Below are 56,614 nucleotides of genomic sequence, written 5' to 3' on the forward strand. Positions count from 1 at the left end.
TCGCCGAACTCGCCGTACTGGGACGGGACTCGGGTCAGAAGCACGGGTCCGGGCAGGGCCATCCCGTGCGCGTGGCCGACGCCACCGATGCGGCTCGGAGTGCGGCGGCACGGTACGCCGACGTGGCGCTGATGCGCGCGGCCCGGTTCACGCAGGCGGGCACCTTGCGGGGCCAACTGCACGTGGGCGTGGCCGAGTCGGGCCGTGACTCCGGTGTCCCGCGGGTGCTGGTCAGCCTGCTCGTAGGCCTGGGCGACGGCGAGCTCGCGGCCGGGCGGGGCCACGGCGGGGCGGGCCCGGACACCCACCGCACGGAGGGCGTTGTACCGGGCGGCCCGGTCGACCGCGCCGAACTGGTCGCCACCTGGCGCCAGGACGGGCCGCCGACGGCTCTACCTAGTGCCCACCGAGTCGCGCCGCGACCTGGAGCGCCTGGTCGACGCCACCGTGGCCCTGCCCCGGCGCCGCGTTCCGTTCCGCACCTCCTGCAGTCGGCGGCACCCTGCGCGAGCACGCGGGGCTCGCCCGCCCCGCGGGACGGTACGCCGTCACCGGGGGGAGCGGCCTCGTGACCGGCCCGCAGGGCCATCCGGCCGCCGTCCGGACGGGGGATTGGGGCCCGGAGCGCCATCCCCGGGCGGACGCCGCCCGACTCCGCCGCGCGGACGGCGCCGACAGGGGCGCACCGCGCACGCAGTACCGGGGCACCCCAGTGCGCTCGCGCCCCGGTTTGGCCGCCCGGCCGCGCATGGAAGGGTTGATCACATGACGGACGCATCCGATCAGTGGAAGCAGTGGCACGAGCGCCGCACCGAAACGGTGCCGGCGCCCTGCGGCCCGCTCGCGCTGACCGGCACGCACTGGCTCGCGGACTATCCGGACGGTCGAATTCCGGACATCCCCGGGTCCTGGGCGGCCGACGGCGGCGCGGTCGTGCTCACCGCCGCCGCCACGGACGGGCCGACCGTCGACGGCCGGCCCGTCGCCGGCCGGGTGCGGCTGGAGCCGGACACCGGTCCGGTGGCCTCCCCCCGGGTGGCGCTGGGCGAACGCCGGCTGGTCGTGCTGGTCCGCGAAGGGGCGTGGGGCGTGCGCGACTACGACCCCGGCGCCCCCGCGCGCCGTACGTTCCGCGGCGTCGCCGCCACCGCGTACGACCCGGACCGGGCGGTGCCGGGGCGCTTCGCGCCGTACCGGGAGAGCCGTACCGTGCGTGTGCCGAACGCGGCCGGGCGCGGCCGGGGCCCGGCCCTCGACGGGGAGCCGGCCTGCGAACTCGGCGGGGAGCGGCGGACGCTGAGGGAGGCCCGGCGGCCGGACGGCTCGCTGTGGGCGGTGTCCGCCGACGCCACCAGCGAGGACGGCGGTTTCCGGTTCCGTTTCCGGTACGCCGGGGCTCCCGACGTCGAGGGGCTGACCGCGGTGGACCTCAACCGCGCGCAACTGCCGCCGTGCGCGTTCGCCGGCCACTTCGCCCGCCCCTTCCCGCCGCCCGGGAACACCCTAGGCCTGGCGATACCGGCCGGGGAGCGCACCCTGCTCTGAGGCGACTTCCCGGCTACTGACGGAGCGTCAAAGCACCTTTATCGCACACAGACCACTCGGATCGCACAGACCCGCACGGCCGAAAGGCACCCTTGCGCCGACCGGCCGTTCGGCCGAATACTCCCCCTCAGCGCTTGTCAGGGGCACGGCTTGTCCGGAATCCGGACGCGCGCCCCCCTGGCTGCGCCTCACGGGCCCCGACCCCACGCGGGCCCCCGACTTCCTTTGTGGAGGACCGAAAAGTGAGGATCAAGCGCACCACCCCCCGCAGCGGCATCACCAGACGGACCCGGCTGATCGCCGTGGCCACCGGCCTGGTTGCCGCCGCCTCGTTCGCGATCCCCAGCGCGAACGCGTCCGACACCGGAACCTTCAGCGCCGCCCAGCTCACCAAGGCGAGCGACTCGGTGCTCAAGGCCGACATCCCGGGCACCGCCTGGGCGGTGGACAGCAAGACCAACCGGGTCGTCGTCACCGTCGACAGCCGGGTCTCCCAGGCGGAGATCGCCCGGATCAAGCGGCAGGCGGGGACCAACTCCGGTGCCCTGACCATCAAGCACACACCGGGCAGGTTCAACAAGCTGATCTCCGGCGGCGACGCCATCTATGCGAGTAGCTGGCGCTGCTCGCTGGGCTTCAACGTCCAGGACTCCAGCGGCAACTACTACTTCCTGACCGCCGGTCACTGCACCGACGGCGCCGGCACCTGGTGGTCGAACTCCTCGCACTCGACCACGCTCGGCACCACCGCCGGCTCCTCCTTCCCCGGCAACGACTACGGCATCGTGCGCTACACCAACAGCTCGGTGACCAAGTCGGGCGCCGTGGGCAGCGTGGACATCAAGAGCGCGGCCACCCCGTCGGTCGGCACCACCGTCTACCGCCGGGGCTCCACCACCGGCATCCACAGCGGCCGCGTCACCGCGCTCAACGCCACGGTCAACTACGGCGGCGGCGACGTCGTCTACGGCCTCATCCAGACCACGGTCTGCGCCGAGCCCGGCGACTCCGGCGGCCCGCTGTACTCCAACAGCGGCATCGCCTACGGCCTGACCTCCGGCGGCAGCGGCGACTGCACCTCCGGCGGCACGACCTTCTTCCAGCCGGTCACCGAGGCACTGAGCGCCTACGGGGTCCACGTCTACTGACGTCCCGGAGGGAACCCGGCCGCCGCGCGCACGGCCGGGAAGCCGGAGCCGGCATCGGTGCCCCCGCACGCGACCCAGCGTGCGGGGGCTTTCCCTCGCCCGGCCGGGGGCCGGTTTCAGGACAGGACCAGACCTCACGGACTGTTGACCGGTCGCTCGCACGGGGTGTTTGCAGTGCGAACGCGGCCTTGGTGACCTCGTACGCTCAAGGCATAGGGGGCGTACGCCGGTTGACGTACGGGCGTCCAGAACTCGACCTTGTGTGCTCCTGGCGGGCATCGGAATAGTAGGCGCCGTTCAACCGCCTTCCGGCCCGTGAGGTCCCCACAACCTCCCGGACCGGTCCCCCACAGGAGGAAGCAAGTTGAAGCACCGACGCATACCCCGGCGCCGTGTGGCCGTGGCGGGCGCGGGAATCGCCGCCCTCGTCGCCGCCGGTCTCACCTTCCAGAGTGCGAACGCCAGTGAGCCCGCCAAGGCCCCCACGGCCCGCGTCCTGTCCGCCCCCGCGGCCGGAAAGCTCGCCTCGGCCCTGCTGAAGGACCTCGGCGCCGACGCGGCGGGCACGTACTATGACGCGCGGGCCAGGAGCCTGGTGGTCGACGTGCTCGACCAGAGCGCGGCCAAGGCGGTGGAGCGGGCCGGGGCCAGGGCGAGAGTCGTGGCGAACTCCCTCGCCGAACTCGAGGGCGCCCGTACCACGTTGAAGAAGGACGCGGCCATCCCCGGCACCTCGTGGGCGACCGACCCCGTCACCAACAAGGTCGTCGTCACAGCGGACAGGACGGTCTCCAAGGGGCAGTGGGCCAAGCTGTCCGAGGTCGTCGGCCGGCTCGGCGCCAAGGCCGAACTCAAGCGTTCCAAGGGGCAGTTCAAGCCCTTCGTCGCAGGCGGCGACGCCATCACCGGCTCCGGCGGGCGCTGCTCGCTCGGGTTCAACGTGGTCAAGGACGGGCAGCCGTACTTCCTCACGGCCGGGCACTGCACCCAGGCCATCTCCACCTGGTCCGACCCCAGCGGCCAGGTGATCGGCGCCAACGAGCGGTCCAGCTTCCCGGGCACCGACTTCGGCCTGGTCAAGTACACCGCGGACGTCGACCACCCGAGCGCGGTCGACCTCTACGACGGCTCCTCCCAGCAGATCACCAAGGCGGGCGAGGCGACCGTCGGCGAGCACGTCACCCGCAGCGGCTCGACCACCCATGTGCACAGCGGCACGGTCACCGGCCTCGACGCCACCGTGAACTACTCCGAGGGCACGGTCAGCGGGCTCATCCAGACCGACGTGTGCGCCGAGCCGGGCGACAGCGGCGGCTCGCTGTTCGACGGCGACACCGCGATCGGCCTGACCTCCGGCGGAAGCGGCGACTGCACCTCCGGCGGCGAGACCTTCTTCCAGCCAGTCACCGCGGCGCTCTCGGCGACCGGGAGCCGGATCGGCTGAACCCGCCCGCCACTGAACGTTCCCGAGAACACAGGCACCCCCCACGGGATCCTCCGGGATCCGTGAAGGCCCCGCCCTCGCGCGTGAGCGCACGAGAGGGCGGGGCCTTCGCGCGCCGGGCCTTCGCGCGCCGGGCCTTCGCGCGCCGGGCCTTCGCGCGCCGGGCCTTCGCGCGCCGGTCAGCCGGCGCGGTCCGGGTCGGTGAAGGTGTCGTTCCTGGGCCGGCCGCCGGCGGCGCGAGGGGCGGGCTCGTCGGGCCGGCCGCCGGCGCCGTCCCCGGTGGGCTCCGGCTCGTACGGCCGCTCCTGTCCGAGTTCCCCCTGCCCCCCTTCGCGTTCCCGCCGCTGCCGTTTCTGCCGCAGGGCCGCCGCCAGCAGGGTCAGGACCACCCCGGCGGCCGCCCAGGCCGCCAGCACCAGCAGGGAGGACGTCAGGGCGTTGCTCCGGAAGTACGCGATCGAGCGGGCCGCCCAGGTGCCCGCGCCCGGTGGCAGCGCCGGGCCGATCGCCCGCCAGAACGGCGGCAGCATCGGCAGCGGGAAGGCGCCGCCCGCGCTCGGGTTGCCCGCGATCACCACCAGCAGGATCGCCAGGCCGATGCCGACGATGCCGAAGATCCCCTGGAGGGCCAGGGTGGCGGCGCCCACCGCGAAGGTGACCAGCGCCCCGAGCCCCCACAGCTGGAGCACCCCGCCCGGCAGCGCGCCGAGGACCGGCCCCACGATGACCGCGCCGCCCAGCCCGCCGACGGCCGCGACCAGCGCCATCGCACCCAGCCGGATCGCCGCGCGGCGCGGGTTGGCGGGCCGTGCCCCGGCGCTGACGGCGAGGATCGAGGCGCACAGGTACCCGCCGACGCTCCAGCCCACGACCAGGTAGAAGGACGACAGCCCGTCGAAGTCGCCGGGGGAGGCCGGGGCCACGTCGACCGTGCGCACCGTCCGCCGCTCGGTGCGCTCCACGGCGGTGAGCAGGTTCTCCAGGGCGGTGGCGAGGACGGTGCCGCCGCCGGAGGCGACCAGCAGGGTGTCGGTGGTGCCGGCCGGGTCCACCAGCAGGGCGCCGTCGACGTCCCGGTGCAGGATCTGTCGGCGGGCCGCCGCCTCCCCGGCCACCTCGCGCGGGTCCAGGGGCGAGCCGGGCAGCCGCTCCAGCCGGGCCACGGTCCGCGCGGCCGCCTGCGGCGCGACCACGCCGAAGGGCACGTCCCTGGGGCGCGGCTTGTGCAGCGCGCCCACGTAGGAGGCGATGAACAGCAGCTGGAGCACGACCACGCCGATCACGAGCAGCGTGGCCCGCGGGGTGACGGTCACTCACCTCCTCGCGGAAGGGGCTGAGGCGTCGGTGGGCGTGGGGGTGTGTCATGCCCTTCACGCTGCGTGGCGGGCGGTGTTTGCGCAGGTGGGACACGCCCGAACGGATGTCGTACATACGTTCGGGGATGGGGGTATGGTGGGGAGGAGAGAGTAGGGAACTGATGTTCGAGAGCCCGTCGCGGGCTCACGGCTGCGGGAGGTTGCGGGTGCCGGGCTTCACGCATCTGCACACCGTCTCCGGGTTCTCCCTGCGCTACGGCGCCTCGCACCCGGAGCGGCTGGCCGAGCGCGCCGCCGAGCGGGGCATGGACGCCCTCGCGCTCACCGACCGCGACACCCTCGCCGGCACGGTCCGCTTCGCCAAGGCCTGCGCGGCGGCCGGGGTGCGCCCGCTGTTCGGCGCGGAACTGGCGGTGGCCGGCCCCGAGCCCGTACGGGACGGGGAGCCCGGGCGGCGGGGAGCGTCCGCGGGGCGGGCGGAGCGGCGCCGGGCGCCGGTGCGCGGCGGCGCCTTCATCGACGAGTCGACCCCGCGCGTCACCTTCCTCGCCCGGGACGGCGCCCGCGGCTGGGCCGACCTGTGCCGCCTGGTCAGCGCCGCCCACGCGGCCTCCGGGCCCTCGTCCGCGCCCGGACAGGGGGCGTCCCCGTCCGGCACCCCACTGCTCGGCCGGTCCGACAACCACGCCGACGGCCTGACCGTGCTGCTCGGCCCCGCCTCCGACGTCGGCCGCGCACTGGCCGCCGGCCGCCCCGACCGGGCCGCGCGGCTCCTCGCCCCCTGGCGCGAGGTCTACGGCGACGCGCTGCGCCTGGAGGCCGTCTGGCACGGCCGCGAGGGCACCGGGCCCGGCTCGCTGCGCCTGGCCGCCCGCACCGTGGGCTTCGCCGCCGAGCAGCGGGTGCGGCCGGTGCTCACCAACGCCGTCCGCTACGCCGACCCCGGCCAGGGCCCGGTCGCCGACATCCTGGACGCCGCCCGCCGGCTGGTCCCCGTCGACACCACCAAGGAACTGGACTCCGGCGAGGCGTGGCTGAAGGACCCGGCCGCCATGCTGCGCGCGGCCGAGCGGATCGTCGAGGCCGCGGGCTTCCGGCGCGAGGCCGCCCACCGGCTGCTGGAGCAGACCCGCGCCACGGCCGCCGAGTGCCTGGTCGACCCCGAGGACGACCTCGGCATGGGCACCGTCCACTTCCCCGAGCCGCACCTGGTCGGCGCCGCCCGCCGCACCGCCCAGCGCACGCTCGCCTCCCGGGCGGCGGCGGGCATGGTGCTGCGCGGCTACGCGGGCCGGCGCGACTACTGGGAGCGGATGCACCACGAGCTGGACATCATCGCCCACCACGGCTTCGCCTCCTACTTCCTCACCGTCGCCCAGGTCGTGGACGACGTGCGGAGGATGGGCATCCGGGTCGCGGCCCGCGGCTCCGGCGCGGGCTCCCTCGTCAACCACCTCCTCGGCATCGCCCACGCCGACCCGGTCGAGCACGGGCTGCTGATGGAGCGGTTCCTGTCCAAGCGGCGGACGGTCCTGCCCGACATCGACGTCGACGTGGAGTCCGCGCGCCGCCTGGAGGTCTACCGCGCGATCATCGGCCGGTTCGGCACCGAGCGGGTCGCCACGGTCGCCATGCCGGAGACGTACCGGGTGCGGCACGCCATCCGGGACGTGGGCGCCGCGCTGTCCATGGACCCCGCCGAGATCGACCGGATCGCCAAGTCCTTCCCGCACATCCGCGCCCGCGACGCCCGCGCGGCCCTCGACGAGCTGCCCGAACTCAGGGCGCTGGCGGGGGAGAAGGAGCGGTACGGCAGGCTCTGGGAGCTGGTCGAGGCGCTGGACGCCCTCCCGCGCGGGGTCGCCATGCACCCGTGCGGGGTGCTGCTCTCCGACGCCTCCCTGCTCTCCCGTACGCCGGTCATGCCCACCAGCGGCGAGGGCTTTCCCATGTCCCAGTTCGACAAGGACGACGTGGAGGACCTCGGGCTGCTCAAGCTGGACGTGCTGGGCGTGCGGATGCAGTCGGCGATGGCCCACGCGGTCGCGGAGGTGGAGCGGACCACGGGGGAGCGGATCGACCTGGACGCGGTGCCCGAGGGCGACCCGGCGACGTACGGGCTGATCCGCTCGGCCGAGACCCTCGGCTGCTTCCAGATCGAGTCGCCGGGCCAGCGGGACCTGGTGGGGCGGCTCCAGCCGGCCACCTTCCACGACCTGGTGGTCGACATCTCGCTGTTCCGGCCCGGGCCGGTCGCCGCCGACATGGTGCGGCCGTTCATCGAGGCCCGGCACGGGCGGGCGCCGGTGCGCTATCCGCACCCGGACCTGGAGGAGCCGCTGCGGGAGACGTACGGCGTCGTCGTCTTCCACGAGCAGATCATCCACATCGTGCACCTCATGACCGGCTGCGGGCGCGACGAGGCCGACCGGGTGCGGCGCGGGCTGTCCGACCCGGAGTCGCAGGGGCGGATCAAGGTGTGGTTCGCGCAGCACGCGGCGGCCAGGGGGTACGACGCGGAAACGATTCGCCGCACCTGGGAGATCGTCGAGGCCTTCGGTTCGTACGGCTTCTGCAAGGCGCACGCGGTGGCCTTCGCCGTGCCGACGTACCAGTCGGCCTGGCTGAAGGCCCATCACCCGGCCGCCTTCTACGCGGGGCTGCTCACGCACGACCCCGGGATGTACCCCAAGCGGCTGCTGCTGGCGGACGCGCGGCGGCGCGGGGTGCCGATCCTGCCGCTGGACGTGAACAAGTCGGGAGTCGCCCACCGTATCGAACTGGTGTCTGAATCGAAGGAATGGGGGCTGCGGTTGGCGCTCTGCGACGTGCACGGGATCAGCGAGGCCGAGGCGGCGCGGATCGCGGACGGACAGCCCTACGCTTCGCTGCTGGACTTCTGGGAGCGGGCCCGGCCGAGCCGGCCCGTCGCCGGACGGCTCGCCCAGGTGGGCGCGCTGGACGCGTTCGGCGCCAACCGCCGCGACCTGCAACTGCACCTGACCGAGCTGCACCGCGGCGGCCGGGGCGCGGGCGGCGGCCAACTGCCCCTGGCCGGCGGCCGGAAGACCGCCGCGGCCGGGCTGCCCGACCTCACCGACGCCGAGCGGCTCAGCGCCGAACTGGGCGTGCTGTCCATGGACGCCTCACGCAACCTGATGGACGACCACCGGGAGTTCCTGGCCGAGCTGGGCGTGGTCTCCGCGCGCCGGCTGCGCGAGGCGCGGCACGGGGAGACCGTGCTGGTCGCGGGCGCCAAGGCGGCCACGCAGACCCCGCCGGTCCGGTCCGGCCGGCGGGTCATCTTCTCCACGCTCGACGACGGCACCGGCCTGGTCGACCTCGCCTTCTTCGACGACTCCCACGACGCCTGCGCGCACACCGTCTTCCACTCCTGGCTGCTGCTGGTGCGCGGAGTGGTGCAGCGGCGCGGCCCGCGCAGCCTCAGCGTGGTCGGCTCCGCCGTCTGGAACCTCGCCGAACTGGCCGAACTGCGCGCCGAGGGCGGCCTGGAGGAGGTCGCGGCCCGGCTGGCCCGGCCGGGCGGACCGCCACGGGAGCCGGACGGAGAAGCGGGCAGCGAACCGGGTGCGCGCGCGGGCGGTGACGGCGAGGGCGCGCGGCGGGCCAGGCTCGCCGGTTCCGACGGCCTGCCCGCCCCGGCCGGCTCGGCGGCGCGGGACCCGATGGAGGACGCCCGCGCCCGCAGCATCCGCATGCCCACCGGCTACGAGATGCACCCATGGGCGGATCTGCGGCCCGCGGGCGAAGGGCCCGCGAGCGGAAGGAAGTTGTGGCACCAGAGTCCGGGGAGTGCGGGATGACCATCCTCTGCGTACGTTTCCAGCTGCCGCCGGAGAGCGAGGCGGCCCTGCCGGGGCTGCTCGGGCTCCTGGAGGAGTTCACCCCGGTGGTCGAGGCGCTGCCGCCGGACGGGGCGCTGGCCGATCTGCGCGGCGCCGAACGGTACTTCGGACGGGACGCGGTCGAACTGGCGTCGGTGATCCGGGTCCGCGCCCTCGCGCTGCACGGCGTCGACTGCGCGATCGGCGCCGGGCCGGGCCCGATGCTGGCCCGCATGGCCCTGCGCGGCGCCCGCCCCGGGCTGACCCGCGCGGTGCCGGACGACCCGGACGCCATCGCGGGGTTCCTCGCCGGGCTGCCGGTCACCGCGCTGCCCGGCGTCGGCACGGCGACGGGCCGCACCCTGGACGAGTACGGCCTGGACACGCTCGGCCGGGTCGCCGCCGCACCCCTGTCCACGCTCCAGCGCCTGGTCGGCGCGCGGGCCGGCCGCGAACTGCGCGAGAAGGCGGGCGGCGTCGACCGCGGCCGGGTCGTCCCCAACGGCGTCTCCAGGTCCCTGGCCGCCGAACGCCCCTTCGACCGCGACGAACTGGACCCAGGCCGTCACCGCGGGGCGCTGCTGTCGGCCGCGGAGGAGCTGGGCGCCCGGCTGCGCGCCGTCGGCAAGGTGTGCCGCACCCTGACCCTCACCGTGCGCTACGCCGACCGGTCCGCCACCACCCGCAGCCGCACCCTCGCGGAGCCGACCGCCCACTCGGCCGCGCTCACCGGGACCGCGTACGCGATGTACGAGGCCCTGGGCCTCCAGCGCGCCCGGGTCCGCGCCATCGCCCTGCGCGCCGAGGGCCTGTCCCCCGCCGAACAGGCCTCCCACCAGCTCACCTTCGACCCCGTGGACGAGAAGCTCCGCCGCCTGGAGGAGGTCGCCGACCGCGCGCGGGCCAGGTTCGGCCCCCGTGCGGTGATCCCGGGCACGCTGGCCGCCTGACCCTCAGCCGGCCCACGGAGGGGTGATCCGGGTGCCGTCCTCCAGGCGGGCCTGAAGCCCCAGGGACGTGGTCACCCAGGAGACGGCGGTGCGGTCCGTGGGGTTCTCCACGGCGAACAGCGTGCCGGGGCCGACGATCACCGCGTCGCCCGGGGTGATCCGCTCGGTGCGGCCGTCGAGGGTGACCAGCAGCTCGCCCTCGAGCAGATGGAAGATCTCCTCGTGGCTGACGGTGTGGGCGGGCGCCCTGGTGCCCCCGGGGATCTCGCCGCGCCAGGCGGCCAGTTCACGCGCGCCGGTACGCGCGGCGGCGTACGAGACGAAGCGGGCGCCGTGCATCTCGTGGGTCACGGCTTCGGACGGGCGGACGATAGGCATGGGTCTCCTCCGGTGGATGATGGTCAAGCTGCTTGACTATCCTGCTCGCCACTATGGTCAAGCCGCTTGACCGATACGTCAAGGGTGTTTCAATGCCCTCGTGCAGAACTCCGAGGCCATGGCCCTGTCCGCAGCCCTGCTCGCCGTTGCCGGTGAGCTCACCCATCGCATTCACGACGGGGTCGTGGCGCGAGGGTTCGAGGGGGTCAGGCCGGCGCACGGGTTCGCGTTCGCGCGGCTGGCCCCCGGTGGCGCGACGGTCACCGAGCTCGCCGCCCACCTCGGCGTCACCAAGCAGGCCGCCAGCCAGCTCGTGGACGAGATCGTGCGCAAGGGCTACGCCGAGCGGCGGCCGCATCCCGACGACGCGCGGGCGCGGCTGATCGTGCTGACCGAGCGGGGGTGGGCCTGCACGCGCGCTGCGGAGGAGGCGGCCGCGGAGGCCGTGCGGGCGTGGGGCGCCGTCGCCGGTGAGGCGGAAGTACGGGAACTGGGGAGGCTGTTGGGGCGGATCGCGCCCTATGGGCCCGTGCGACCCGCCTGGTGACGTTTCGTCAGAGTCACTATCACAGCCCCCGGTTACCACTGGAAGTTTTTTACTGACCCGTAACTTCACACTTCCACTACTCGCCCGTAACTTGGCGAGTGAACAGCATCCTCGTGATCCGGATCACAGGGCCCCGTGCCGTCGCACCTCCCTTGAGCCGCAAGGAGATCACACGATGCTGCCCATCAAGCGCGTCCTCAGACCGCTGGCCGCCCTGCTCCTGGCCGCCGCCGTCGCCACCGTCCCGGCCGCCACCGCCACCGCCTCGGACGCCCCCACCTCGGGCTGGAACGACTACAGCTGCAAGCCCTCCGCCGCCCACCCCCGCCCCGTCGTCCTCGTCCACGGCACCCTCGGCAACTCCGTGGACAACTGGCTCTCCCTCGCCCCCTACCTGGAGCACCGCGGGTACTGCGTCTTCTCCCTGGACTACGGCCAGTTGCAGGGCGTCCCGCTCTTCCACGGCCTCGGCCCCATCGACAAGTCGGCCGCGCAGCTGTCCGACTTCGTCGACAAGGTGCTCGCCGCCACCGGAGCCGGCAAGGCCGACCTCGTCGGCCACTCGCAGGGCGGCATGATGCCCCGCTACTACCTGAAGTTCCTCGGCGGGGACGCCAAGGTGAACTCCCTCGTCGGCATCGCGCCCGACAACCACGGCGCCACCCTCAGCGGCCTGACCAACCTGCTGCCGTACTTCCCCGGCGCCGGGGACCTCATCTCCGCCGCCACCCCCGGCCTCGCCGACCAGATCCCCGGGTCCGCCTTCCTCACCAAGCTCAACGACGGCGGCGACACCGTGCCCGGGGTGCACTACACGGTCATCGCCACCAAGTACGACGAGGTCGCCACGCCCTGGCGCAGCCAGTACCTCAGCGGATCCGACGTCCACAACGTGCTGTTGCAGGACCTGTGCCCGCTCGACCTGTCCGAGCACGTGGCGATCGCACTGCTCGACCGGATCGCCTTCCACGAGGTGGCCAACGCGCTCGACCCGGCCCACGCCACCGCCACCACCTGCGCGTCCGTCTTCAGCTGACGTGCGTTTCGGGGCCTGTCCGGCCTGAGCCGCCGGACAGGCCCCGCGTTCGGGTGCGGCCGCCTCAGCGGCCGTGCCTGCCGCCGGCGCCGTTCGCGCGCCGGCGCACCGAGGCGAACAGGGCCGCGGAGCCCAGCGCCAGGGCGGCCGCGCCGCCGACCGCGACGTACGGGGCGCTGCCGTCGCCGCCGGTCTCGGCGAGGCTCCCGGAGGCGCCGTCGGCCTTCGGCCGGCCTGCGGCGGGGGCCGCGGCCGACGTGGAGGCGCCGCCCCGCGCCGCGTGTTCCGCCGCGTGTTCCGCCGTGTGCTCCGTCGCCGGGGACGCGGCCGCCCCCCTCGCCGGGTCCCCGGTCGTACGGGCGTCGGCGTCACCGTGGCCGTGGTGCTCGACCGTCGACCGTCCCGCGCCGTCCTCGATCTGCCGCTCGGTCGGCGCGGACGCGGCCGGCGCGGGCGACGAGCCGCCGGCAGCGCCGCCGTTGCCCCCGCCACCGCTGCCGCCGCCGAACGTCACGTCCGAGCAGGAGTAGAAGGCCTCCGGGCTGTCCGAGCGCTGCCACACCGCGTACAGCAACTGCTTGCCGGTGCGCTCCGGGAGCGTGCCGGAGAACGTGTAGAAGCCGCCCTGGGCGACCGGGTCGACGGCCGTCGCGACCGGGTGCGCCAGGTCCAGGTCCGCCCAGGCCAGAGGCTTCGACGGGTCGTACCCCGGCTTGGTGAGGTAGACCTCGAAGGTGCCCTTGTGCGGGGCGGTCACGCGGTACTTGAAGGTGTACGGGCCGCTGCTCACCGCGGTCGCGGGCCAGTCCGCGCGGGGCAGGTCGAGGCCCTTGAACTCCTCGTTGCCCGCGCTGCACAGCCTGCCGTCCGGTACGAGCTGCTGGTGCCGTCCGTTCGCGTCGCCGATCCGGATGCCGTTCCAGTCGTAGAGCGCCTGGGTGCCGCCGGCCGCGACCGCCGCCCGGCACGCCGCCGACCTCGGATTCTCGGGGCCCTCCGCGTAGCACTGGGCGACCCGGCTGACCGGGTCGCCCATGGTGCCGTGCGCGGACGCGGGCGCGGCGGCCAGCGCGGTCAGGGCGAGCGGCGCCAGGCCGAGGGCGGCGAGCGTGACGGCCGTACGGCGTGCGGGCATGGGGGAACTCCTCGGAACGGTCCGCGAACGGGGAGAACGGGGAACCGGCGGCGCGGGCCAGGGCCGCGGACCGGATCCCGTGGGGGTGATCAGAAACTAGCCCCACCGGACCGTGAAATCGCCTGCTGGAGGCGGTTGGGAGGGATCCTTATGCTCGCGTTAAGGACGGGCTGAGGCTGCGCTCAGGCTGCGCCCGTTCACGCGGCGAAGTCGAAGGGTCTCATCGCGCGACCCGCGCCTGTCATGCGTCCGGCCACCAGGTGCGCGCGATGTCCTTGCGCACCTCGGGGCGTCCGGCGGGACGTTCGTCGGCTTCCTCACGGACCCGGCGCGTGTCCGTCTTCCTCAGGGGCTTCCGCACTGTCATACGGCGCATGGCTGCCTCCTTCGTGCCTACCGGGTTCCGTGTTCTCACGGAGGTAGACCTTGCGGGCGAGAGTTCCTCATCGGTGCGGGTCTGTCTGTGGCCGCGGTCACCAATCGGTTGTCAGTGGCGGGTGTCACTCTGGGACGCATGAGTGAAGGCATGGCAACCGATGGTGACGGGACCGTGGCGGGTGCCCCGGTGGACTGGGACGCGCAGGCCGCCGTCTTCGACGACGAGCCGGATCACGGGCTGCGCGATCCCGGAGTGCGGGCCGCCTGGGCCGAGCGGCTGCGCGGCTGGCTGCCCGGCCGCCCCGCCGAGATACTCGACCTCGGCTGCGGCACGGGCAGCCTCTCGCTCCTCGCGGCCGAGCAGGGCCACTGGGTGACCGGCGTCGACCTGTCCCCGGCCATGGTGGAGCGGGCCCGCGCGAAGCTCGCGGGCCGCGACGCGGTGTTCCTGACGGGCGACGCGGCGCACCCGCCGGTGGGCGAGCAGCGCTTCGACGCCGTGCTGGTCCGCCATGTGCTGTGGGCACTGCCCGACCCCGCCCGCGCGCTCAGGCACTGGCGGGGGCTGCTGAGGCCCGAGGGGCGGCTCGTCCTCGTCGAGGGCGTCTGGGGGAGCGTCACGCCGGTCGGCATACCCGCGGACCGGCTTCTCACTCTTCTCACGCCCCTCGCGCGGGACACACGCCTCGACCGCCTGTCGGCCGACGCCCGGCTGTGGGGCCGCGAGGTGGACGACGAGCGGTACGCGGTGGTGGCGCGGGTGTGAACTCCCGGCGGTCCGACGGCGGTCCGACGGCGGTCGGCGGCTCCGAGGCGGGCGTTCAGCCCAGCAGCGCCTCGAAGCCGCCCTCCCGGGCCAGCGCCTCCAGTTCGTCGAGGGCGGCCAGGGCGGCCGCGGCGGCCGGCGGATCGGTGCGGCTCAGACCGCTCTCGGCGAACTCGTCCTCGTCCAGGCGGCGTACGTCACGGCCGTCGGCGGAGCGCCACAGGTCCAGGTCGAGGTCCTCCACGACGAGTCGCCCTCCGGCGCGCGTGGCGGGCCGGGTGACGTCGCAGTACCAGCCCTTGAGCGCCCCTCGCCCGTCGCGGACCTCCTTCACAGAGTACCACCGGTCGCGCCAGTAGTACTCGGTGAAGACGTCGCCCGGTTCGAAGCGCACGAAGCCGAAGTCGCGTACGCCCCCGCCCGCCCAGGACGCCCGGACGGCGATCCGCGTGCCGTCGTCGGCCAGCAGCTCGGCCGGGTAACTGATCTTCGTACGCCCGCCTTTGACCAGGACGACGTCCACCAGGCCGCTCGCGGGGGCCGGTTCAGCCGAGTTCGCGGACATACCGCACCTCCGTCGCGCAGACCTCGTACCCGAACCACTCGTTGATCGCCAGCATCGGCCCGTTGCCCGCGTCGTTGCCCGTGAACGCCTCGGTGAACCCGGCGGCGCGGGCGCGGTGCAGCGAGTCGTTCTTGGCGAGCTTGGCCAGGCCCCGGCCTCGGAAGGCGCGGGCGGTGCCCGTCATGACCGTGCCGTACCGGGTGCCGCCGTCGGTGCGGGCGGCCGAGAAGGCGGCGGGGCGGCCGTCGACCAGCGCCACGGAGGTCAGCTCGGGGCTGAACAGCGGGTGCCGCCAGGTCTCCTCCAGCCAGGCCTCGTAGTCGCTGAACTCGGTGTCCACGTCGCTCGGTTCGTCCGCCGTCGTCTCCGCGTCCAGCTCGAACAGCGGGCGCGGGTCGGCCGCGAAGTCCGAGCCCCGGCGCAGCTCCACACCCGGCGGCGGGGGCGCGAGCGGGGGCAGGGCGCCGTCCGCGAGGTCCAGGCGCAGGAAGTGGGCGGAGCGGCTGGCGCGGTAGCCGTGCAGTTCGGCGAAGGCGCGGTTGCCCGGCTCGTCCAGCACCCAGGCGAACAACCGCCTCGCCCCGTGCGCCGACAGGTGCTCCTCGGCGGCCCGCACCAGCAGCGTGCCCGCGCCGCGCCGCGTGTGGCGGGGGTCCACGTACACGTTGACGTTGCCCTGGCCGGGCTCGGGGCTCTCGTGCGTCAGGTGCACCTGCGCCGTGCCGATCACCTCGCCGTCGGCCACGGCGATCAGCGGACGGTAGTGGGCGTCGGGGTGCATACGCGTGAGGTCGTGGGTCAGGGACTCGGCGGTGACCAGCAGGAAGGGCAGCGCGCGGTGCCGCACGCGGGCGAAGCCCTCGAGGTCGGCCCGCGCGTCGGGACGAAGGTCGCGGACGATCACAGTCATGGAGGCGCACGCTACGGCGGCGAGGGACAACGCGCCTCCCATTTTCCGCGGGCGCGGGACCGGTGCGGGACAATCACCCCGTGACCTTGAAGATCCACATCGAGGAGGGCGCACCGCCCTACGAGCAGGTGCGCGCGCAGATCTCCGAACAGGCGCGGTCGGGCGAGCTGCCGGTGGGCCACCGGCTGCCCACGGTGCGGGGCCTGGCGGAGTCGCTCGGCCTCGCCGCGAACACCGTGGCCAAGGCCTACCGGGCGCTGGAGACGGACGGGGTGATCGAGACGCGCGGCCGCAACGGGACGTTCGTGGCCGCGGCCGGCTCCGCTGCCGAACGGGAGGCGGCCACCGCGGCGCAGGCCTACGCCGAGCGGGTGCGCAGACTCGGACTGGGCGAGGAGGCCGCCCTGTCCGCCGTACGGGACGCCCTGCGCGCGGCCTACGGTGGCTGACCGGCCGCTCACAGGGGCTCGCGGGCGCTCACGGCACGGCCGGCAGCCGCCTGGGCGTCCGCGTCACCGCCAGGCCCGCCCTGCGCGCCGCCCCCGCGAACACCATGGCGTCCCGCACGGCCGCGCCCGTCGGGTCGTTGTTGAAGTACGCGAACACATCCGCCCCGTCCGGATACGCCGTCGCGATGCGGTCCACCCACGTCTCCAGGGACCGCCGTCCGTAGTGCGGCCACGCCCGGGCGCGGCCCACGTGGAAGCGGACGTAGCCCCAGCCGGCGGTGCGCCACAGCGGGGTCACCGGGCGGGCGTGGGCGTCCGCCCAGCACAGGGCCGCGCCCCGCGCCCGGAGGACCTCGCGCACCTCGGGCGTCCACCACGACTCGTGGCGCGGCTCGACGGCCACCCGGGCACCCGCGGGGAAGCGGGCGAGGCAGGCGTCCAGCAGCCCCGGATCGGCGCGCAGCGTCGGCGGCAGCTGGAGCAGCACCGGGCCGAGCCGGTCGCCGAGGCCGGCCGCGTGGGTCATCAGGCGGTGCACCGGCTCCCCGGGTTCCTTCAGCCGCTTGATGTGGGTCAGGAAGCGGCTCGCCTTGACGGCGACGGTGAAGTCCGGCGGCACCCGCTCCCGCCAGGCCTCGAAGGTCTCCCGCGCCGGCAGCCGGTAGAACGCCTTGTTGAGCTCCACCGTGGCGAACGCGCCCGCGTACTCCTCCAGCCACAGCCGCGTGGGACAGCCCTGCGGGTACAGCACGCCCTGCCAGTCCTTGTACTGCCAGCCCGACGTCCCCACGAACAGGGTCATACGCCCATCAAAACACCCGCGGCCGCCCGCCACCCGCCGCGCTACAGGTACAGCCCCGCGTCCGCGCCCTCGCGCGGCTCCGGCAGGGCCGTCGGCGAGGTGCCCCGGCGCAGCGCGTACAGCTCGGCCAGGCTCGCGCCGTCGCGGCCGACGCCCTCCTCGGTGCCCAGCCAGCCGACCGCCTCCCGGCGGGTCAGCCGGCCCACCTCGATGCGGGCCAGGCAGCGGCCCGGGCGGACCACCGCCGGGTGCAGGCGCTCCAGGTCCTCGTTGGTCGTCACGCCCACCAGCACGTTGCGCCCCTGGCCGAGCAGGCCGTCCGTCAGGTTGAGCAGCCGTGAGAGCGCCTGGCCGGCCGTGTGCTTGGCCTCGCCGCGGATCAGCTCGTCGCAGTCCTCGAGCAGCAGCAGCCGCCAGCGGCCCTTGCCCGCTGCGTCCTCCTCGCCGATCGCGATGTCCATCAGATAGCCGACGTCGCTGAACAGGCGCTCGGGGTCCAGCACGCAGTCGACCTGGCACCAGTCGCGCCAGGAGCGGGCCAGGGTGCGCAGCGCCGAGGTCTTGCCGGTGCCCGGCGGGCCGTGCAGCAGGAGCAGCCGGCCCGCGATGTCCTCGGGCGTCGTCTTCATCAGGCGGTCCATGGCGTCCGCGACCGGGGCGGTGTAGTTGGCCCGGATCTCGTCCCAGGTGCCCGCGGAGATCTGGCGGGTGGTGCGGTGCGGGCCGCGCCTGGGGGAGACGTACCAGAAGCCCATCGTCACGTTCTCCGGCTGGGGCTCGGGTTCGTCGGCCGCGCCGTCGGTGGCCCGGTCGAGGACCCGCTTGGCCAGGTCGGCGCTGGTCGCGGTGACCGTGACGTCGGCGCCCCGGTTCCAGCGGGAGACCAGCAGCGTCCAGCCGTCGCCCTCGGCCAGGGTCGCGCTGCGGTCGTCGTCGCGGGCCACGCGCAGCACCCGGGCGTCCTCGGGCAGCAGGGTGGCGCCGGAGCGCACGCGGTCGATGTTCACCGCGTGCGAGTACGGCTGCTCGCCCGTCGCGAAGCGGCCGAGGAACAGCGCGTCGACGACGTCGGACGGCGAGTCGGAGTCGTCCACGTTGAGCCGGACCGGCAGTGCGTCGTACGGGTTCGCGGGCATGCCGCCATGATCCGTCACCCGGCCGCCGCGCGCACCCTGTTTCCCGGCCGCGCCCCACGTGTCGGACGGCGCACCCGGTGAGATGCCGGTGAGATCCCGGCGGCTCGGCCGGCCGAGCCTGCCCAAACCCTGTCCGAGGGGTGGATTCCGCCCCTACTGTTGTCCTTGATGGGACGTCATGGGTGGAATTCGGGGGCGGGGCGGTGGCGGCTCACCGCGCTGCTGGGCGTGGGCGCGGCCCTGGCGGCCCTGGTGGTGGCCCTGCTCAACGCGCTGCCCGGCGGCGCGAGCACCGAGGGCACCACACGCGACGGCGGCAGGGCGCACGGCACCCCGGCGACCCCGCGCGACGCCGGCGAGCCCTACGTCGGCTGGGGCTTCACGCACACCCGCTTCAGCGCCGACGAGGGCAGCGCGGCGGCGACCGGCCGGGTCGAGCGGCTGCTGTCCCAGGGCGGCGGACTGCCGCAGAACCAGGCGATCATGGGCTGGGGCGCCGACAACCCCGAGCCGGTGAAGGGACGTTACGACTTCGCCGCCCTCGACCGGCGCGTCGACTTCGTCCGCGCCTCCGGCGGCGTCCCGGTGATCACCCTGTGCTGCGCCCCGGACTGGATGAAGGGGGGCCGGGCCGGCGCCGGCAACACCGACTGGAGCCAGGCGGCCCTGGAGACCGCGCCGACGCCCGGCCACTACGGGGACTTCGCCGCGCTCGCCGCGACCGTCGCCGAACGCTACCCGGACGTAAGCCACTTCATCGTCTGGAACGAGTTCAAGGGCTTCTGGAACGACGCCGAGGGCCGCTGGGACTACGAGGGTTACACCGAGCTCTACAACCAGGTGTACCGGGCCCTCAAGCGGGTGAACCCGAGGATCATGGTGGGCGGCCCCTATCTGGTCATGGACAGCGTCGGCCCGCGTCAGAAGGACGACGCGTCGGCCTCCCTGCGCGGCCCCTGGGGCGCCATGGACCAGCGGGTCCTGGACGCCTTCACGTACTGGAACACCCACAAGGCGGGCGCCGACTTCGTGGTCGTCGACGGCTCCAGCTACACCAAGGACGACGAGCTGCTGCCCGACGAGTTCGCGGCCACCGACAAGCTCACGGCCGTCGGCCGCTGGGTGCGGCGGCAGACCCACGGCCTGCCGCTGTGGTGGGCCGAGTACTACGTCGAGCCCGCCGACGGCCACGACGACCGCAAGGGCTGGACCGAGCAGCACCGCGTCGCCGTCCAGGCCGCCGGAATGATCGCCATGGTCAGGGGCGGCGCCTCCTCGGGCTTCTACTGGAACCCCGAGGAGGAGAAGGGCGCCGGCTGCCCCGGCTGCCTGTGGACGCCCACGGCCGCCGCCGGCGGCGGACAGGCCCTGCCCATGTACGGCCTGGTGTCCCGCTTCGGCCGGGCGTTCGGGCCAGGCGCCGGGTTCGAAACGGTCCCGGTCGCCCCGGACGACGTGCCGGACCTCCGTGTCCTGGCCACCGACCGGACCGTCCTGGTGGTCAACACCCTCGACCGGACGATCAGCGCGCAGGTCGACGGCAAGCGGTTCGAGATGAAGGCGTACGAGGTGAAGTGGCTCCAGCGGTGAGGCCCCGGCGGTAGACGCCCCGCCCGGGCCGCTTCTCCTTCGCCCCGGCGGTCGCGCTCAGCCCCGTCCCATCGTCACGAACCGCTGCACCAGCGAGGCGAACAGCACCGCGAGCAGCGGCAGCGAGAACCAGAAACCGCCCTGCAGCCACCGCAGCCGCCGCACGCTCGGCCGCATCGCGACCCGGACCGCCTCCCGGGCGGTGAGCATCACGACCAGCACGAGCGCCGCCAGTCCGCCCACCACTGACCACGGCGTCCACGTCACCTTCGGCCCGACCGGCCCCGGCCGCGGACGCGGCACGGCGCCCGGGGGCCGCTCGCGCAGCGCGTACATGGTCACGTCGCCGTTGGCCAGCACCCTCCTCAGCTCCGGCCGCGCGTCGAGGTTCCTCACCAGCCGCGACTCCCAGGTCGCCGAGTAGCCCACGTCCATCCGCAGATAGGCGACCTGACCGGCGCCGACCATCAGATACGAGTTCGGGCCGGCGTCCTTCAGCGATGTGACGAGCCCCGACACCAGCACCGGGTCGGCCGGCGCCAGGGTCGGCACGTAGTCGACGCGCTCCATGTCCTTCGCGCCCCACGGCATGGCCGGGGTGACGTCGGTGACCGGGTCGTTGCTCAGCCACAGCAGCCGTACGCTCGGCCTGTCGTGGGCGTACACGTAGTCCATGGCCGCGACCTCGCCGGGCCGGATGCGCTCGAAGGACTCGTTGCCCCAGCGGGCCACCAGGAAGCCGCCCATGAGCAGCAGGCCGGCCAGGAGCGCGGCGACCGGCGCCAGGCTCGCCCGGTCCTTCTCGCGCTCCCCGTCGGTGACACCGGCCCTCGGGAACAGGGCGAGCCCCGCGAGCAGTCCCGCGCCCGGCAGCGCGAACATGAAGACGCGCAGCGCCATCTCGCCGCCGTAGGACTGCATGCCGAAGCCGAGGAACGGCACGAAGGTCAGCACCAGCAGCGACCGCTCGCGGTACTGGTGCCCGCGCCGCCGCCACCAGCCCCAGCAGGCGGCCGCCATCACCGCGCCCGCCAGCAGCACCCGTGTGTAGAGCACCAGTTGGTGCGTGGTGTCGCCGCCCTGGATCCGGCCGGAGACGGAGGTCGACACGTTGCTGCCGACCCCGCCGACCCCGCCGAACAGCTCGTCGAAGTGCCCGGACCAGTACGGCTCGGCCATGAAGCCCAGCCAGAACACCACCAGCACGGTGAACAGGATCGGCAGGCCGCGCAGTTCGCAGCGGCCGGCGAGGACCAGCGCGGCCAGCACGCCCAGCATGACGAACGGGGTGAGCTGGTGGGCCGGGACACTGGCCGCGAACAGGCCGATCACCACCGCCAGCAGCACGGCCCGCTGCCGCCGGTCCGCCGGCTCGACCTCGGCCTCGCCGGGCCGCGCCCTGGTCCACAGCACGCGCGGCGCCCGGAACCACACCAGCAGGATCGCCACGAAGGCGAGGTAGAGCAGGTAGGTGAACCCTTGCGGGGAGAAGTAGTCCTGCCCCACCCAGCTGCTGAGCACGAAGATCCAGATGCCGGTCCACCTGGCCCGCCAGCTCGCCCGCATCGAGCGGGTCAGCAGGAACATCGGTGCCAGGCACAGGAGTTGCATGGTCAGCGGCCACCAGCGGATGACCTCGGTGAAGTCGCTCAGCCCGCAGGCCCGCGCGGCGAACGCGGCCACCGCGAAGAACCCGGGCCAGCTCCACCGCGCGTCCAGGTACGGCACGGCCGAACCGGTGCGGTCGATGTAGTCGAGGAAGCCCAGGTGCTGCCAGGCGGTGGCGAACCTCGGCTCGGTCTCGATCACGGCGGGCAGCGCGTGCAGGGACACCACCGTGGCGAGCACCGTCACCAGCAGCAGCGTCCGGTGCTCGCGGCGCAGCCACAGCAGCGCTGCGAACACCGTGACCAGCAGCGCCGCCCCGGCCAGCGTCGCCGGGGGCAGTACGGAGATCAGACCGAGCCCGCCCGTCCGGGCCAGGTCGGAATCGTCCAGCCGCAGCGCGGGCACCCAGTACAGCAGCAGTGCGGCGGCCAGCAGACAGCCGAGGACGGCACCGGTGACCGCCCGGTCCGGTAGGGCGGTCCGCTCCGGTACGGCGGTCCGCTCCCCGGCGGTGGCCGGGGCCTGAGGCACGACCCCCCGCTCCTCGGCCGCGAACGGGGCGTCCACCTCCCACTCGTCGCGCGGTCCGGGCCCGGGCACGGCGATGCCCGCGGGCGGGGTGCCCGGGCCCGGCCGTACGTCGGGCCGGCGCTCCACGTGGTCGAAGTCGACGTGGATGCCGAGGGCGAGGGTGTCGGACTCCACCGCCCGGGCCGGGCGCCGGTCCGGGGCGGCGGGGACCTCGCGCGCCCCCAGGTCGGCGAGGTCCCCGTCGGGCGCCGCGTCCTCGGGGACGGCGGCCGGTGCGGCCCGGACGGTGCGGTACAGCCTGGGCGCGGCGATGGCGACGATCACCGCGAGGCTGGAGATCTCGGCGACGCCCGCGCCGGTCAGCCCCATGCGGGGCAGGAGCAGCAGTGTCAGGCCGAGCACCAGCACGCACAACAGGCCCTGGAGCCAGGCGAGTCCGGCGGTGCGGCTCTGGGCGCGCAGCACCGCGAAGTACGTCTCCATCACGACCCGCAGCAGCGCGCCGACGGCGAACCAGCGCAGCAGCGGGGTGGCCGCGTGGGCGTAGCCCTCGCCGAAGACGTGCAGGATCCGCGGCGCCAGCAGGAACAGCAGGCCGCAGATCGGCACCATGATCCTGGCCATCCGCCTGAGCGCCGCCCGGGTGTTGGCGGCCAGCCGCGCCGGGTCGTGGGAGCCCTCGACGGTGAGCGAGGCGCCCATGTTGATGGCGAGCAGGTTGACCGTGCCGCCGATGGTGGTGGTGATGTAGAAGTAGGCGTTGTCCTCGGAGCTGACCTGGGAGGCGATGATGACCGGCACCAGGTAGACCACGGCGAGCGAGAACAGCGAGCCGGTGTAGTCGCCGGCCAGGAAGCGCCCGATCTCCCGTGTCGTGGGCGGGCTCGCGTGGCCCTCGGTCGCCTTCACGTGTCGGGGCACCAGCCGCCGGAACACCAGCCAGCCCAGCGGCACGACGGAGAACGCGATCGCCATGCCCCAGGAGGCGAACACGCCGGTCGTCGGGATCACGGCGGCCAGCCCCACCAGCAGCGCCAGCTTCACCGCGGAGAACACGGTGTTGCCCACCGGCACCCAGGGCGCGCTGCGCAGCCCGGTCAGCACGCCGTCCTGGAGGGTGAGCACGTTCCAGGCCGTCACGATCACGACGAAGCCGAGGCCGTTCAGGAGCCCGTGCAGGAAGCGGTAGGAGGGCCCCCAGGTGTCGAGGGTGAGCAGGAAGACCCCGGCCGCGCACGCCACGATCAGCGAACTGCCCAGATAGGTACGGGCGATGAGGCGTCCGGTGGAGCGTCCGGCGACCGGGATGAAGCGGGCCAGGGCGCCGGTGAGCGTGACCGCCGTCAGGCCCGCCAGGAGCTTCATGGCGGCGATCGCGGCCGAGCCCTGGCCGACGGCCGAGTCGGAGTAGTAGCGGGCGGCGACCAGCCAGTAGCCCAGGCCCAGCACCGCGGAGATGCCGGTGTTGAGCATCAGCGCGTAGGCGTTGCGGAACAGCTGGTTGCCGCCCGCGGGGCCGCCCCGGCCGGGCAGCCGCAGGCGCAGCCCGCGCCCCGGCTGTCCGGACGGCTCGTGCGCTCCGGAGTGTTCCGACGCCTCAGTGGTGGTCGTGGTGTCAGACACGGGTACCGATGGCCTTCCCGCGGATCCGTCGTGCTCTGCGGACCAGGGCGTAGCCCTTGGTCAGGGCGCGGTCCCCGGCGAAGTCCCGGGCGATCGCGCGGCCCCTCACGAGCCGTTCGAACTCCTCGGTGGTGGTGCCGCGCCGCACGGTGAGCCGCCGCAGGGCGTACGGGCCCTGTGCGCGGCGCGCCAGCCCGTTGCCCACGGCGAGCGCCTGCCGGTAGCCGGCTCCCCGCACCCGTGCCCGCACCCGCCGGCTGGAGTAGCCGTAGGGGTAGGCGAAGGAGACGGGCGCGGCGCCCAGTTCGGCGGCGACGATCTCCTTGCAGCGGATCAGCTCGGACCACAGCGTGTCGTCGTCGAGCTGGTCGAGCTGCGGATGGGTGTGGCTGTGCCCGCCGATCTCCACGCCGGCGGCGGCCAGTTCGCGCACCTGGTCCCAGTCGAGCATGGTGTCCAGGCCGCCGCCCGTGTCGTGGGCGCCGCGCAGCCAGCCGGTGGACACGAACAGCGTGGCCTGGAAGCCGTGCCCCTTCAGCACCGGCAGGGCGTGGCGGTGCACGCCCTCGTAGCCGTCGTCGAAGGTGATCAGGACGGGGCGCGGCGGCAGCGGCGCGGAGCCCGGCGAGCGCCAGTGGGCGGCCAGGCCGGCGGTGGTGACCGGGTGGAAGCCCAGATCGTCGAGGACCGCCGCCTGCTCCGCGAACGCCTCCGGCGTCACGGACAGCCTGCGCGTGGCCGCGTTGGGCTCGCGCGCGACCGCGTGGTACATGAGCACCGGCACGGGCGTGTTCATACGGTTCCCCCTTCCTGGCCGTCGCCGGTCTCCCGGGCGCCGTCGCCGATCTCCACGACCCGGAAGGCCGTGCGGCCCCGGCGGCCCCTGAGCGTGCCGACGGCGTAGCCGCCCGCCGCGGTGAGCACCCCGGCGACGATCGCGCCGGCCCGGCCAGCGCCGCCCGGCCGGCCCAGCAGCGCGTCCCGCAGCCCGCGGGCCACCCCGGCGGGCAGCACCCGGGTGGTGTAGCGCCGCTCGGACTGAAGGCCCTTGTCCGCACCGACGCTGCGCGCCACCAGGGCCTTGGACAGCCCCTCGGCCCAGGTGCGGGTGCGGAAGTAGCGGAAGTGCTCGCGGGCGCCGGGCACCCGGTGGTGGATGACCGCGCGGTCGTCGATCAGCAGGACCGCCTCCGGACGGGCGCGGCCCAGCCGGATGCACAGCTCGGTCTCCTCGCAGCCCAGCGGCCGCTTGTCGCCGTCGCGTCCGATGCCGGTGGCGAAGCCGCCCGCCGCGTCGAACGCCGTACGCCTGAAGGAGGCGTTGCCGCCGAGCACATTGCGCACCCGGATCCGGCCCGGGGGCAGCCCGCGGTAGCTGCAACCCACCACCCAGTCGAACTCCTCGGGGAACCAGGAGGGCCGGCGGCCCGAGGCCCAGACCGGCACGGTCCGGCCGCCCACGGCCATCACGCGCGGGTCCGCGTAGCCCTCGGCGAAGCGGCGCAGCCAGTCCCGCTCGGCGACCGCGTCGTCGTCGAGGAAGGCGACGACCTCGCCGCGGGAGGCGGCGATGCCGGTGTTGCGCCCGGCGGACAGCCCGCGCGGGCCCGCGTTGGCGAGCACCCGCACGTCGCCGGCCTCCTTGTACTCGCCCGTCAGACGGTCCAGCAGCGCCGGGTTGTGGTCGACGACCAGCAGGGTCTCCAGGGCCGGCCGGGACTGCGCCCGCACCGAGGAGACCGCCGCGAGGATGTCCTCCCAGCGGTCCTCGGTGTAGACGCAGATCACGACGGAGATGCCGGGATCGCTCAAGACGCCTCTCCCGGGAACGAGTCCAGCAGGGGGGAGTGGCGTTCCCTGCGGCGCAGCTCACGCCGGTTGGAGCGCTCCCTGAGGATGACCCTCAGCACCCGCAGCCCGTCCCGCACCGCGCGCAGATTGCTGGCGCCGTGGATGCGCAGGTACTCGTGGCTGGGTATCTCCTGCACCTTCAGACCGGCCTTGACCACTCTGATGTTCATGAGCGTCTCGACCTCGAAGCCGGTGCAGTCCAGCTCGATCTTGTCCAGGCAGTGCCGCCAGAACGCGTTGTACCCGTAGCACAGGTCGGTGTACCGGGCGCCGAACTTCCGGTTGACCACCGCGCACAGGACCCGGTTGCCGAGCTTGCGGACGAAGGTCATGTCGTCGGTGCCGCCGCCGTTGGCGAAGCGGGAGCCCTTGGCGAAGTCCGCGCCCGAGACGAGTGCGGAGACGTAGCTGACGATCTCGCCGCCGTCGGCCGAGCCGTCCGCGTCGACCATCACGATGATGTCGCCGGTGCACGCCTCGAAACCGGTGGTCAGCGCGTCGCCCTTGCCCCTGCCTCGCTGCGGGACGACCCGCACCTTCGGCCAGAGCTCACGGGCCACCTCGATCGTGTTGTCGGTGGAATTGCCGTCCACGAGAACGACTTCGTGTATCCAGTCGGGAAGTGTCTTGAAGACGTACGGGAGATTGGCCGCCTCATTCATCGCGGGAATCACCACGCTCACCGGTGGCGCGATGGCCAGGTGAGAGGAGACCGGGCGGTACGGGGAAGCCGTTAACGGATCCTGGCCCGACGGAGGCGGGTGGAGAACTGAGCTCACGAGTCTTGGTCCCTCTCGTCCGGCGGACCGCCCGCCCCTGGGCGGCCCTGGCTGTGTGTCCGGTTCGAAAGGGGGGTTTCCGCCCACCCGGGACAGTCGGAGGCGAACTCCGGGCATGCCGGGTGAGCTGGCAAAAGCATGCCGGACCACCGTGTTCGACGGCGGCCGGTCGCGCGGCACGGCCCGGTCACCCCCTCGGGCCACCGGGCACGGCACCCCCCTACCGCGCCCCCGCGCCGGCATGTCCCGGTCCTCGAGCCCTCCCCTGGAACCGTGAGTGGACGGACCGATGCGGGTGAGATGTACGACGGTATTGACGATTGAACCAGTATGGCAAGACCTGGAACGGGGCCTCACGTTTTTGTTGGTTTCGCCGTTACGTAGATTTTGTACCGGCAGTTCGATGTCTCGAACGGATTTTTCCCATCCGTTTGAGAATTCTGTCGGCCGGCTCGAACAGTTCGGGCCGGGACTGCACCGCATTGCGCAGCGCGCGCACCGGCGCACGCCGCGCCCGGTGCCCCGCCGCCACCGGATGACGTCTCGTCACCCACCCCTCGCACACGCTGAGTTCGCGCGTCCGGAGGGAGTCCTTGTACTCCTTCTGGCCCCGCCCGAGGTCCAGGTAGGCGATGCCGTCGGCGGCCGCCGCCTCGGCCATGCGCAGATGCAGGACGAGCCCGGGGGAGTACTTCGCGTACACCGGGTCGTAGGCCGGGAACCAGCACGCCAGCACCCGCTCGGTGCGCAGCCCGAAGTGGGCGGCGACCGGGCGGCCGTCGGCGTAGAGCACCGACAGGATCCCGGCGAAGTCGTCGGTGCGGGTGTGGAACAGCCGGGTCACCAGGCGGGTGATCCACTCGTGGGCGAAGCGGTCGCTGCGCCCGGTGCGCCGGTACTGCGCCGACTTCCAGCTCATCAGGGTGCGCAGCACCGCCGGGTCGCGCTCGTCGTGGACGTACGTCACCGGGCCCGCGTCCCGGCCCAGCCTCCGGTCCTTGGCGAGGGTGGTGCGGGTGAACTTCGGCGAGCGGGCGCGCAGTTCACGCAGGTAGACGTCGTAGCCCCGGTCGACGTCCATGACCGGGGACGGGTAGGTGCCGGTGGCCGAGGACGCGAACGGCTTCTGGCCGGACACCAGATGGTCGTACTCCCACACGGCGAGCCCGCAGGCCCGCAGCAGTTCGCGCGCGTCCCAGGCGAAGCCGGGCCGGTGCACGAGGCCCTGGCAGTCGGAGACGCCGAGCCCGACGGCCCGGCCGACGCCCGCGGCCGATCTCTGGAACGGGAAGAACGCGGCCGGCTCGCCCTCCTCGCGCACCACCGCTATCCGCACCCCGCGTCTGCACCGGCCCACCGCGAGGGCGAACTCGGGGGAGAGGAAAGGGTTCGCCAGTTCCTCCGCCCCGTGCAGATGGGCCTTGGACTGCATGGCCGTCCACGCCGCCCGGTCGGCGGCGCTGAGCTCGCCGGGGCGGTACACGCTGATGTCCACGTCACAAGCCCCGTCTTCTCGCCGTACGGCCGCGCGCCCGGCCCAGCATCACCAGCAGGAGAACCAGGGAGCTGAGCGCGGCGACGGCCAGCAGGCCGCCGCGCACGGACCACCGGTGCACGGCCAGCATCCCCTGGGCCACCAGCATGTCGAGGACGACCGCGCCCGCCAGTGAGGCCAGCACACGGCCTAAGGGATCCAGTCCGCGCAGGCCGGCCGCGACGGCGCAGGCCGGGGCCCCGAGCAGGAAGAAGAGCGTCAACGGGCCGCGCAGCACGAAGGATGAGCCGGTCAGCGCGAGCAGCGCGCCGGCCGCCGCCGCGGCCGTGGCGGCCCCCGCGAGCAGCGGTGACAGGTCCCTCCCCGGCCCTGTCCGCTCCCGCCCTGCGCCGTCTGTTGAAGGTGTCTTGACGCGGATGGTCTGCATTGGCGACTTTGCCCCCCGAAGCGCCGGATGCCGGACTTCAATGTCGCGCAGCCGCAGGGGGGCCGTCAAGGTGCTGACGGGGCGTCGGGAATACCGACCGACCGGTTGGATTTGGTTGAGCGCCGAAAAAGTTTTGGCATGGACACTTCCTGTCAACACGCGTAGCTGCTACCACGGTTATGGCAGAGATCCTGCTAAAGGGAGGTTCCATGAGACGTTCCCGATTTGCCGCCTACGTCGGCTCCCTCCTCCTGGCCCTCGGTCTCGCCCTCACCGGGGCGGGCACGGCGCAGGCATCCCAACTGGCCGCCGCCGGCGGCTATGTGGCCCTCGGCGACTCCTACTCCTCCGGGGTCGGCGCCGGCAGCTACATCAGCTCCAGCGGCAGCTGCGACCGCAGCACGAACGCGTACCCCTACCTCTGGAACGCCGCGCACTCACCCTCGTCGTTCGACTTCACGGCCTGCTCGGGCGCCCGAACGGATGATGTTCTGGCGAACCAGCTCGCCCCGCTCGGCTCCGGCACGTCCCTCGTCTCGATCAGCATCGGCGGCAACGACGCCGGTTTCTCCGACGTCATGACGACCTGTGTGCTCCAGTCCGACAGCACCTGTCTCTCCCGCATCAACACGGCGAAGGCGTACGTCGACTCGACCCTGCCCGGCAAGCTCGACAACCTCTACTCCGTCATCCGCTCCAAGGCGCCCAACGCCCACGTGGTCGTGCTGGGCTACCCGCGCTTCTACCTGCTCGGCCAGACCTGCCTCGGCCTGTCCGACACCAAGCGCTCCGCCATCAACGGAGCGGCCGACTACATCGACGCCGCCATCGCGAAGGTCGCCGCCAACCACGGCTTCACCTTCGGCGACGTCCGCACCACGTTCTCCGGCCACGAGATCTGCTCCGGCAGCTCCTGGCTGCACAGCGTGAACTGGCTCGACATCGGCGAGTCGTACCACCCGACGGCGGCCGGCCAGTCCGGCGGCTACCTGCCGGTGTTCACCAACGCGGCCTGACCCTCACGGCGAGGGAGTGACCGTGCCCGAAGCGGAGGCCCCGCCCGACGGGGTCTCCGTCACACACGTCACCGAGAACGGCACCGGGTCGGACGTGGTGTGCACCGGGGTCCTCACCCGCACACTCACCGCGTCGCGGTACGCACCGCCGCCCGTGCCGCCGGAGTACGCCGACACGGTCACCGTGTCCCGCTTCGACTTCCCGCCCCCCGCCGGGAACGACAGCGTCCGCCACCCCGCGTCCGGGAACTCCCCGCTGCCGAGCACCCACCGGTAGGAGACCTCGGCCGGCAGCCGGCCCACCGTGAACGTCGCCGTGAACGACGGCGCCTGCGCGTGCGGCGGCGGGCACGTCCCCGAGTAGTCCGTGTGACTGCCGCTCAGCTCCACCGTCACCGACTGCGGCGGCGCGCTGCCCGACGGACTCGCGCTCGCCGACGCGCTCGCGGAGGTACTGCCGCTGGTCCGGTCGCCGCTCGGCGACGCCGAAGGAGTGCTCCGCGTCCCGCCGCTGCTCGCGCTCGTCCCGCCGGACCCCGTACCGTCGTGGTGCAGCAGCGCGTACGTCAGTCCGGCGAGCGCCAGCGCGAGCACGACCACGCCCACCACCAGAGCGACGGCCGCACGGCGGTCGCGGGCCGGGCGGCCGTTCGCGTCCGCTCCTTCGGCCAGGGGCCGGGTGGGGGCCGTCGGGGCCGTGGGACCCGGCAACGGCGGTGTCGGCGAGGGCCGTCCGGGATGCGCGGCGATCGTGGGAGGGCCGGCGGCGCCCGGCACCGGGTAGGCGCGCGGGCCGCCCGCGCCGATGAGCCGCAGGTCCCGCTCCGCACGCTCGGCGGACAGCCGCTCGGCCGGGTCCTTGCGCAACAGGCCCTCGATGACCGGGGCGAGCGGACCGGCCCTGCGCGCCGGCGGCAACTCCTCGTCCACGACCGCCCGCAGCGTGCCGAGCGGGGTGTCCTGCCGGAACGGCGAACTGCCCTCCACCGCCGCGTACAGCAGCACGCCCAGCGACCACAGGTCCGACTCCGGCCCGGGAGTGCGGCCCAGCGCCCGCTCCGGTGCCAGGAACTCCGGCGAGCCGATGACCTCACCGGTCATGGTCAGGGCGGAGCTGCCCTCGACCGTCGCGATGCCGAAGTCGGTGAGCACGACCCGGCCGTCGTTCTCCAGCAGCACGTTGGCCGGCTTCACGTCCCGGTGCAGCACTCCCACGGCGTGCGCGGCGCGCAGCGCGGACAGCACCTCCGCGCCGATGTGCGCGGCGCGCTGCGGGCTCAGCGGGCCCTCGGCGTCCAGCACGTCGGCCAGCGACAGCCCGCGCACCAGCTCCATGACGATCCAGGGGCGGCCGCCGTCCGTGGCCACGTCGTACACGGTGACGACGTTGCGGCTGGCGACCCGGGCCGCCGCCCACGCCTCACGCTCCAGGCGGGTGTACATCCGCTCCACCTCGGGGGCGGGCAGGCCCGCCGGGGCGCGCACCTCCTTGACGGCGACCTCGCGGTGCAGCACCTCGTCGCGGGCGCGCCACACGGTCCCCATACCGCCCTCGCCCAGCGGGGACAGCAGCCGGTAGCGGCCGGCGATAACACGCTCACGGCCGGATTCCTCGGACACCGGCGCCCCCCATCCACGTCCGGGCGATGACTCCACTCCACATCGTGTCGCCGCGTGATTCCTTCCCAAAAGTAGCTCAGCCCAGCGCGGTTGCCGCCCCCTTGAGCATCAGCGAGGCGCCCAGGGCCAGGACGACGAACGCGGACCCGAGCGGCGCGGCCCTGCGCACCAGCGCCGCCGCCGGACCGGCCGACCAGCGCGGGCGCCTGTCCAGCAGACGGTTCATGCCGCTGCCCAGCCGGACCACGGCGAACCCGGCCGCCGTCAGGGTCAGCGCGAGCCCGGCGCCGTACGCCACGACGAGCAGCAGCCCGAACCACGCCTGCCCCAGCGCGGCGGCGCCCACCAGCACCACCACCGCGGAGGGACTGGGCACCAGCCCGCCGGCGAACCCCAGGAGCAGGGTGCCCCGGAGGGTGGGGGCGGTGGGGTGCGTGTGGGTGTGACCGCCGTGGGTGTGTTCGAGGGGCTGGTCGTGGGGGTGCTCATGCGGATGGTCGTGGGGCTGGTCGTGGTCGTGCGGGTGGGCGTGGTCCTCGCCGGTCGCCCGCACGTGGTCGTGGGCGGGACCGTGGCTGTGGGCGTGGTCATGACCGTGCCCGTGCCCGTGCCCGTGTGCGTGCGGGTGGGTGCTGTTGCGCCAGGCGCGGCGTACGAGACTGGCGCCCGCCAGGGTCACCAGGACCCCGCTGGCGATGCCCAGCCAGGCGATCACCGAGGGGGCGGCCGCGGAACCGGCGGTGACCAGCAGACCGAGGGCGACCACGCCGAGGGTGTGGGTGACCGTCACCGAGGCGGCCAGCGGCAGGACGTCCCGGAGGCGGGCCCGGCCGCCGCGCGCCGCCGCCGTCGCAGCCATGATCGTCTTGCCGTGGCCCGGGGCCAGCGCGTGCACGGCGCCCAGGCCGATCGCGATGAGCAGGGCGAGCGCGGCGAAGCCGGGGGTGAGATGGTGCCGGGCCACCAGGTTGTCCAGGGCGCGCGTCCAGCGGTCGGCGCCCCGGGGCAGTACGGACGCGGCGGGCGCGGCGCCCTGGTCGCCGGCCAGGGCGGGACCGCCGGGCCGCACCCGCAGCGAGGCGGTGGAGGTGTCGGCCGGGGAGGAGAGCAACTCCTTCGGATAGCTGGTGAGTTCGTGGGAGGTGGAGGTCGCCGGCACGTCGGAGGAGGTGAGGGTGGTGCGGTCGCCGCGCGCCGTGATCTCCCGCCAGCCGGGCCCGGTGGAGAGGCCCGCGCTGTGGAACCGCACGGCGAGGGACCGCCCGTGGGCGAACTCCGGCAGCCGTGCGGTCAGCCGGCACTCCACGCGCAGGGTGTCGAGACCGGCCTGACCGGGGCGCAGCCGCGCCGCACTGCCGTCCACGGAGAGCTTGGCGGCACGCCCCTCGACGGTGACCCTGCCCTCCCCGGCCGCCCGCTCGCAGCGCTGCCGGGCCCACGCGGTCATGCCCAGCCGCTCGATGTCCGGCTTGGCCTGGGTGGCCGGGATCTCGGCCAGGTCCTCGACGTGGAGGTCGCGGAGCGTGCCGGGCGCGGTGACCAGCCCGTCGTAGCGGTTGACGGTGAAGTTGCCGAGCGGGTGCGCGCCCGCGGCGGCCGCGGGCACGAGGAGCAGCGCGCACACCGTCGCGAGGAGCGCGGCGGCGCGGGCGAGGGGGCGACGAAGTGCGGTGATCGTGCGGCTCACTCGGCGCCCCCCAGGGCCTCGAGGGCGCTGCGGGCCTGGCGGGCACCGAGCGGGGAGAAGCCGGGGTTGAGCCGCAGCGCGGCCGCGAGGTGGGTGCGGGCGTCGCCGGTGTGGCCCGTGGCCCGCTCGATCATGCCGCGGTGGTAGAGGAACGCGGCGTTGCGGTAACCGGTGGCGGTGGCCTGCCGGGCGTAGGGGAGGGCCTCCTGGTCGCGTCCGTTGACGTGCAGCGCCCAGGCGAGGGCGTCCGCGGTGTGCACGGTGTGGCGGCGGGCCCACTCGGCACGGGCCGCGCGCAGGGCGGAGGCCTTGTTCCCGTGGTCGGCGGCGGCGAGCGCGGTGTCGAGGTCGGCGTTCACGCCGTTGGCGCGGGCCAGCGCGATCCAGGCGTCGACGAGGGCGTACTGGTCGCGGGCCTTGACCTCGTCCCCGGCCGCGCCGCGCGCCTCGTACAGCTCGCCGAGCTCGACGAGCGGGGCGGGCAGCGGGTAGCGGGAGACGACGAGTTCCATGCCCTTGACGGCGGCCGCGGTGTCCCCGCTCGCCGCCTGGGCGCGGGCGCGGCCCTCAAGGGCGGGCAGGTAGGAGTCGTCGGCGGCCAGGGCGCGCGCGTAGTGGCGCAGGGCCGCCTTGTAGTCGCCCTGGTTCCAGGAGAGCTGGCCGAGCTGGGCGGCGACGTAGGCGATGTCGCCGCGGGAGGTGGCGGTGGCCAGCGCCTGCTCCAGGACCCGTCGGGCGGTGGCGGTGTCGCCGCGCAGCTCGCGGACGTAGGCGTAGCGCGTGAAGACCGGCACGCCGGGGCGACGGGCGTCGGCGGTGTCGGCCGCCTCGGCGGCCTGGTCGTAGCGCCCGAGTTCGACGAGGGCGTCGATACGGGAGGACAGCGCGCGTTCGCTGTACGGGTTCTGCTTCAGGGCGCGGTCCGCGTAGGTCAGGGCGTCGGCGAAGTCGTGCCGGGCGGCGGCGAGGGCGGCGCGACCGGCGAGGGCCTGGTCGTCGCCGGGCGCCAGCCGCAGCGACCGCGCGAGGGCCTTCTCGGCCTGCGGGTAGCGCGACGGGTCGCCCTTGGTGCGCGCCTGCTCGACGTAGGCGAGGCCGAGGGTGGCCCAGCCGCCGTGGTCCCTGGGCTGGGCGCGCAGGTGCGCCTGGAGCGAGGCGATGCTCGCGTCGAGGCTGCCGCCGGTGAGCAGCTGCGGTGACACGTCACCGGAGGCGGGGGCGGAGACCGCGACGGCGTCCGCGCCGTCCCGGACCGCCCCGACGGCCACCGCGCCGCCGGTCAGCGCCACGGCCAGCAGCAGGGCGCAGGTGGCGAGTTGCCCGGCCCGCCGGCGCCGCCCGGCGGCGGCCACCCGCCGCAGGGCCGCGACCCGCTCGTCCACGGGGGAGCCGTCGGTGGAGGTGCCGGCCGCCTCCGCGCCGGACGGGTCCGCACCGGACGGGTCCGCGCCGGCGGCTTCCACGCCGGCCGTCTCCGCGGGCGCGCCGACGGCACCCTCCCGGCCCTCGCCCGCGGGATCCTCCCGGCCCGCGCGGTCGTCCTCGCCCGCATGCTCCTGCCGGTCCCTGTCGTCCTCGTCGGCCGGTGCGCTGTCGTCGTTCCGCGGGGCCATGCCCTCTCCTGTCGTCACCTGGGTGGTCCGTCTCGCGTGGGGTGGCGCGGCCCGCGCGCCGTGGGGGATGGGTGAGCGCGGGCCGCGCCAGTCGGTGGGGGCGTGGGTCAGTACGGGCGCTGCATCCGGCGGCGCCACCAGGCCAGAGCGGTGCCGATCAGCAGGATCCCGGCCGCGCCCGCGGCCGCCGAACCGGCGATCAGCACCGTGTTGTCCGTGCCGCCCGAGGCGCCGGCGGGCTGGAGCGCGTCGCCCAGCTGGCTGCGCACGTCCGTACCGCTCTTGGTGCCCTTGGCCAGCGGCCCGCGCGAACCCGAGGTCGGCTCGGCGACGTAGGGGAAGTTCTTCTCGAACTGCTTGTCGTTCTCGTTCACCGCGTCGCCCAGGTCGTTCTTCGCGCCGACCAGCGCGCCCTCCATCACCTGGAGTGCCTCGTCGACCACGTCGTCGGTGAGCCGGCGGCCGTTGGGGAAGCCCGCGTTGTCGCCGTCGAGGACGCCCAGCCGCTTGGGGTGGGCGGCCGGCTTGACGGAGGTGTTCAGGCGCAGCTCCTCCGCCGGGCGGACGTTCGGCGGCTGGTTGAGGCCCTTCACGCCCTTGAGGAACACGTCGACGAGGTCGTTGCGCGGCTCCGCCGGGGCCTTGATCTTGTAGATCTGCTCGATGAGCTTGGGCAGTTCGGGGTGGGTGACGTTCTTCAGGAACTGCGCGTCGTCCCACGGCGCGGACGCGTTGAACCTGTCCTTGTCCTTCTGCGGGTTGACGACCTCGTTGACGAGCGGGTTGCCGAGCCGGGAGACCTGGGTCCAGCCGCCCCGGGCGTTCTTGCGCTGGGTGGTGGACCATATGCCGACGACCGGCTGCTTCTCCGACTCGCGGATCATGTCGTTCGGCACCTGGAGGGCGATGGTGTTGACGTTGTAGCCCTTGAGGGTGTCGTTGCCGACCTCGGAGAGGTTGCCGCCGTACAGCAGGTCGAAGACGCGCAGGTCGGCGAAGAAGGGGTCGTCGGCCTGGCCGGCGAACGTCGACGCGCCGCTCGCGGTCTTGTGGACGGCCTGGGAGCGCAGCTTGCCGTAGTCCGGCATGGACGCCTTGCCGACGTCGGACGGCGCCACCGGCACGTCGTCCGCGAGGCGCGTCCTGGACACCTGCTTCTGGTGGCGCAGCTTGATGAGGTCGAGGTCGTACGTCTGCGTGACGTTGAGGTTCGGGTCGTCGAGGCTCTTCACCGGGCCCGTGTTGTACAGGAAGGTGTTCTTGTTCTTCACGTGCGTCCTGAACGTGTACCGGAAGATCAGCTCGCTCTGCGCGTCGCCGTTGTTGTCGACGTGCAGGTCGTACTGGGCGTCGTCCGCGAACGTGTAGAAGTTCGGTCCGCCGGCCGGCTCCTCGAACGGGATCCAGTTCGCCACGATCGTCGTGGTGTCGGGCTTGTCCGGGCTGACGAAGGCGTACACGTCCGTGTTGTCGTACTGCGGGGTCCCCGAGATCAGAGGGGCCTCACGGTGGCTGGAGGCGGAGGCCGTCCCGGGCACCAGCGCGGCCGTGCCGGCCGCCGCGAGCGCCCCGGCGGCCAGCGCGCCGCAGAGGAGGGAGGCGATACCCCCGCGCCGCCCCGAACGGTCCCCGAAGAGACTGGAGAAAGGTGTCATGCCGATCCGTCCTCAGTGCCGACTTGCCTGTCGCTCGGGCATTCGGAGAACCGGCGGGGGCGGATTGGTCGGGCCGCGGATTTTTCTTTCTCCCTGCTCGACCCGCGTTTTCGGCCCGCGCATCCGTATTCCGTCCAAGGGGTGCGCCCGGGGGCGCACCTCGCGTGATGTGAGCGGCGCGGGCGTGCGCCGGCGGAGAGGGGGACACGAGTGGAGGCGGACGAACTCCTGGTGCTCGTGGCAGGGGGCGACCAGAAGGCTTTCGAGGAGCTGTACGGGCTGGTGTCCGGGCCCGTGTACGGACTGGTGCGGCGCGTGGTGCGCGACCCCGCGCAGTCCGAGGAGGTGACCCAGGAGGTACTGCTCGAGATGTGGCGCTCCGCCGCCCGGTACGACCCCGGGCGCGGCAGCGCCCTGTCGTGGGTGCTCACCGTCGCCCACCGACGCGCCGTCGACCGGGTGCGCAGCGCCCGCGCGGCCGGCGAACGCGAGCAGCGCGAGGCCGCCCGGGCCGGGTTCCCCGCCTTCGACCACGTCGCCGAGGAGGTCGAGGCGGGCCTGGAGCGCGAGTGGGTGCGGCGCTGCCTGAAGCGCCTCACCACCCTCCAGCGCCAGTCCGTCACCCTCGCGTACTACGACGGCTACACCTACCGTGAGGTGGCCGAGCGGCTTTCGCTGCCGCTGGGCACCGTCAAGACCCGCATGCGCGACGGGCTGACCCGGCTGCGCGAGTGCCTGGGGGGTGTCGCATGAGCCTGCTCGCCCGCATGTTCGGCCGCGAGGGTCTGCACTCCCTGGCCGCGCCCTACGCCCTGGACGCGCTGGAGCCCGCCGAGCGGGTGCGCTTCGAGAGGCACCTGAGGAACTGCGCGCGCTGCGAGGCGGAGGTGCGGGACCTGAGCGAGGACGCGGTCCGGCTGGCCTGGTCCGCCGCGGTCCGGCCGCCCGCCGAGCTGCGCGACCGGGTGCTGGCCGCCGTACGGACCACTCCGCAGGACCCCGCGCCCGCGCGGGAGCACACGCCCCAACTGCCCCCGCACGTCTGGGGTACGCAGCCGCCCCCGGCGCGCGTCCGTGCGCCCCGGCAGCGCCCCCTGTTCGTCCCGTTCGCCACCGCGACCGCCGCCGCGGCCCTCGTCGTGGCCGGGCTGTTCGCCGTCCAAGCGGGCCGTACGCAGGACGAGTTGAACGCCCAGCGGGACCGGGCGCGTGAGATCGCACACGTTCTGTCCGCCTCCGACGCCCGCGCCACCACCGGCCAGGACGCGCGGGGCCGCCGTATCGGAGTGATCGCCTCCGCATCCGAGGGGCGGGCCGTCGTCACGCTCAGCGGATATCCGGCCCCGCCCGGCGGCCGGGTGCGCCAGCTCTGGCTCATGCGCCCCGGCGCACAACCGCGCTCCCTCGGGCTCTTCGCGGGTGACACGCCCTTGGTCGCCTCCGGTCTCGCCCGCTCCGCCACGTCACTCGCCGTCACCCTCGAACCCGACGGCGGGTCAGCTCAGCCCACTACGCGGCCAATTGTTCAACTCGCCTTGAAATCGGTCGGATTCGGAGAGTAATCGTCAACACCCTTACAGGGAAGGTGAATCCTGTGACCGCGATACACGAGTGCCCCCACGGGGCGATAGGGTTACTCTGCCCGGGCCGGGTGGACTCGTACGGGTGGGGAGTGACATGGAGCAGATAACAGTGCGCAGCAGGGCCAGGGTCCCTGCGATCACCTGCGGAAGCAGCGCGACCAGCTCGCGCCTCGACCGCCATCTCTCGGTGCTGTCGGGACCGGCCGTCCCGCAGCGGGAGACGGCCGAGGCGACGTCGCTGATGCGCGAGCTGACCGCACGTGACGCGCGGGACCGCACGGGCAGGGGCGCACGGGTCGGCCGCGTGTCGCTGTTCGCACCGCTGCGCCGGCTGCGCCGCTCGCTGTTCGGCGGGCGCTGAGCCGTACCGGCGCGACCCTCCGGCCCCCTCACCGGGCCCGCACTCAGGCCACCACACCGTCCCGGCGCAGCGCTGCGATCTCCTCGTCCGTCATCCCCACGGCACGCAGCAGCGCCTCGGTGTGCTGTCCGAGCGCGGGCACCTCACCCATGCGCGGCTCCGCCCCGCCCGGCAGCGTGATCGGCGGCAGCAGCGCTCTCAACGGCCCCACCGGCGTGCCCACCTCCCGCCACCGCTCACGGGCCGCCAGCTGCGGGTGCTGCGCCAGCTCGTGCACGTCCCGCAGCCGCGCGCAGGCGATGCCCGCCTCCGACAGCCGGGCCACGGCCTCGTCCGCGTCCATCCCGCCCAGCGCCTTGCCGACCAGTTCGTCGGTGCGGTCCCGGTGCGCGACCCGCGCCGCGTTCGTGGCGAACGCCGGGTCCGAGCCCAACCCCGGCCGGCCGAGGACCTGTTCGGCGAGCCTGCGCCACTCCCGGTCGTTCTGCACCGACAGCAGCACCCGGCCGCCGTCCGCCGTCGGGTAGGCGTCGTACGGCGCGATCACGGCGTGCGCGAGGCCGGTGCGGGCCGGGGCGGTCCCGCCGTGCATGGCGTGGTGCAGCGGGTGCCCCATCCACTCGGCCAGCGCCTCCAGCATCGACACCTCCACCGGGCCGCCCCGGCCGGTCGTGCCGCGCCGGACCAGGGCCGCGAGCACGCCCGAGAAGGCGTACATGGCGGCCGCGACGTCCGCCGCCGGAATGCCCGCCTTCACCGGCTGCTCCGGCGTCCCGGTCACCGACACCAGCCCCGCCTCGCACTGCACGAGCATGTCGTACGCCCGCTGCCCGGCGTACGGGCCACCCGCGCCGTACCCGGAGATGTCCACCGCGACCAGCCTCGGGTGCGCGGCGCACAGCGTGGCCGCGTCCAGGCCGAGGCGGGCAGCCGCGCCCTGGGCGAGGTTCTGCACGAACACGTCCGCCCCGGCGACCAGCCGCCGCAGGACGGCGAGCCCGCGCGGGTCCTTGAGGTCGAGGGCGATCGACTCCTTGCCCCGGTTGCACCACACGAAGTGCGAGGCGAGCCCGGCGGCGGCGGTGTCGTAGCCGCGCGCGAAGTCGCCGCCGTCGACCCGCTCGACCTTCACCACCCGGGCCCCGAGATCGGCGAGCTGCCGGGTGGCGAACGGCGCCGAGACGGCCTGTTCGACGGCGACGACGGTGATGCCCTCCAGGGGCAGCGGGAGACCTTCCATACCGGCGATCATGTCCCGCGGCCGGTGCGCTTGTCAGCCCCGGGCGCAGCGGCGGACGGCGAGGGGGGCCGACAGGGCGAGCAGCACGGCGCACCAGATCAGGGAGCCCGCGACCGGATGGGCCACCGGCCAGGCGGCGCCGGCGGGGACCGGGGCGTTGCCGAAGAGGTCGCGCAGGGCGGTGGTCACCGCGCTGATCGGGTTCCACTCGGCGAGGGTGCGCAGCCATCCGGGCAGGTTGTCCGTGGGGATGTAGGCGTTGGACAGCAGCGGCAGCACGAAGGTGGACGCGCCCAGCTGCCCGGCCGCCTCCTCGCTGCGGCTGAGGAGCCCGAGGAGGATCCCGGTCCAGGTGCACGCGAACCGGAACAGCAGCAGGAGCCCCACCGCGCCCAGCACCCCGCCGGCCGAGCCCTGAACCCGCCAGCCCACGGCGAGCCCCGCCAGCAGCAGCGGCACCGTGCCGATCGCGGTGACCACCAGGTCCGCCACCGCCTGCCCGAGCGGCACGGCCGCCCGGCTCACCGGCATGGTGCGCAGGCGGTCCATCACGCCCCGGTGCGAGTCCTGGGCGGCCTGGAACATCCCCGTCATGACGCCGCCCGCCGCGGTCGCCACCAGCAGCCCGGGCACCAGGAACGAGCGGTACTCACGGCCGGGCACCGCGAGCGCGCTGCCGAAGACGTAGCCGAAGAACAGCAGCATGTTGACCGGCATGACCTGGGTGAGGACCGTGATCCCCGGGTTGTTGCGGACCCGGCGCAGCTGCCGCCCGGCCATCGCCGTCCCGTCGTACACCAGCGCGCTCATGCCGCGACCTCCTCGAGACCGCCGGGCTCCGAGGTGAGCCGCAGGAACACGTCGTCGAGCGTGGGCGGTCTCAGGCTCGCGTCGAGCAACGGCACGCCCGCGGCGTCGAGTTCGCGCACCAGCCGGGGCAGGGTCAGGGTCGGGTCGGTGGTGACGGCGCCCACGGCGCAGCGGTCGCGGTCGAAGACCGGCTCGGCGCCCGTGAGCCGGTCGAGCACCCCGGCCGCCGCCGTCATCGCCTCGGCCCGCGCGACGACCGCCTCGGCGTGCGAGCCGACCAGCGCCTTGAGCTCGGCCGGCGACCCGGTGTGCGCGACGCGGCCCCGGTCCACCAGGGCGACCTCGTCGGCGAGCTGGTCGGCCTCCTCCAGGTACTGGGTGGTCAGCAGCACCGTGGTGCCCTGCTGCCGCAGCTCCCGCACGGTGTCCCACACGCTGTTGCGCGCGGCCGGGTCGAGCCCCGTCGTCGGCTCGTCGAGGAACAGCACGCGCGGCCGGCGCAGCAGCCCGGCCGCGAGGTCGAGCCGGCGCAGCATGCCGCCCGAGTAGGTCGCCGCGCGCCGGTCGGCGGCCTCGGTGAGCCCGAACCGCTCCAGCAGCTCGTCGGCCCGCCCCGCCGCGTCCCGCACCCGGTGGAGCCGGGCGAACAGCCGCAGGTTCTGCCGTCCGGTCAGGTCCCCGTCGACCGAGGTGTGCTGCCCGGTGACGCCGAGCAGGGCGCGCACGGCGGCCGGCTCGCGGACGAGGTCGTGGCCCGCGACCCGCGCCGAGCCCGCGTCGGGCCGCAGCAGCGTCGTCAGCAGCCGTACGCCCGTCGTCTTGCCCGCCCCGTTGCGCCCCAGCAGCGCGCAGACCGTGCCCTCGGCGACCGCGAGGTCCAGCCCGCGCAGGGCGTGGACATCGCCGAAACGCTTCTCCAGTCCTTCACTAAGTACAGCGTACGTAGTCGTCATGGTGTGACCATAGCGCATTACGTACGGCGTACGTAACTACGATGGTGGGCGAGGTGATGACCGATGGTGGGCCGAGGGGACGAACCCGAGGTGATCTGGGCCCGTCCCGAACGCACGGGCCGGGGGCCGAAACCGGCGTACCGGCGCGGCGACATCGCGGCGGCCGCCGTGCGCCTCGCCGACGCCGGGGGTCTGGACGCCGTGTCCATGCGGCACGTCGCCGCCGAGCTCGGCTGCGGCACCATGTCGCTCTACAACTACGTCCCCCGCAAGGAGGACCTGTACGAGCTGATGGTGGACGCCGTCAGTGGCGAGCACGAGCTGTGGGAGCCGACCGGCGACTGGCGGGCCGACATGCTCCGCGTGGGCCACCAGACCCGGGCCCTCATGCGCAGGCACCCCTGGCTGCCCCGCCTGATGTCGGGGATCTACGGCTTCAGCCCCAACGCCCTGCGCTACCTCGAGCACTGCCTGGCCTGTCTGGACCCGCTGGAGGTCTCCCGCGGCACCAAGATGGAACTCGTCGCCATGCTCAACGCCGTGGTGACGATGTACGTGGCCAACGAACTGGCCGTCGCCGAGCGCACCCGCTCCCTGCCCTGGTCGGAGGAGCGGGAGACCGCCGTCCGGATCGCCTACCTGGGCTCGCAGGTCGCCACCGGCGCCTACCCGCGCCTCGCCGCGACCTTCGCGGAGGGCGCCGGCCCGGTCGACCTGGAGGCCGTCTTCGAGCGGGCCCTCGGACGGGTGCTGGACGCCTTCACGCCACGCGGCTGACCCGGCCGCCGGCCCGCCTCCCGGCCCGTCAGAGCAGGGCGAACTGGCCCTCCGGGCCCTCCTCGTGGTGGTCCAGGACGGAGGCGGGGCGGCGGGACGCCGCCGGCGCCGGGAGGACGCCCGCCGAGCGCAGCACGGCCGGGGCGATCCGGTCCGGGAACGTCAACGCGTCCCGGCGGGGCCGCAGTTCGGCGAGGAGGGCCAGGACCGTGATCAGCTCGAGGAGTTCCGAGGTCCACGCCTGGGGCCAGGTGGCCGGGCGGATCGCCGTCAGGGTGCCCGGCTCGCCCTCCGCGGCCCGGGCCGCGAACCACTGCTCCAGCACCCGTACGCCGTCCGCCTCGAAGTCCCAGGCCTCGGGCGGCACCGGTGCGACGCGGCCCTCGTCGAGGTGCAGGGTCTCCTCGTCCCGGTCGTAGCGCAGGGTCAGCGGCCGGGCCGGCAGGGGCGCGCGCACATAGGGGCGGCGGCCGCCGGGGAGCTTCGGGCGGTCACCGTCCCGGCGCATCAGCCACAGCATGCGACGGCCCAGCTCCACGCCCCGCGCCCACGCCCGCGCGTCGGACGTCAGCGGGACGGCCGGTCCGTCCGGCCCCGGCCGCGCCGAGGCCAGCGCCCAGGCCAGGACCTCGGCGGGCGCGGGAGCGTGCCCGAGGCGGGCGGCGAGGAACTCCGTCAGCCCCGGCGCCAGATTCGGCTCCTGGCCGCCCGGGCGGCGGTACAGGGGGTGGACGCGGCCCGGGCGCAGCAGGGGCAGCAGGGACGTGGCCAGGAGGGCGGGAGCCGCCGTACCGGCGGGTGTCTCCAGCACGAAGACCTGATGGGCGTCCGCCACCCGCCACAGCTCGGGCCGCGCCGCGTCGATCAGCCGCTGGTCGGGGATCAGCCACTGCTCGTCGAACGGCGCCGCGAGCACCCGTACCGGCTCCGGGCACGGGCCCGAGGCGCGGATCAGCTTCTCCGTGCCGCCCCGCCGTCCCGGCAGCTGGCCGACCGCCGTGTACGGCGTCCGTGAGCGCGTCGGCCCGAACAGCGCCTCCCTGTCGGGCCCCTCGGCCTTCAGCAGCGCCTCCCAACGGGCCTTCAGGCAGCTCGCGTCGGGCGCCGCCGGCCACGCCCGGCCGAGCCGTGGCGGCGCGACGGACCACGGCATGAGGTCGCCCAGCGGCACAGCGTCGTCGTGCGTCACGCCGGGCATCGTACGACCTGCCACGACGGCCGGTCAGGTGGCGTCGAGCGTGACCGTGAACGAGAAGCGGTCGCCGCGGTAGTGGATGACCGCCACGTCCAGCGGCCTCCCCGCCGTGTCGTAGGTGATGCCCGTGTAGTGCAGGATCGGGCTGAGCAGCGGCACTTGGAGCAGCCGCGCGGTCTCCGGGTCGGCCAGCCGCGCCTCGACGGTGTCCGTGATCCGGCTGATGCCGGCGCCCACCACGTCCCGCAGCACCTTGGTCATCGGCCAGCGCACCAGGTCCTCGGGGGCTATCCGGTGGGCCAGTTCCGGACGGACGTAGTTGCGGGCGTGGTTGGTCGGCTCGCCGGTCTTCTCGTCGCTGCGCAGCCGGTGGTAGGCCCCCACCTCCTCCAGACCGGGGAAGTGGTCGGCGAGTTCGGCGGGCACGGGCGCGGTGCCGTGGTCCAGCAACTCGGTCGTCATGCCGGACTGCTGGGCCACGATGGCGTCCACCGAGCCCAGCAGCCGCACGGGGGCGCCCCGCCGGACTCCGGGCTCGATGAACGTGCCGCGCCGCCGGTGACGGGAGATCAGCCCCTCGTCCTCCAGTTCCTTCAGCGCCTGTCGCATGGTGAGCACGCTCACCCCGTAGTGCCCGGCCAGTTGCTCCTCGGTGGGCAGCCGGAGCGGGTCCCGCGGGGAGCGGCCGAGGATCGAGGCGCGCAGCGACTGCGACACCTGGTACCACAGCGGCAGCTTGCGGTTCAGGACGATCGAATCCGGGGCGAAGGAGGTCACGGGCCATCCGTACCGGTAGCGAACGATCAGTGCAAGGGGCGGAAGTGGCGCTCGAGGCCCTGCCAGACGTCGTCGTAGCCCTGCTGGAGGTGCTCGGCGCGGGCCGCCTGCGGGGTGAGCGTCAACGGCCAGCGCGTCTCGAACATGAACGCCAGCCCGTCGTCGACCTTCTGCGGCCGCAGTTCCGCCGCGCTCGCCCGCTCGAACGTCTCCCGGTCCGGGCCGTGCGCCGACATCATGTTGTGCAGCGAGCCGCCGCCCGGGACGAAGCCCTCCGCCTTCGCGTCGTAGGCGCCCTCGATCAGGCCCATGTACTCGCTCATCACGTTCCGGTGGAAGTACGGCGGCCGGAAGGTGTCCTCGCCCACCAGCCAGCGCGGCGCGAACACGACGAAGTCCACGCCGGCCAGCCCGGGGGTGTCGCTCGGCGAGGTCAGCACCGTGAAGATCGACGGGTCCGGGTGGTCGTAGGAGATCGTGCCGATCACGTTGAAGCGGCGCAGGTCGTAGACGTACGGGACGTGGTTGCCGTGCCAGGCGACGACGTCGAGGGGGGAGTGGTCGTAGGTGGCCGTCCACAGGTTGCCGCAGAACTTGTTCACCACCTCCACCGGGCCCTCGGTGTCCACGTAGGCGGCGACCGGCGCCATGAAGTCACGGGCGTTGGCGAGGCCGTTGGCGCCGATGGGGCCGAGGTCGGGCAGCTGGAAGGGGGCGCCGTAGTTCTCGCAGACGTAACCCCTGGCCGAGTCGTCCAGCAGTTCCAGCCGGAAGCGCACCCCGCGCGGGACCAGCGCCACGTGGCCGGGCTCCGCGTGCAGCAGGCCGAACTCCGTGCGCAGCAGCAGCCCGCCGCGCTCGGGGACGATCAGCAGCTCGCCGTCCGCGTCGCTGAAGACGCGCTCCATCGAGGAATTGGCGTGATACAGGTGCACGGCCATGCCGGTGCGCTGGGTGGCGTCGCCGTTGCCGCCGAGGGTCCACAGGCCGGCCAGGAAGTCCGTGCCGGGCCCGGGCTCGGGCAGCGGGTTCCAGCGCAGGCGGTTGGGGTCGGGCACCGTCTGGTTGAACGGCGCGGTGCGCAACTGGCCGTTGCCGCCGCGGGTGAACGCCGGGTGGGCGGCCGAGGGGCGGATACGGTACAGCCACGAGCGGCGGTTGTTCGCCCTCGGCTCGGTGAACGCCGAACCGCTCAGCTGCTCCGCGTACAGCCCGAGGGGGGCGCGCTGCGGGGAGTTGCGGCCCTCGGGCAGCGCGCCCGGAACCGCCTCGGAGCTGTGCTCGTTGCCGAAACCGGAGAGGTAGGCCAGTTTCTCGGCGGTCTTGCGTGCGTCCCCGCTCATGATCGCTCCCTTGCAACCTGATTCCTATGGGACACCGTAGGATTGCGTTTTCCCGCGCGCAAGAGGTACTTCGGTCCTCCTTCCGGGGTAGCAGCCGGAACCAGACCCCAGGGGGATGAGGCGCGCGCTCCGCCGTTCTACGCTCCCGGCATGTCGTCGTGGACGCGCGCACCCCTCGCGGCGCTCGCCGTCTGTCTCCTGCTGCTCGCCGGTGCGGCGGGCTGCGGCTCGGGCGGGGCGCGGGGGCACGGGAAGGGCGGTTCGGCCACGCCGGTGGGCAAGCTCCTGGACCACACCGACGAGGCGGGGCGGCGCTACCGCGAGGTGGGCAGGAAGAGCGCACCCGAGGTCGGCGTCGAGGTCCAGCCGGACGCCGGCGGCAGCTGGGACGTACGGCTGACCGTGCGCCGCTTCCGCTTCTCGCCGGCCGGCACGGCGGCCCGGGCGGTGGCCGGGCGCGGGCTCGCCCACCTGCTGGTGGACGGCCGCCTCGTCTGCCGCCTGCGCACCCCCGAGTACCACCTCGCCGCCCGTCTGGTCCCCCGCGGCACCCACCACATCACGGCCCGCCTGTACGCGGACGACGGGACGGTGTGGGCGGTGGAGGGCAGGCCCGTGCAGAGCACGGCCGACATCACCGCCTCCGAGCCCGGTCCGGACCCGACCGGATCGGCCGGGCACGCGGCGAGCGGAAGGCCGGGGGCGTGATGGGCGGGCGGCTGGGGTGTGCCCGGCGGGAGGGGGTGGGCAGGCGGTGGGCGGTCACCGGGCAAGGCGAGGGTGGCCGCCGGGCGTGGCGGTCCGGGCCCATGACCAGGCCATTGCCCGCTCTTGGGGGAGGGATGGCAGGAGCGTGAACGGGACATGACCGGGTTCCGCCCCGCCCGGTGGTCCTGATCCCGCCCCCGTGAACCAGGGGCGAGCTTCACCCGGTCGCCGGGGGACGGCATCATGAGGGCCGTGCCCCATGCGACCCCGCTCCGTCGCGCGCCCGTGCAGAGGCGCAGCGCCGAACGGCTGACCAGGATCCTCGACGCCTGCGCCGACCTCCTCGACGAGGTCGGCTACGACGCCCTGAGCACGCGCGCCGTCGCCGTACGGGCCGGTGTGCCCATCGGCTCCGTCTACCGCTTCTTCGGCAACAAGCGAGCGATGGTCGACGCGCTGGCCCAGCGCAACCTGGAGCGGTACACGGAGCGGGTCGGGGAGCGGCTGCGGAAGTCGGGGGATACGTGCTGGCGCGCGGCGATGGACGCGGTGCTGGACGAGTACCTGGCGATGAAGCGGACCGCGCCCGGCTTCTCCCTGGTCGACTTCGGCAACCAGATCCCGATCGGCGCCGGGCAGGCACAGCCCAACCGCCGGGTCGCCGACCGCCTCACCGACCTGCTCTCGGTCCATCTGCGCCGCGAGCCCGACGACGACCTGCGCCGCACCTTCCTGATCGCCGTCGAGACCGCCGACGCCCTCGTCCAACTCGCCTTCCGCGTGGACCCGGAGGGCGACGAGAAGATCATCACCGAGATACGCGAACTGCTGCGCGCCTACCTGGGCCGAGTGCTCGACTGACGGCCACTAGGCCGACGCGCGGGGCGCGGCCGGCGCACACCGCGCCGGCGCGCCGCTCGGCGCGCCGCTCCGGCCGGCCGGTCACGGTTTCCCCATCGGTGCGCGCCGGGGGGTCCCCTGCGTGCATACCGGTCGGTATGCTCTGCGGACGCCGTTGTCGCGCATACCCCGGGAGGCCCCGTGTCCCGCACCGCCCTGCGAATCTGCCCGTTGTGCGAGGCCACCTGCGGGCTGACGCTCACCGTCGACGGAACCCGCGTCACCGGCGCGCGCGGTGACCGCGACGACGTGTTCAGCAAGGGGTTCATCTGCCCGAAGGGCGCCTCCTTCGGCGCCGTGGACGGCGATCCCGACCGGCTGCGCACCCCCCTGGTCCGCCGGGACGGCGAACTGCGCGAGGCCACCTGGGAGGAGGCGTTCGACGCGGTCGCCGCCGGGATACGGCCGGTCGTCGAGCGGTACGGACCGCACTCCGTCGGCGTCGTCCTCGGCAACCCCAACGTGCACACCATGGCCGGCGCCCTCTACCCGCCCGTCCTGCTCGCCGCCCTCGGCACGCGCAGCCTGTTCACCGCCTCCACTCTCGACCAGATGCCCAAGCACGTCTCCAGCGGACTGCTCTACGGTGACGCCAACGCCATCCCCGTGCCCGATCTGGACCGCACCGACCACCTGCTCCTGATCGGCGCCAACCCCCTGGAGTCCAACGGCAGTCTGTGCACCGCCCCCGACTTCCCCGGCAAGCTCAAGGCGCTCAGGGCCCGCGGCGGCACCCTCACGGTCGTCGACCCGCGCCGCACCCGCACCGCACGTCTGGCCGACCGGCACATAGCCGTCCGGCCCGGCTCCGACGCCCTGCTCCTCGCGGCCATGGCCCACGTGCTCCTGGAGGAGGGCCTCGCCGACCTGAAGGACCTCGCGCCGCACGTCGAGGGGCTGCCCGAACTCCGGGAGGCGGTACGCGACTTCGCCCCCGAGGCCGTGGCGCGGGCCTGCGACGTGGACGCGGCGCTGATCCGCACCCTCGCCCGCGAACTCGCCGCCGCCCCCACCGCCGCCGTCTACGGCCGCATCGGCAGCTGCACCGTCCCGCACGGCACCCTGGCCAGCTGGCTGGTGGACGTCCTCAACATCCTCACCGGCAACCTCGACCGGCCCGGCGGCGCGCTCTTCCCGCAGGCCGCCACCGACCGGACGCCGCGCCCGGCCGGCCCCGGCCGCGGGTTCGCGCTCGGCCGCTGGCGCTCCCGGGTCGCCGGCCACCCCGAGGCCAAGGGCGAGCTGCCGATCTCCGCGCTCGCCGAGGAGATCGACACCGCCACCGACGAGGGGGAGCCGATCCGCGCCCTGGTCTGCGTGGCCGCCAACCCCGTGCTGTCCGCCCCCGACGGCGACCGGCTCGACAAGGCCCTCGGCTCCCTGGACTTCATGGTGAGCGTCGACCCGTACCTCAACGAGACCTCGCGCCACGCCCACGTGGTACTGCCCCCGCCCCCGCCCGCGCAGAGCCCGCACCACGACTTCGCGTTCAACACCCTCGCCGTGCGCAACCAGGTCCGCTACACCCGCCCGGCCGTCCCCCTCGAGCCCGGCCGGATGGCCGAGACCGAGATCCTGGCCCGGCTGATCCTCGCCGCCACCGATTGGGGTCTCCCCTGCTCGAGCGAAGCCGAGAGCTTGGGGAAGCACGGCGCCGACCCGGCGGCGGTGGACGCCATGGTGATCGAGCAGAGCCTCGGCAAGGCGGCCGCGGACCCGCACTCGCCCGTGCACGGCCGGGATCCGCGCGACCTCGCCGCACGACTCACCGGCGCCGACGGCCCCGAGCGGCGCCTCGACATGATGCTGCGCCTCGGCCCGTACGGCGACGGCTTCGGCGCCCGCCCGGACGGGCTGAGCCTGGAGAAGCTGCTCGCCCACCCGCACGGCATCGACCTCGGACCGCTGCGGCCCCGCCTGCCCCAGCCGCTGCGGACCCGCTCCGGCAGGATCGAGCTGCTGCCCGCGCCGATCGCCGGCGACCTGCCCCGCCTGCGCGAGGCCCTGCACGCAAGCCCGGCCGCGCTGGTCCTCGTCGGCCGCCGCCACCTGCGCTCCAACAACAGCTGGATGCACAACGTGCCCGCCCTCACCGGCGGTTCCAACCGCTGCACCGTGCACATCCACCCCGACGACGCCGGCCGCCTCGGCATCGCCGACGGCGCCCCGGTGCGCGTCAAGGGCGCCGGCGGCGAGGTGACGGCGCCGGCCGAGGTCACCGACGGCATACGCCCCGGAGTGGTGAGCCTCCCGCACGGCTGGGGCCACGACCGCCCCGGCACCCGGCTGGCGCACGCCGCCACGGACCCCGGCGTCAACGTCAACCAGCTCCTCGACGGCAGCCTGCTCGACCCGCTCTCGGGCAACGCGGTCCTCAACGGCGTACCCGTCGAGCTGACCCCCGCGGGCTGAGACGCGAGCTCCGGCCCGGCCGCGGCTGGGCCGGACGGGGGACTTCGGGCGGCGTGTCGGCCTGCTTGCCGCTCCGCTCGGGGGCGGACGTGAAAGAGAGTCAGGTGAAAGAGCGATTTGTATGAAAATCGTCTGACTCTGAGGAGCGCGCATGCCCACCCTGACACTCCCACGCATCCTCGGCTCCCGCGTCGGTGCCGCCGCCGCTCTCACGGCCCTGACGGCGGTGGGTGCCACGTGGATGGCGGCACCCGCCATGGCCGCCCCCGGTGACGACGGCGACATCAAGATCCACCGCGTGGGCGTGCCCTTCGGCGTCCCGAAGGACGACCCGGCGGTCTGCCGGTTCTATCTCGACGGCGTCAACTTCGACAGCCTCACCCGCCTCACGTACATGATCCAGGCCAACCCTCCGCTGCCCAGCACGGCCACCGTGACCGGCACCCTCGTCCTCACCGGCGGCGCCGGGCACAGCGATCCGATCAGCCTGACCGACGGGCAGTACACGCTCATGTGGACCGTGCCCACCGGCACCCCCAAGGTGAAGATCTTCCGCGTCAACTGCCGCGAGGAGAACGAGCGCCACGACGGCGCCCAGGGGCCCGGCCACCAGATCGAGGACCAGGGCCGCGGCAACGATGACCCTGGGCGCGGCCACGAGGACCAGCGCGGGGGACCGGCCTCCGGCAAGGACGACCGTGAGGGCCCGCCCAGGGGCGGCGTCCACGCGGGCGGCGGCGGTCTGGCCCGCACGGCCGACGCCTTCTCGCCGCTGACGGGCGCCGCGGCCGTCGGCCTCGTGGTGGTCAGCGGGGTCGTGTACTTCCGGCTGATCCGCCGGCGCCCCCATGGCGCCGCGTAGGCGCCGACGCAGGCCCTGGCACCGGACCCGCGCCTACCGACTCGCCAGGACGGCCGTGCTCGCGGTCGTCCTGGTCACGGCGGGGGTCCGGTGCGGGGCACACCTCGAGCCCGCGGCACCGGCCCGAGCCGCGGGCCCGGGCGCCTCGGTTCCGGCCTCCCGCTCACCGGGCTCCTCCGGCCGCACCGGCCCGAGCGCGCGGGAGGACGAGCGGTCCGCCCCGCCCACCGGTACGGCACCGTCCCCGCCCCCGCCCGCCCCCCTGCCCAGGTCCCGCGCCGTCTCCCTGCGCATCCCCTCCCTCGGCGTCGACGCCCCCGTCATCGGCGTCGGCCTCGACAAGGACCGCCGGCTGGAGACGCCCCCGGTCGACAAGCCGAAGCTCGTCGGCTGGTACACGGGCGGCCCCACGCCCGGCGAGGCCGGCACCGCGGTCGCGGTCGGGCACCGCGACACCACCACCGGCGCCGCCGTCTTCGCCGCGCTCGGCCAGGTCGGACCCGGCCGCCACATCGAGATCCGGCGCGCGGACGGCCGTACCGCCGTCTACACCGTGGACAAGGTGCGGGTCTTCGACAAGAGCCGCTTCCCCGACAAGGAGGTGTACGGCCCGGTCCGCCGGCCCGAACTCCGCGTCATCACCTGCGGCGGCCTCTACACCCGCAGGGCCGGCTACTCCAGCAACGTGGTCGTCTTCGCCCACCTGACCTCGGCGACCTGAGCCCGCCCCCGCGGCCCCGGCCTCTGAACGGGACCGTCCGCTTTCTCACCTGGTGGACTCGTCCGCCCGATCACGACCGTTGTCTTCCCCCGGGCGCGCACATTCCGTTAACTTCCGTGACTCACACGCCCCGTACGACCCGCACGAGGCGTCCGACGCGGAGCGCCAGCGCTCCGGGTGAGTGAGCCCCGGGGGGCACCCCTCATGACACGCGCCATCTCTCTGCACGACGTGAGCAAGACCTACACCAAGGGCGTCCGGGTGGTGGACCGGCTCTCCCTCGACATCGCGCCCGGCGAGTTCCTGGTACTGCTCGGGCCCTCCGGCTGCGGCAAGTCCACGGTGCTCAGGATGATCGCCGGACTGGAGGAGATCACCGAGGGACAGCTGCTCCTCGACGGCGAGTACGGCAACGACCTGCCGCCCTCCGGGCGCGACATGGCGATGGTCTTCCAGAACTTCGCGCTCTACCCCAACATGACCAGCCGCGACAACATCGGCTTCCCGCTGCGCATCGAGTCGCCCGGGGCCGACCCGCGCCACCGCGTGAACGCCACCGCCCGCATGCTCGGCATCGAGGACCTCCTCGAACGCTTCCCCAGCCAGCTCTCCGGCGGCGAACGCCAGCGCGTCGCCATGGGCCGGGCCATCGCCCGCCACCCCTCCGCCTTCCTGATGGACGAGCCGCTGTCCAACCTCGACGCCAAGCTCCGCAACCACCTGCGCGCCGAGATCGCCAAGCTGACCCGGGAGCTGGGCGTCACCACGGTCTACGTCACCCACGACCAGGCCGAGGCGATGTCGCTGGGCGACCGGGTCGCGGTCCTGCGCGGCGGGGTGCTCCAGCAGGTCGGCACCCCGCGCGCCGTCTACGCGCTGCCGCGCAACGTCTTCGTCGCCGCCTTCATCGGCACCCCGCGCATCAACCTCCTGCGCGGCCTGGTGCGGGCCCCGCTGGACGGCGCCATGACCATCAGCCTCGGCAAGCAGTTCCTGCGACTGCCCGAACCGCTGTCCCTGGACCACCAGTTGCTGCGCGTCCAGCAGGGCCGCGAGGTGATCGTGGGCCTGCGCTCGGAGGCCGTGCGCATCTCCCCCAGGTTCTCGGCCTCGCGCGAACAGGGGGGACTCGCATCGCCCTCGTGGGCGCGGCCCGGCGAGGTGGAGATCACCGGGCTGGTGGAGCACATGGAGTTCCAGGGGCACGAGGTCCTCGTGCACTTCGACACCGGGTCGCGCCCCGCCGTCGTACCGGACCTGGAGGCCGCGCGCCCGTCCCGCCGTCCGGTGCGGCGGCGCCGGCGCGAGGGCACCGTCCTGGAACGCCTGCGCGAGAAGGCGGGCACCCTGCGCGCGGGTCCCGTGGTGGTGATGGACCACCCCGCGGACACCGGCCCGGACCCGGACACGGCCCTGTCCCCGGACGGGCGCCTGCCCGGCGACCTGGTCGTGCGCACCACTCCCGACATCCGGCTCCGGTACGGCATGCAGGTGCCGCTCCTGGTCGACCTCGCCCACCTCTTCGTCTTCGACCAGCACGGCGAGCGCATCTGCCCGGCCCCGGACCATCTGCCCGACCTGGAGGAGTGACCCCGGACACCCCGCCGGACGCGTCTGGCGCCGGAAAACTATCGGCGCTAGTTTATGGGGTCAGTCGGTAGGTTGTGACGCGCACCGGCACGGCCGTGCGAGCGAGCCGGGCGCCACGACGTACGCCCGCCCCGGAGGAGCACCATGAAGGCACACGACGGCATGTACATCGACGGCGCCTGGCGCCCCGCCGCCGGCCGGGACGCCATCGAGGTGGTGAACCCGGCCGACGAGCAGGTCATCGCCACCGTCCCCGCGGGCACCGCCGAGGACGTCGACGCGGCCGTGCGCGCCGCCCGCGCCGCCTTCCCCGCCTGGGCGGCCACCCCGCCCGCCGAGCGCGCCGCCCGCCTCGCGGCCCTGCGGGACGTCCTCGTCGCTCGCAAGGACGAGATCGCCGAGACCGTCACCGCCGAGCTCGGCTCGCCGCTGCCGTTCTCCCAGGCGGTCCACGCGGGCGTTCCGATCGCGGTCGCCGGCTCCTACGCCGACCTGGCCGCGACGTACGCCTTCGAGGAGAAGGTCGGCAACTCCACCGTGTTCCACGAGCCGGTCGGCGTGGTCGGCGCGATCACCCCCTGGAACTACCCGCTGCACCAGATCGTCGCCAAGGCGGCCCCCGCGCTGGCCGCCGGCTGCACGATCGTGCTCAAGCCCGCCGAGGACACCCCGCTCACCGCCCAGCTGTTCGCCGAGGCGGTCGACGAGGCGGGGATCCCGGCCGGGGTGTTCAACCTGGTCACCGGGCTCGGCCCGGTCGCCGGGCAGGCCCTCGCCGAACACCCCGGCGTCGACCTCGTCTCCTTCACCGGCTCCACCGCCGTGGGCAGGCGCATCGGCGCCACCGCGGGCGCCGCCGTCAAGAAGGTCGCCCTGGAGCTGGGCGGCAAGTCCGCCAACGTCATCCTGCCGAGCGCCGACCTCGCCAAGGCGGTGAACGTCGGCGTCGCCAACGTCATGTCCAACTCCGGCCAGACGTGCAGCGCGTGGACCCGCATGCTGGTCCACCGCGACCAGTACGACGAGGCGGTGGAGCTGGCCGCCGCGGCCGCCGCGAAGTACGGCGACCGCATCGGCCCGGTGGTCAACGCCAAGCAGCGCTCGCGCGTGCTCGGTTACATCGAGAAGGGCGTCGCCGAGGGCGCCCGCATCGTCGCGGGCGGCCCCGAATCCCCGTACGAGCGCGGCTACTTCGTCAGCCCCACCGTCCTCGCCGACGTCACCCCCGGCATGACCGTCGCCCAGGAGGAGATCTTCGGCCCGGTCCTGTCCGTCCTGCGCTACGACGACGAGGACGACGCCCTGCGCATCGCCAACGGCACGGTGTACGGCCTGGCCGGCGCGGTCTGGGCTGGCGACGAGGCCGAGGCGGTCGCCTTCGCCCGGCGGATGGAGACCGGCCAGGTCGACATCAACGGCGGCCGGTTCAACCCCCTTGCCCCGTTCGGCGGTTACAAGCAGTCCGGCGTCGGCCGCGAGCTCGGCGCGCACGGGCTGGCCGAGTACCTCCAGACCAAGTCGCTTCAGTTCTGACCCCTTCCAGTTCCAGGCCAGTCCTTTCAAGTCCCAGCCGACCCAGGAGCCACGCCACCATGGCCGTACGTGCCGCCGTCCTGCCCGCCATCGGCGCCCCGCTGGAGATCACGGAGATCGAGCTGCCCGAGCCCGGCCCCGGCCAGGTCCGCGTGCGCCTGGCCGCCGCCGGGGTCTGCCACTCCGACCTGTCGCTGGCCAACGGCACCATGCGCGTGCCGGTCCCGGCCGTCCTGGGCCACGAGGGCGCGGGCACCGTCCTCGCCGTCGGCGAAGGGGTCGCCCACGTCTCGCCCGGCGACCGAGTGGTCCTCAACTGGGCGCCCTCCTGCGGCGAGTGCCACGCCTGCTCGCTCGGCGAGGTGTGGCTGTGCGCCAACGCGCTGAACGGCGCCGCCGGCGTCCACGCCACCCGCGCCGCCGACGGCGCCGAGCTGCACCCCGGCCTCAACGTCGCCGCCTTCGCCGAGGAGACGGTGGTCGCCGCCCCCTGCGTGCTCCCGCTGCCCGACGGCGTGCCGCTCGCCGACGCCGCCCTGCTGGGCTGCGCCGTCCTCACCGGATACGGCGCCGTCCACCACTCGGCGCGGGTGCGCGAGGGCGAGAGCGTCGCGGTGTTCGGCGTCGGCGGGGTGGGCCTGGCCACCCTCCAGGCCGCCCGGATCGCGGGCGCGGCGAAGATCGTCGCCGTCGACGTGACCCCGGAGAAGGAGGAACTCGCGCGGCGCGCGGGCGCCACCGACTACGTCGTCGCCTCCGCGAACACCCCCCGCGAGATCCGCGCCCTCACCGGCGGGCAGGGCGTCGACGTCTCCGTGGAGTGCGCGGGCCGTGCGGTCAGCATCCGCGCCGCCTGGGAGTCCACCCGGCGCGGTGGCCGCACCACGGTCGTCGGCATCGGCGGCAAGGACGAGCAGGTCACCTTCAACGCCCTGGAGATCTTCCACTGGGGCCGCACCCTGTCCGGCTGCGTCTACGGCAACTGCGACCCCGCCGAGGACCTGCCCCTCCTCGCCGCCCACGTCCGCGCCGGAAGCCTGGACCTCACCGCCCTGGTGACCGAACGCATCACCCTGGACGGCATCCCGTCCGCCTTCGAAAACATGCAGGCGAGCAAGGGCGCCCGCGCCCTGGTCACCTTCTGACCCCCACGCGGCCCCCCACCTCACGGCACCGGCCCGGGACGGGCGCTCCCGCTTTGCGGCTTCCGCCCGGGGCGGGGGCTCGCCTTACGGCGCCGGCTCGGGGCCCTAGCTTCTGCCTCACGGCACCGGTTGGGGGCGGGTGCCTTTGCCTCACGGCACCGGTTCGGGGCGGGACGCCCCCATACGGCACGCGCTTCGGCGGCGGGCGCGTCCGCATGACGGCGTCCCGGGGTGGGCGGCCCCGCCTTGCGGCTTGCGCTCGGCGCGGGGCGCACTGCTTACGGCGCCGGTTCGGGGCGGGTGCGCCTGCCCTGGCTTCGCTCGGGCCGTGACGTCCGCCTCTCGGTATGCGGCCGGGACGGAGCGCCTGCCTGCGGCTTCCGCTCGGCGCGGGCGGCCCGTACGGCAGCCGCGCCGGGTGGGGGCGGCTGCCGTACGGGTCGTGGTCGGCGGCTTGCCGCCGTTCTACGGCACTCGTTCGGGGCGCGGCCGGTTCTCCGCCGTGGGCCGGTCGTGACGTCGTCGGTGAGGCCGGGATCTCGATACCGCCACGCCCGCCAGGCACAGCACCCCGCCGCCCAGCGTCAGTCGGCCCGGCACCTCGCCGAGCGCCAGCCATGACATCAGGACCACCAGCGCGGGCACCGCGTACGTCGTCGCGCCCATCCGGCTCGCGGTCGTCCGGGCCAGGGCGTAGGCCCAGGTGGTGAACGCCAGCGCGGTCGGGAAGACGCCCAGGTAGACCATGTTCAGTGTGGCCGGCAGCGGCGCGCGGGCCGCCTCGTGGACCAGTTGCCCGGCGAACGGCAGGCAGGCCGCCGCGCCCACCAGACAGCCGTACGTCGTCACCTGGAGCGCGCTCGCCCGGCCCAGCGCCGGCTTCTGCGCCACGACACCGCAGGCGTAGGCGAGGGCCGCGAGCAGGCACAGCACCACTCCGACCAGCGACGACCCGCCCCCGCCGGACATCGAGAGCCCGACGGTCACCGCGCCCGCGAAGGACACGCCCATGCCCGCCAGCAGCCTCGGCGGCATCGGATCGCCGAGCAGCCGCGCCGAGAGCAGCGCGATCAGCAGCGGGCCCACGTTGACCACGAGGGCGGCGGTCCCGGCGTCCACCCGCTGCTCGCCCCAGTTCAGCGCGACCATGTAGAAGCCGAACCACAGCACCCCCGACAGCGCGATCCCGCGCCACGCCGTCCGCGGCGGCAGGCCCTCCCGCCGTACGAGACAGATGGCGACGAGAGTCACCGCCCCGGCCAGCAGCCGTCCCAGCGCCAGCGCACCGGGTGAGTACACGTCGCCCGCACTGCGGATCGACACGAAGGCCGAGGCCCAGAGCACCACGGTGACGGCGGCCGCACCGGCGGCCAGGCGACCGGGGGTGAACTTCATCATGTCTCCAGAGGTCAGCAGGTCAGCAGGTCAGCAGGTCAGTAGGTCAGGCGGCTCGACGGCACGCGAGCTCGCGGTTCCCGGACGGGGAGGCCGGGCGGGTACCCGGCTCAGCGCAGGGCCGTAGTGGCGATGCCCAGCAGGTCGGACAGCGCGCGCTCGCCCGCCGGTGTCACCTTCACGGCCCGCTCGGTGCCGACGCGCACGCACCAGCCCGCGTCCAGCGCGTGCCGGCACAGCGCGGCGCCCGCGACGCCCGCGAGATGGGGCCGGCGCTCGGTCCAGTCGAGGCAGGCGCGGGCCAGCGGGCGCCGGCCGCGTCGGTCAAGCCCGATGCCCACCGCGCCGAACCACCCCACCCCGGCGTCCGTGAGCGCGAACCCGGTGTCCTGCCGCAGCAGTCCGCGCGCGGTCAGCGCGTCGGTCACCGCGATCCCGAGCCGCCCGGCGAGATGGTCGTAGCA

Annotated in this window: 50 protein-coding genes (1 of these 50 cut by a window edge); 23 read left to right on the top strand and 27 right to left on the bottom strand. The window is 74.1% G+C overall.

Annotation, left to right across the window (positions count from 1 at the left end; translation table 11 throughout):
* Window positions 1–308, bottom strand: a 308-nt coding sequence (locus tag IE217_RS34970) for a hypothetical protein (protein ID WP_229865687.1), incomplete at its 3' end; no start/stop codon positions are given.
* A gap of 457 nt (window positions 309–765) precedes the next feature.
* Between IE217_RS34970 and IE217_RS29450 the strand changes: the two genes are divergently transcribed.
* The 3 genes from IE217_RS29450 to IE217_RS29460 all read left to right on the top strand — a co-directional run bounded on the left by IE217_RS29450 (window position 766) and on the right by IE217_RS29460 (window position 4,137).
* Window positions 766–1,545, top strand: a complete 780-nt coding sequence (locus IE217_RS29450) for a DUF1684 domain-containing protein (RefSeq protein WP_190181002.1) — start codon at window positions 766–768, stop codon at window positions 1,543–1,545.
* A 242-nt stretch (window positions 1,546–1,787) separates the two neighbouring features.
* Window positions 1,788–2,693: a S1 family peptidase gene (locus tag IE217_RS29455; RefSeq protein ID WP_190181003.1), complete on the top strand. Its 906-nt coding sequence runs from the start codon at window positions 1,788–1,790 to the stop codon at window positions 2,691–2,693.
* Between the two features lie 364 nt (window positions 2,694–3,057).
* Entirely contained in the window at window positions 3,058–4,137 is a 1,080-nt protein-coding gene (locus IE217_RS29460; protein ID WP_190181004.1) for a S1 family peptidase, read from the top strand.
* A 179-nt stretch (window positions 4,138–4,316) separates the two neighbouring features.
* Here the strand turns inward: IE217_RS29460 and IE217_RS29465 are convergent, their stop codons facing one another.
* Window positions 4,317–5,450, bottom strand: coding sequence for an ABC-2 transporter permease (locus tag IE217_RS29465; protein ID WP_229865689.1), 1,134 nt, complete (start codon window positions 5,448–5,450; stop codon window positions 4,317–4,319).
* A 209-nt stretch (window positions 5,451–5,659) separates the two neighbouring features.
* On the opposite strand from IE217_RS29465, the gene IE217_RS29470 reads away from it, so the two are divergent.
* Together IE217_RS29470 and IE217_RS29475 are read left to right on the top strand one after the other, a co-directional pair.
* The gene (locus IE217_RS29470; protein WP_190181005.1) at window positions 5,660–9,277 is read left to right on the top strand and encodes a DNA polymerase III subunit alpha; all 3,618 of its coding nucleotides are present in this window, start codon (window positions 5,660–5,662) and stop codon (window positions 9,275–9,277) included.
* Window positions 9,274–10,248: a DNA polymerase Y family protein gene (locus tag IE217_RS29475; protein ID WP_190181006.1), complete on the top strand. Its 975-nt coding sequence runs from the start codon at window positions 9,274–9,276 to the stop codon at window positions 10,246–10,248. The genes IE217_RS29470 and IE217_RS29475 overlap by 4 nt, the downstream gene beginning before the upstream one ends.
* A gap of 3 nt (window positions 10,249–10,251) precedes the next feature.
* On the opposite strand, the gene IE217_RS29480 is transcribed toward IE217_RS29475, so the two are convergent.
* Window positions 10,252–10,626 (bottom strand): cupin domain-containing protein, encoded by a 375-nt coding sequence (locus IE217_RS29480; RefSeq protein WP_190181007.1) that lies wholly within the window; start codon window positions 10,624–10,626, stop codon window positions 10,252–10,254.
* A gap of 100 nt (window positions 10,627–10,726) precedes the next feature.
* Between IE217_RS29480 and IE217_RS29485 the strand changes: the two genes are divergently transcribed.
* A complete protein-coding gene (locus IE217_RS29485) occupies window positions 10,727–11,173 on the top strand; it encodes a MarR family winged helix-turn-helix transcriptional regulator (protein WP_190181008.1) in 447 nt (148 codons plus the stop codon).
* Between the two features lie 175 nt (window positions 11,174–11,348).
* Window positions 11,349–12,209 carry an esterase/lipase family protein gene (locus IE217_RS29490; RefSeq protein WP_190181009.1) on the top strand — a complete coding sequence of 287 codons (861 nt, stop codon included), beginning with the start codon at window positions 11,349–11,351 and terminating at the stop codon, window positions 12,207–12,209.
* A gap of 64 nt (window positions 12,210–12,273) precedes the next feature.
* On the opposite strand, the gene IE217_RS29495 is transcribed toward IE217_RS29490, so the two are convergent.
* A complete protein-coding gene (locus IE217_RS29495; RefSeq protein WP_190181010.1) occupies window positions 12,274–13,344 on the bottom strand; it encodes a lytic polysaccharide monooxygenase auxiliary activity family 9 protein in 1,071 nt (356 codons plus the stop codon).
* Between the two features lie 241 nt (window positions 13,345–13,585).
* A complete protein-coding gene (locus tag IE217_RS35150; protein WP_268249184.1) occupies window positions 13,586–13,720 on the bottom strand; it encodes a hypothetical protein in 135 nt (44 codons plus the stop codon).
* A 150-nt stretch (window positions 13,721–13,870) separates the two neighbouring features.
* Between IE217_RS35150 and IE217_RS29500 the strand changes: the two genes are divergently transcribed.
* Window positions 13,871–14,488, top strand: a complete 618-nt coding sequence (locus tag IE217_RS29500) for a class I SAM-dependent methyltransferase (RefSeq protein ID WP_229865690.1) — start codon at window positions 13,871–13,873, stop codon at window positions 14,486–14,488.
* A gap of 55 nt (window positions 14,489–14,543) precedes the next feature.
* On the opposite strand, the gene IE217_RS29505 is transcribed toward IE217_RS29500, so the two are convergent.
* Entirely contained in the window at window positions 14,544–15,053 is a 510-nt protein-coding gene (locus IE217_RS29505; protein WP_190181012.1) for a ribonuclease FAU-1 family protein, read from the bottom strand.
* On the bottom strand, window positions 15,034–15,963 hold the full coding sequence (locus IE217_RS29510; RefSeq protein ID WP_190181013.1) for a GNAT family N-acetyltransferase: 930 nt from the start codon (window positions 15,961–15,963) through the stop codon (window positions 15,034–15,036). The genes IE217_RS29505 and IE217_RS29510 overlap by 20 nt, the downstream gene beginning before the upstream one ends.
* 80 nt (window positions 15,964–16,043) lie before the next feature.
* Between IE217_RS29510 and IE217_RS29515 the strand changes: the two genes are divergently transcribed.
* Window positions 16,044–16,412: a GntR family transcriptional regulator gene (locus IE217_RS29515; protein ID WP_190181014.1), complete on the top strand. Its 369-nt coding sequence runs from the start codon at window positions 16,044–16,046 to the stop codon at window positions 16,410–16,412.
* A gap of 28 nt (window positions 16,413–16,440) precedes the next feature.
* Here IE217_RS29515 and IE217_RS29520 read toward each other — a convergent pair whose 3' ends face one another.
* Complete coding sequence (locus tag IE217_RS29520; protein ID WP_190181015.1) at window positions 16,441–17,214, bottom strand: DUF72 domain-containing protein; 774 nt, start codon at window positions 17,212–17,214, stop codon at window positions 16,441–16,443.
* 41 nt (window positions 17,215–17,255) lie between these two features.
* Window positions 17,256–18,350: a DUF5925 domain-containing protein gene (locus IE217_RS29525; protein ID WP_190181016.1), complete on the bottom strand. Its 1,095-nt coding sequence runs from the start codon at window positions 18,348–18,350 to the stop codon at window positions 17,256–17,258.
* A 168-nt stretch (window positions 18,351–18,518) separates the two neighbouring features.
* Between IE217_RS29525 and IE217_RS29530 the strand changes: the two genes are divergently transcribed.
* Window positions 18,519–19,940 carry a glycoside hydrolase family protein gene (locus IE217_RS29530; protein ID WP_190181017.1) on the top strand — a complete coding sequence of 474 codons (1,422 nt, stop codon included), beginning with the start codon at window positions 18,519–18,521 and terminating at the stop codon, window positions 19,938–19,940.
* Between the two features lie 57 nt (window positions 19,941–19,997).
* Here the strand turns inward: IE217_RS29530 and IE217_RS29535 are convergent, their stop codons facing one another.
* The 6 genes from IE217_RS29535 to IE217_RS29560 all read right to left on the bottom strand — a co-directional run bounded on the left by IE217_RS29535 (window position 19,998) and on the right by IE217_RS29560 (window position 28,254).
* Window positions 19,998–23,702: a lipopolysaccharide biosynthesis protein gene (locus IE217_RS29535; RefSeq protein WP_190181018.1), complete on the bottom strand. Its 3,705-nt coding sequence runs from the start codon at window positions 23,700–23,702 to the stop codon at window positions 19,998–20,000.
* Window positions 23,695–24,498, bottom strand: coding sequence for a polysaccharide deacetylase family protein (locus IE217_RS29540; RefSeq protein WP_190181019.1), 804 nt, complete (start codon window positions 24,496–24,498; stop codon window positions 23,695–23,697). The genes IE217_RS29535 and IE217_RS29540 overlap by 8 nt, the downstream gene beginning before the upstream one ends.
* Window positions 24,495–25,514 (bottom strand): glycosyltransferase family 2 protein, encoded by a 1,020-nt coding sequence (locus IE217_RS29545; RefSeq protein ID WP_190181020.1) that lies wholly within the window; start codon window positions 25,512–25,514, stop codon window positions 24,495–24,497. The genes IE217_RS29540 and IE217_RS29545 overlap by 4 nt, the downstream gene beginning before the upstream one ends.
* Window positions 25,511–26,332 carry a glycosyltransferase family 2 protein gene (locus tag IE217_RS29550; RefSeq protein WP_190181021.1) on the bottom strand — a complete coding sequence of 274 codons (822 nt, stop codon included), beginning with the start codon at window positions 26,330–26,332 and terminating at the stop codon, window positions 25,511–25,513. Before IE217_RS29550 ends, IE217_RS29545 begins: the two co-directional genes overlap by 4 nt.
* Before the next feature lie 376 nt (window positions 26,333–26,708).
* Entirely contained in the window at window positions 26,709–27,827 is a 1,119-nt protein-coding gene (locus tag IE217_RS29555; protein WP_190181022.1) for a GNAT family N-acetyltransferase, read from the bottom strand.
* 1 nt (window position 27,828) lies between these two features.
* Complete coding sequence (locus IE217_RS29560) at window positions 27,829–28,254, bottom strand: hypothetical protein (protein ID WP_229865692.1); 426 nt, start codon at window positions 28,252–28,254, stop codon at window positions 27,829–27,831.
* Window positions 28,255–28,463: 209 nt separating this feature from the next.
* Between IE217_RS29560 and IE217_RS29565 the strand changes: the two genes are divergently transcribed.
* A complete protein-coding gene (locus tag IE217_RS29565) occupies window positions 28,464–29,270 on the top strand; it encodes an SGNH/GDSL hydrolase family protein (protein ID WP_190181023.1) in 807 nt (268 codons plus the stop codon).
* Window positions 29,271–29,273: 3 nt separating this feature from the next.
* On the opposite strand, the gene IE217_RS29570 is transcribed toward IE217_RS29565, so the two are convergent.
* The 4 genes from IE217_RS29570 to IE217_RS29585 all read right to left on the bottom strand — a co-directional run bounded on the left by IE217_RS29570 (window position 29,274) and on the right by IE217_RS29585 (window position 35,845).
* Window positions 29,274–30,890, bottom strand: coding sequence for a serine/threonine-protein kinase (locus tag IE217_RS29570; RefSeq protein ID WP_190181024.1), 1,617 nt, complete (start codon window positions 30,888–30,890; stop codon window positions 29,274–29,276).
* 76 nt (window positions 30,891–30,966) lie between these two features.
* Window positions 30,967–32,577: a HoxN/HupN/NixA family nickel/cobalt transporter gene (locus IE217_RS29575; RefSeq protein ID WP_229865693.1), complete on the bottom strand. Its 1,611-nt coding sequence runs from the start codon at window positions 32,575–32,577 to the stop codon at window positions 30,967–30,969.
* A complete protein-coding gene (locus tag IE217_RS29580; RefSeq protein ID WP_190181025.1) occupies window positions 32,574–34,190 on the bottom strand; it encodes a tetratricopeptide repeat protein in 1,617 nt (538 codons plus the stop codon). Before IE217_RS29580 ends, IE217_RS29575 begins: the two co-directional genes overlap by 4 nt.
* Window positions 34,191–34,297: 107 nt before the next feature.
* Window positions 34,298–35,845, bottom strand: coding sequence for a DUF4331 domain-containing protein (locus IE217_RS29585; RefSeq protein ID WP_190181026.1), 1,548 nt, complete (start codon window positions 35,843–35,845; stop codon window positions 34,298–34,300).
* 210 nt (window positions 35,846–36,055) lie between these two features.
* Here IE217_RS29585 and IE217_RS29590 point away from each other — a divergent pair, with 210 nt between their 5' ends.
* From IE217_RS29590 to IE217_RS29600, 3 genes are all read left to right on the top strand, one after another.
* Window positions 36,056–36,598, top strand: coding sequence for a sigma-70 family RNA polymerase sigma factor (locus IE217_RS29590; RefSeq protein WP_189708322.1), 543 nt, complete (start codon window positions 36,056–36,058; stop codon window positions 36,596–36,598).
* The gene (locus IE217_RS29595; protein WP_190181027.1) at window positions 36,595–37,407 is read left to right on the top strand and encodes an anti-sigma factor; all 813 of its coding nucleotides are present in this window, start codon (window positions 36,595–36,597) and stop codon (window positions 37,405–37,407) included. The genes IE217_RS29590 and IE217_RS29595 overlap by 4 nt, the downstream gene beginning before the upstream one ends.
* 115 nt (window positions 37,408–37,522) lie before the next feature.
* Window positions 37,523–37,789, top strand: coding sequence for a hypothetical protein (locus IE217_RS29600; RefSeq protein WP_190181028.1), 267 nt, complete (start codon window positions 37,523–37,525; stop codon window positions 37,787–37,789).
* Between the two features lie 43 nt (window positions 37,790–37,832).
* Here the strand turns inward: IE217_RS29600 and IE217_RS29605 are convergent, their stop codons facing one another.
* The 3 genes from IE217_RS29605 to IE217_RS29615 are packed head-to-tail and all read right to left on the bottom strand — an operon-like array spanning window position 37,833 to window position 40,792.
* A complete protein-coding gene (locus IE217_RS29605) occupies window positions 37,833–39,029 on the bottom strand; it encodes a CaiB/BaiF CoA transferase family protein (protein ID WP_190181029.1) in 1,197 nt (398 codons plus the stop codon).
* 33 nt (window positions 39,030–39,062) lie between these two features.
* The gene (locus IE217_RS29610; protein WP_190181030.1) at window positions 39,063–39,839 is read right to left on the bottom strand and encodes an ABC transporter permease; all 777 of its coding nucleotides are present in this window, start codon (window positions 39,837–39,839) and stop codon (window positions 39,063–39,065) included.
* The gene (locus IE217_RS29615; RefSeq protein ID WP_190181031.1) at window positions 39,836–40,792 is read right to left on the bottom strand and encodes an ATP-binding cassette domain-containing protein; all 957 of its coding nucleotides are present in this window, start codon (window positions 40,790–40,792) and stop codon (window positions 39,836–39,838) included. Before IE217_RS29615 ends, IE217_RS29610 begins: the two co-directional genes overlap by 4 nt.
* A gap of 63 nt (window positions 40,793–40,855) precedes the next feature.
* Here IE217_RS29615 and IE217_RS29620 point away from each other — a divergent pair, with 63 nt between their 5' ends.
* Window positions 40,856–41,569, top strand: coding sequence for a TetR/AcrR family transcriptional regulator (locus tag IE217_RS29620; RefSeq protein WP_190181032.1), 714 nt, complete (start codon window positions 40,856–40,858; stop codon window positions 41,567–41,569).
* Window positions 41,570–41,597: 28 nt separating this feature from the next.
* Here the strand turns inward: IE217_RS29620 and IE217_RS29625 are convergent, their stop codons facing one another.
* From IE217_RS29625 to hmgA, 3 genes are read right to left on the bottom strand one after another with little or no spacing between them, the layout of a single operon-like run.
* On the bottom strand, window positions 41,598–42,767 hold the full coding sequence (locus IE217_RS29625; protein WP_190181033.1) for a type ISP restriction/modification enzyme: 1,170 nt from the start codon (window positions 42,765–42,767) through the stop codon (window positions 41,598–41,600).
* A gap of 24 nt (window positions 42,768–42,791) precedes the next feature.
* Window positions 42,792–43,541, bottom strand: coding sequence for a GntR family transcriptional regulator (locus IE217_RS29630; RefSeq protein ID WP_190181034.1), 750 nt, complete (start codon window positions 43,539–43,541; stop codon window positions 42,792–42,794).
* A 26-nt stretch (window positions 43,542–43,567) separates the two neighbouring features.
* Complete coding sequence (gene hmgA, locus IE217_RS29635) at window positions 43,568–44,884, bottom strand: homogentisate 1,2-dioxygenase (RefSeq protein ID WP_190181035.1); 1,317 nt, start codon at window positions 44,882–44,884, stop codon at window positions 43,568–43,570.
* A gap of 150 nt (window positions 44,885–45,034) precedes the next feature.
* Between hmgA and IE217_RS29640 the strand changes: the two genes are divergently transcribed.
* From IE217_RS29640 to IE217_RS29675, 8 genes are all read left to right on the top strand, one after another.
* A complete protein-coding gene (locus IE217_RS29640) occupies window positions 45,035–45,592 on the top strand; it encodes a hypothetical protein (RefSeq protein ID WP_190181036.1) in 558 nt (185 codons plus the stop codon).
* Window positions 45,593–45,835: 243 nt separating this feature from the next.
* A complete protein-coding gene (locus tag IE217_RS29645; protein WP_190181037.1) occupies window positions 45,836–46,453 on the top strand; it encodes a TetR/AcrR family transcriptional regulator in 618 nt (205 codons plus the stop codon).
* A 180-nt stretch (window positions 46,454–46,633) separates the two neighbouring features.
* On the top strand, window positions 46,634–48,904 hold the full coding sequence (locus tag IE217_RS29650) for a molybdopterin oxidoreductase family protein (RefSeq protein ID WP_190181038.1): 2,271 nt from the start codon (window positions 46,634–46,636) through the stop codon (window positions 48,902–48,904).
* A 151-nt stretch (window positions 48,905–49,055) separates the two neighbouring features.
* The gene (locus IE217_RS29655; protein WP_190181039.1) at window positions 49,056–49,766 is read left to right on the top strand and encodes a hypothetical protein; all 711 of its coding nucleotides are present in this window, start codon (window positions 49,056–49,058) and stop codon (window positions 49,764–49,766) included.
* Complete coding sequence (locus tag IE217_RS29660; RefSeq protein ID WP_190181040.1) at window positions 49,753–50,487, top strand: class F sortase; 735 nt, start codon at window positions 49,753–49,755, stop codon at window positions 50,485–50,487. The genes IE217_RS29655 and IE217_RS29660 overlap by 14 nt, the downstream gene beginning before the upstream one ends.
* Before the next feature lie 204 nt (window positions 50,488–50,691).
* A complete protein-coding gene (locus IE217_RS29665) occupies window positions 50,692–52,077 on the top strand; it encodes an ABC transporter ATP-binding protein (RefSeq protein WP_190181041.1) in 1,386 nt (461 codons plus the stop codon).
* 144 nt (window positions 52,078–52,221) lie between these two features.
* Window positions 52,222–53,610 (top strand): aldehyde dehydrogenase family protein, encoded by a 1,389-nt coding sequence (locus IE217_RS29670; RefSeq protein ID WP_190181042.1) that lies wholly within the window; start codon window positions 52,222–52,224, stop codon window positions 53,608–53,610.
* Window positions 53,611–53,669: 59 nt separating this feature from the next.
* Window positions 53,670–54,755, top strand: a complete 1,086-nt coding sequence (locus IE217_RS29675) for a Zn-dependent alcohol dehydrogenase (protein ID WP_190181043.1) — start codon at window positions 53,670–53,672, stop codon at window positions 54,753–54,755.
* A 465-nt stretch (window positions 54,756–55,220) separates the two neighbouring features.
* On the opposite strand, the gene IE217_RS29680 is transcribed toward IE217_RS29675, so the two are convergent.
* Together IE217_RS29680 and IE217_RS29685 are read right to left on the bottom strand one after the other, a co-directional pair.
* Window positions 55,221–56,153: a DMT family transporter gene (locus IE217_RS29680; protein WP_373298162.1), complete on the bottom strand. Its 933-nt coding sequence runs from the start codon at window positions 56,151–56,153 to the stop codon at window positions 55,221–55,223.
* 107 nt (window positions 56,154–56,260) lie between these two features.
* Window positions 56,261–56,614: the final stretch of an ArsR/SmtB family transcription factor gene (locus tag IE217_RS29685; protein ID WP_190181044.1), read on the bottom strand. Its footprint extends 357 nt past the window's final position; only the last 354 of its 711 coding nucleotides appear in the window; its start codon lies beyond the right edge, outside the window; it ends in the stop codon at window positions 56,261–56,263.

The sequence above is a fragment of the Streptomyces naganishii JCM 4654 genome (assembly GCF_014650575.1).
In the GTDB taxonomy this organism is placed as follows: domain Bacteria; phylum Actinomycetota; class Actinomycetes; order Streptomycetales; family Streptomycetaceae; genus Streptomyces; species Streptomyces naganishii.

What these genes read in the sequence shown, in the direction of transcription:
- IE217_RS29450 (WP_190181002.1), top strand. Translation starts at nt 766, where the DNA reads ATGACGGACGCATCCGATCAGTGGAAGCAGTGGCACGAGCGCCGCACC.
- IE217_RS29475 (WP_190181006.1), top strand. Translation starts at nt 9,274, where the DNA reads ATGACCATCCTCTGCGTACGTTTCCAGCTGCCGCCGGAGAGCGAGGCG.
- IE217_RS29480 (WP_190181007.1), bottom strand. Translation starts at nt 10,626, where the DNA reads ATGCCTATCGTCCGCCCGTCCGAAGCCGTGACCCACGAGATGCACGGC.
- IE217_RS29490 (WP_190181009.1), top strand. Translation starts at nt 11,349, where the DNA reads ATGCTGCCCATCAAGCGCGTCCTCAGACCGCTGGCCGCCCTGCTCCTG.
- IE217_RS29495 (WP_190181010.1), bottom strand. Translation starts at nt 13,344, where the DNA reads ATGCCCGCACGCCGTACGGCCGTCACGCTCGCCGCCCTCGGCCTGGCG.
- IE217_RS35150 (WP_268249184.1), bottom strand. Translation starts at nt 13,720, where the DNA reads ATGCGCCGTATGACAGTGCGGAAGCCCCTGAGGAAGACGGACACGCGC.
- IE217_RS29500 (WP_229865690.1), top strand. Translation starts at nt 13,871, where the DNA reads ATGGCAACCGATGGTGACGGGACCGTGGCGGGTGCCCCGGTGGACTGG.
- IE217_RS29505 (WP_190181012.1), bottom strand. Translation starts at nt 15,053, where the DNA reads ATGTCCGCGAACTCGGCTGAACCGGCCCCCGCGAGCGGCCTGGTGGAC.
- IE217_RS29510 (WP_190181013.1), bottom strand. Translation starts at nt 15,963, where the DNA reads ATGACTGTGATCGTCCGCGACCTTCGTCCCGACGCGCGGGCCGACCTC.
- IE217_RS29520 (WP_190181015.1), bottom strand. Translation starts at nt 17,214, where the DNA reads ATGACCCTGTTCGTGGGGACGTCGGGCTGGCAGTACAAGGACTGGCAG.
- IE217_RS29525 (WP_190181016.1), bottom strand. Translation starts at nt 18,350, where the DNA reads ATGCCCGCGAACCCGTACGACGCACTGCCGGTCCGGCTCAACGTGGAC.
- IE217_RS29530 (WP_190181017.1), top strand. Translation starts at nt 18,519, where the DNA reads ATGGGACGTCATGGGTGGAATTCGGGGGCGGGGCGGTGGCGGCTCACC.
- IE217_RS29540 (WP_190181019.1), bottom strand. Translation starts at nt 24,498, where the DNA reads ATGAACACGCCCGTGCCGGTGCTCATGTACCACGCGGTCGCGCGCGAG.
- IE217_RS29560 (WP_229865692.1), bottom strand. Translation starts at nt 28,254, where the DNA reads ATGCAGACCATCCGCGTCAAGACACCTTCAACAGACGGCGCAGGGCGG.
- IE217_RS29565 (WP_190181023.1), top strand. Translation starts at nt 28,464, where the DNA reads ATGAGACGTTCCCGATTTGCCGCCTACGTCGGCTCCCTCCTCCTGGCC.
- IE217_RS29580 (WP_190181025.1), bottom strand. Translation starts at nt 34,190, where the DNA reads ATGGCCCCGCGGAACGACGACAGCGCACCGGCCGACGAGGACGACAGG.
- IE217_RS29585 (WP_190181026.1), bottom strand. Translation starts at nt 35,845, where the DNA reads ATGACACCTTTCTCCAGTCTCTTCGGGGACCGTTCGGGGCGGCGCGGG.
- IE217_RS29595 (WP_190181027.1), top strand. Translation starts at nt 36,595, where the DNA reads ATGAGCCTGCTCGCCCGCATGTTCGGCCGCGAGGGTCTGCACTCCCTG.
- IE217_RS29600 (WP_190181028.1), top strand. Translation starts at nt 37,523, where the DNA reads ATGGAGCAGATAACAGTGCGCAGCAGGGCCAGGGTCCCTGCGATCACC.
- IE217_RS29605 (WP_190181029.1), bottom strand. Translation starts at nt 39,029, where the DNA reads ATGGAAGGTCTCCCGCTGCCCCTGGAGGGCATCACCGTCGTCGCCGTC.
- IE217_RS29610 (WP_190181030.1), bottom strand. Translation starts at nt 39,839, where the DNA reads ATGAGCGCGCTGGTGTACGACGGGACGGCGATGGCCGGGCGGCAGCTG.
- IE217_RS29615 (WP_190181031.1), bottom strand. Translation starts at nt 40,792, where the DNA reads ATGACGACTACGTACGCTGTACTTAGTGAAGGACTGGAGAAGCGTTTC.
- IE217_RS29620 (WP_190181032.1), top strand. Translation starts at nt 40,856, where the DNA reads ATGGTGGGCCGAGGGGACGAACCCGAGGTGATCTGGGCCCGTCCCGAA.
- IE217_RS29625 (WP_190181033.1), bottom strand. Translation starts at nt 42,767, where the DNA reads ATGCCCGGCGTGACGCACGACGACGCTGTGCCGCTGGGCGACCTCATG.
- hmgA (WP_190181035.1), bottom strand. Translation starts at nt 44,884, where the DNA reads ATGAGCGGGGACGCACGCAAGACCGCCGAGAAACTGGCCTACCTCTCC.
- IE217_RS29640 (WP_190181036.1), top strand. Translation starts at nt 45,035, where the DNA reads ATGTCGTCGTGGACGCGCGCACCCCTCGCGGCGCTCGCCGTCTGTCTC.
- IE217_RS29645 (WP_190181037.1), top strand. Translation starts at nt 45,836, where the DNA reads ATGAGGGCCGTGCCCCATGCGACCCCGCTCCGTCGCGCGCCCGTGCAG.
- IE217_RS29655 (WP_190181039.1), top strand. Translation starts at nt 49,056, where the DNA reads ATGCCCACCCTGACACTCCCACGCATCCTCGGCTCCCGCGTCGGTGCC.
- IE217_RS29660 (WP_190181040.1), top strand. Translation starts at nt 49,753, where the DNA reads ATGGCGCCGCGTAGGCGCCGACGCAGGCCCTGGCACCGGACCCGCGCC.
- IE217_RS29665 (WP_190181041.1), top strand. Translation starts at nt 50,692, where the DNA reads ATGACACGCGCCATCTCTCTGCACGACGTGAGCAAGACCTACACCAAG.
- IE217_RS29670 (WP_190181042.1), top strand. Translation starts at nt 52,222, where the DNA reads ATGAAGGCACACGACGGCATGTACATCGACGGCGCCTGGCGCCCCGCC.
- IE217_RS29675 (WP_190181043.1), top strand. Translation starts at nt 53,670, where the DNA reads ATGGCCGTACGTGCCGCCGTCCTGCCCGCCATCGGCGCCCCGCTGGAG.
- IE217_RS29680 (WP_373298162.1), bottom strand. Translation starts at nt 56,153, where the DNA reads ATGATGAAGTTCACCCCCGGTCGCCTGGCCGCCGGTGCGGCCGCCGTC.